The following is a 57,671-nucleotide window of genomic DNA, read 5'->3' as shown; positions in this document are numbered from 1 at the left end:
TGACCAACAACCATAGGCACAGGTATCGTTTGCTGTGACCATTCGTCCCAATTGAAAATATGCATATCGGTACCGCAAATCGCGGTTTTGCGTATCTTGATCAGTAAATCGTTTGGGCCCATTTCAGGTAACGGATTATCGGTCATCCAGATCCCCGGCTTGCGATGCAACTTCGCCAGTGATTTCATCTGAGTTTGGGTTTGAGCTTGGGACTTAAGTGCTGAGTTCATTAGATGACCCCTAGTTCTTTACCTACCTCAATAAAGGCATCGACTGCTCTATCGACATGAGCAATGCTATGAGCTGCCGACATTTGCGTACGAATACGAGCTTTTCCTTTCGGTACGACTGGAAAAGAAAAACCGACGACGTAAATGCCACGTTCGAGCATTTTATCGGCCATAACACTAGCAAGCTTCGCATCACCTAACATAACAGGGATGATCGCGTGATCTTTTCCCGACAGAGTAAAGCCTGCAGCTTCCATTCTGCTTCTGAAATGAACGCTGTTGCGTATCAAGGCATCACGTAAATCTTTGCCATTTTCCATCATTTCGAACACTTTTAATGATGCTGATACGATAGGCGGTGCAACCGAATTTGAAAACAAATATGGACGAGAGCGTTGGCGTAACCATTCGATCACTTCTTTTTTGCCTGAGGTATAGCCACCTGAAGCGCCACCTAGTGCTTTTCCGAGCGTGCCGGTAAGAATGTCCACCCTTCCCATCACGTCGCAGTATTCGTGACTGCCTTTACCATTCTCACCCACGAAGCCCGTAGCATGACAATCATCGACCATTACCATAGCATCGTATTTGTCGGCTAGGTCACAAATACCTTTTAAATCAGCAATCACACCATCCATCGAGAAAACACCGTCGGTAGCGATTAACTTAAAACGCGCACCATCGTCAGTTGCCTTTTTTAATTGCTCCTCAAGTGCAGCCATATCATTGCTTGCATAACGGTAGCGCATGGCTTTACTCAAACGCACACCATCGATAATGCTGGCATGATTGAGAGCATCGGATATAACCGCATCTTCAGCTGACAAAACGGTTTCAAATAAACCGCCATTTGCATCGAAGCAAGATGGGTAAAGGATAGTATCTTCGGTACCTAAAAAGTCAGAGATTTTTTGCTCAAGCTGTTTATGTATATCTTGTGTACCGCAAATAAAGCGAACCGAAGCAACGCCGAAACCATGAGAGTCAAGGCCTGCTTTGGCTGCTGCAATTAAGTCGGGATGATTCGCCAAACCCAAATAGTTATTGGCGCAAAAGTTAACAACTTGTTCTTTTTCGGCCCCGTTTCCGCCAACTTCGATATCGGCATGTTGCTGCGAGGTGATCACGCGCTCGTGTTTATATAAGCCTTCTGCTTTTGTAGTATCGAGCTGCGCTTGGATGTGCGAGATAAAACCCTGTGACATAGATTACCCTCAAATAAGTAAAGCTAATGATTTCAGACTGGCGCATTGTCCAGTATTGTTTACTCACTGTCTAGTTGACTAAGGGCTAAGTCGACCTTTTTAAGAACACTTTGTACCAGTAAGTGCGTCATTAAATCTTTACCTTTGGCGCGAATCCCCCAAGGTAAGTACACCCACTTTTTACCTTTTTGCTCTTTTATGTGTATTTCATAAACCGAAGCGGTGCACTCTTGTGATAGGTATGGCCCAGTTCTTCTGTAGTTGCTGTGCGCATACAAGCCCACAACCTTAGTGCCCATAGCCGTAGCCATATGCGCTGGGCCAGTGTCTGGAGCAAGCACTAGGTCGGCCTTTGCTAACACAGCAAGCATCTGCTTTAACGATGTTTTAGCTACCAAATTCAAAGCGATACAATCACTTTGCGCTAAAATACGCTCCGATATATCGGCATCTAATGGGCCCGGACCGCCACACAATACTACCTTATATCCCTTGTCGGAAAGATGCTTAGCAACGGCCACGTAACCATGTACAGTCCAATTTCGTTCAGCCTTTGAAGCAGCGGGGCTGATCACAACATATTTTCCTAAAGACTGCGTTTGTCGCGCTGCCCATTCCCAGTCGTCTTCCGACACTGGCATTTTCCAGCTAGGAGTCTGCACCTTAGGAATATCGAGCTTGTCTGCAAAACCCATAAAGCCATCAAGCACATGAGCATATTGTTTGGCTTCAATATATTCGTTGGCAAAAAGACGATGCCCCTCTTTACTTCGCTTCCAATCGAAGCCAATCCTGCGCTTAGCTTTAACCACTCGTGATAATAAATTTGCGCGAAGCGCCACCTGCATTACAAACAACGCATCAAATACTCGCCCGTTTAAGGCATTTTTCACCTGCTCCTTTGCAGCCTTCCCCGCTTTCTTATCATAAATAATAAACTCCACGCCGGGCATGCCTTCGATTAATTGGTGTTCAATCTTACCAATTATCCAAGTTATTTTGATATCGGGGCGATATTGCTGGATACGCGTAACCATAGCAACGGCATGGCAAACATCACCAATAGCGGACAAACGCAAAATACAAAGCTGAAAGGGTGTACTCAAAAGAATTCCGTTAGGCTAAAGTAAAGTTTTTTTGTTATCTTACACCAAACACAATGCTTTTACAGAGCCCGTCGTTATTCATTATGATTGAAACCTATCGCCATAACAGCAATGAATACATACTGTTACCAAGTCATAGCCAGTGGAATGAAACAGTACAAACAAACCATGAGGACGAAAAGCCGGACAATGCACTTGCTAACATTGCACGCTTATTCGACAACAGTTGGTTAGCCGCTGAACAGCTGATCACAAACACAGCTAATGGTAGGGGGAAAGTATACTTCTTTGAGGCGATGGAGGAAAAGTGCGTGCTTCGTCATTATTACCGTGGTGGCTTGGCAGCAAAAGTATCGAAGGACCGTTTCGTATACAGCAGTATGCAAAAAACCCGAGCGTTTCGAGAAATGAGCATATTATCGCTTTTATTTCAGGCTGGCCTCAACGTACCCAAACCACTCGCAGCCAGGGTGGTCAGAACAGGGGCCTGCTATACAGCCGATATCATTACTGGCGAAATAGAGAAGGCGCGAGAGCTTCACGATATCCTTCAGACGAAACCGCTTGATGAACCTATTTGGCGCGCCATCGGTGAAAGCATCCGGAAAATGCATAACGCGCAAGCATTCCACCCTGATATAAACGTGAAGAATATACTTGTTGAGCTATCGAAAGATGGAGATGTAAGCAGCAATGTGGCTTCGCTGAAGCAACATAAAAGCAAAATTTCCTTACTTGATTTTGATAGCTGCAAAATCCGCAAAGGCGAGGCATGGAAGAGAGAAAACCTCGCTCGCTTTAAACGGTCGCTTGATAAGCAAGCAAAAAAACATCCGGAATATCACTTCGAAGAAAAAAACTGGCGCTGGTTAGAACAGGGTTACACTCTTTCAGTCATTCCTGCGAAAGCAGGAATCTAGGCCCTTGCCTACGCAAGGGAGACGGCATCGGTGTCATTCCTACAACACCCAGTCATTCCTGCAACACCCAGTCATTCCTGCGAAAGCAGGAATCTAAAAAAGCACCTAGTCAAAGGCGTAAGTGGCATTAAAATATATAACGCCATCAACCTGATTCCGTTCATCCTGCCCTTCCACCAAGTCGCGTGACTCTATACTACCACCCACTTTGAGTAACCAAGCGCCAAAGGGGCGTTGATAAAAGCCACTAAGCTGAATGACATCTTCTATGTTTCCACCAGTTAACACTGGTGATGGGCGTGTACCGTCGGCGTTAAGTTCGGCAACACGTAAAATTATTTCAGCGATTGCGCCGCGTTCAAAGCGCCAATTGCTGCCAAGCGTTATCTGTTTCGCGTCACTATCAAAAGTACTACCAATTACGCGATCGTAATATCTGTAACCGCTTGTATAAGTTCCATTTTCATAAAAACAGTTCACGCTAGTGTCGTTATCGCCACTACAAGATATGTTAGTGTCGCTTGTTTCTAAGTAAACTTTTGTGGAGCCAAAATAGGTAGAAACACCGAACAAATTAGCGTTGTCTGTAATGCGAATACCACTTTTGGAATCCTCACCAATACGCTGAGCATAAATCGAAACGGGGCGTTCAAAAATATCGAAGCTATATTTGATATCGTAGCCTGCTAAATGATTTCCAGCTTTGCTGAGCTCATCTTTAGTGCACGATTCACGCCCCAAACATACCTCTTGAAAGGTAATAACATCTATTAGAGTATCGAAACCGCTGGGATTGCCTTGACCACCCCACATCACAGCCCATGAGGCACCAATTTCAAGACGTTTGATTGGGCTGAACGTAAAGCGATTCAGCAATAGATTGGTGTCGGGAACCTCTCGATTGTCTTCCAATCGCCCAATTTGACTAGTCAGGTACCAAGGTCCGAGCCATGACAGCCATGGGCTTTTTGAAGCCACTGCGCTTGAGCGAGAAAATGCAAGTGTGGGAATAGGCCGAGCATTGTTCGATAAAATCAAGCTGCTTGATTGACCTGGTCCCCACCATTGATCAATAGCGCCAGCGCGTAAATTCCAATCACCAAATTGATACGCTAAAAAACTATTATCCAGATTTTTGTTGCCGCCTTCATGATAATTTACTGATAACTGGGCACTAACACGCCCCCAATAGAACTCATTGCTTATCTTCCCGGAAGCTTTTACATCTTCAGGCCCGTCGAACGAAGTAAAGCGATTCTGATCGCTCGAAGCCTGTAATTCGAGAAAAGTTCTTCTTTTCTGCTGCTTTTGTAGATACAAATAGTGTGACAAGCGCTGAGCAGCTTGCTTTGGGGTATCGGCCATATCACTGAGATCGAGCTGCAGTATAAGATCAGCAACACCTCGCCATGGCACCGGATACGTGATCACTGTTGCATCTAAATAACCCCATTCCTGTAAAGTTTGCAGGTCGTAATGAAGCTGCTTGTCTACTGTGCCCACCCATGGTGACGCAAGTGCCTTCGATGCGTAAAAAACATAAAGAACAGCAAGCAAAAGTGCTGACGATTTGAGCATTAAGTTAGTTTTTTTCATGGATGCAAAAAACACCTGAGATCCTTCTATTATTTAACAGAGCTGAGACTTGACCGTTGCAACACTTCCGATGCGCGCAAAACATAGTCAATTGCTCGAGAATGAGCTGTAATAATACCTTATTCACCCCAAGTTAGACACAATTACTGTTCTTTTCGTTGCAATCATTGGCAATATTCAGTTACTGTTCATTTCCTTGAAAACAACCAGCAGGCCACGAATGCATGACACAGATTAAAGCTATTTACCCTGGTACTTTCGACCCGATTACTAACGGTCATGCGGATCTCATTGGAAGAGCATCAAAAATGTTCTCACATGTGATGGTTGCGGTTGCTTATAATCCGAATAAGAATCCCCTCTTCAGCCTTGAAGAAAGAGTGAAACTGGTAACGGAAGTCACCAAGCATTTACCGAATGTTGAAGTGAAAGGTTTCACAGGCTTGCTCGCCGATTTAGCAAAAGCTGAAGATGCAAATATCCTAATTCGAGGCTTACGAGCGGTGTCTGATTTTGAGTTCGAATTTCAACTTGCCAATATGAATCGCCGACTGAACCGTGATTTAGAAAGTGTATTTCTCACCCCTTCTGAGGAAAACTCCTTCATTTCATCGACCTTGGTCAAGGAAGTAGCCCTTCATAATGGTGACGTGAGTGGTTTTTGCCCGCCTATTGTCGTTGAAGCGCTCAACACACGCCTGCACAGCAAATAAGCCCTGAAGCATAGGGCGTCGGGGTTTTTCCGTCGCCTATTTCTGACACTTGATACAGAAAAAAGTGTTCCGTTGGCCAATCGCTTTTGAACGAATAGGTGTTTTACAGGTGTCACATTCTTCACCGGCGCGCCCGTAAACCAATAGCTGCTGCGCAAAGTAGCCCGGATTCCCATCGGCTTGAGCGAAGTCTTTAAGAGTTGTGCCGCCCTGCTCTATCGCTCTCGCAAGGACTTGCTTTATATTTTGTGTAAGCAGCCTATAGCGTTTCAAGCTAACTTTACCGGCAGCCCTGCGCGGGTCGATTCCCGATTTGAATAAGGACTCATTTGCATAGATATTGCCCACGCCAACCACGACTGAATTATCCATAATAAAGCTTTTGACTGGGCAAAGTTTGCCACGCGACATATCGAATAAATGTTTGGCGTCGAAATCATCCGTTAAAGGTTCAGGCCCAAGAGACGACAGTACTTTTAGTGGTGCTTGGTCAGGAGCTTGCCATAAACACGAGCCGAAACGACGAGCATCGTTCAACACCAACTTTTTACCCGTATTTAATTCAATTTCAAGATGGTCGTGCTTTTTTCTCGGCAAGCCAATATCGACCACTCGCATCTTCCCCGACATGCCAAGGTGCAAGACCATGGAGCCTGGGTCGGTATTCACAAACAAATATTTCGCACGCCGAGTAACTGAGCGTACTATTTGCCCACAACTTAGTTGTATATCATCGGGCACTAGCCAGCGCAATTGCGGTTGATGCACCAATATTTTACTTATGGTGTTCCCTTCTAAAAAAGGCGCGACACCAAGCTTCGTTACTTCAACTTCAGGTAATTCAGGCATTAACAGGGGCTACCATTGAGTGAGTTGCGCTAAAGTAGGAAAATCTAACAAAAGGGCCTCATCATTTAATAAAACATATGCTTGCCCATCTATACGCTTAATCGGCACAACAAGCCCATTGCGTTCACCGGCAAGCCATATAACAACAATGTGGTCGGGCTGCGCTAATTGCGCTACTTCAATCCTTGTTTGCCTTTTGAGCAAAGCGCGCTGCCAATAATCGACCAATGAAGTTAGCTCGCCTGCTTGTGGTAATGATGACTGCAGATTATTTACCGAGTCTGGGTTTATGCGCCAAGACGTGCCAGCGCGTTCGATAACAACTTGGTCAATTTCAAGGCTAAGTATCAAACCACCCTCTTCAACAATAGGAAAAGGAAGATCTTCGGCGCTGTTTTGGAAGTTACCAATATTCAGCGCAATAATCATGGTGAGCATTGAAAAAATAATCACGTTATTCCACGCTTTTTGAGACAGTCTAGCCATTAGTTAACCCTACGCATTTATTTACCAAGGTGAAGTGAGTTGTTGCGTGTCCAGGGCCAATAATTTTCTTGCTTGCGAAGTTTCAGATTGCGCAAAAAATTCGCAGGCTTTTTGCCTTTTGCATCCAAGCCGTATTCAATTCGTTTGATGGCTTCATCAATGATGCGCTGAGACGATCTACCATCGTTAAAAGGGTGATACTGTTGAGCGAAGAGAGCAAAATTATCAGCTTGTACATCGGAGTTAGCAAAAACTGAATCGATAACTTCAACTAGCTTTTCCGCATCTTCAAAGTTACACAAATATTCATCAGGTAGCGAGTTCTTATAAGTCACAACCGGTTTGTGCAACAGCAACGACTCGGCGATCACCGAAGAGGTGTCTGAAAGTACTAAATCACAGTCACGAATTAGGGTCATAACATCGCTACTATCAACTATGTGCATATTAGGGTGTTTGCTAACCATTGATTGGTAGAGCTGAATTGCGTCATTTGCCATTTTTGGATGAAACTTAACAATAATATCGTGTCGATTTTGGGCCGCCAACTTGTCTAATTCAGGGAGTAAATCGTAAACACTTGTTAGTCGCGGTGAGAAAGTAGGCACATACAAAATTTGCTTTTTGCTTCGTTCTGCGCTGCTAGCGCCCACAGGAAAAACATTATCCATTTTTGGCCAGCCCGTTTCCACAACATCAAAGTAACCGTGCTGCTGAGCAAACTCCTCAAAACGAGTGGTGAAAAAAGGACCTTGGGTGCAGTACAAATCAAAAGAGCCTCGTATTCTAAAATGGCCTTTCTTCTTCCATTCGAAACCATGGAAAAGCTGTACTTTCAAACCTGGAATAAAATCGGGCACTACGTTACCAGTTACAAACACGGCATGAGGATTGAATTTCACAGCGTCGGCAATAGAGGTTGTCATGTTTTCGTCTTCGTGAAATAACGAAGTATTAACCGCTTTACCAAGTGCTAACCATAATATTTCATCGCCACGCTCACGCATTATTTTCTGCATAGGGCGCAATATTTCAAAGGTGTAATTCTGCTGTACAAGCAAAACAAAGCGATAGCGTTTCATCTGTTGCCAAAGGAATAAAATTGATGATGAAGATATTAGCAGATAAAGCCAAAAACAAAAAACCCAGCATAAGCTGGGTTTTCGTGGAGACAAATTGCAAGCTTATTACTTGATCTTTGCTTCCTTGAACATAACGTGTTTGCGAACTTTTGGATCGTACTTTTTGATCTCCATTTTGCCCGGCATGTTACGCTTATTTTTGTCTGTGGTGTAGTAGAAACCCGTACCAGCAGATGAAACTAACTTGATTTTATCTCTCATGGGGATTCCTTAAACTTTTTCGCCACGAGCACGGATATCAGCTAACACTGTATCAATGCCTTTTTTATCGATAATACGCATACCTTTAGTAGTAAGGCGTAATTTCACGAAACGGTTTTCACTCTCAACCCAAAAACGGTGAGTTTGAAGATTTGGCAAAAAGCGACGACGAGTCGCGTTTCTAGCGTGTGAGCGGTTGTTACCCACTGCAGGACGCTTACCTGTAACTATACAAACTTTTGACATCTTATTGTCTCCAGAAAAACTGTTTGCCGTCTAACCCAAGCAAACAAATATTGCTGTTAAACGTCTTTAATAATGAGGGCGCATTTTATACAGGAAACAGCAACTCAATTCAACTAAAACTTGTTTTTAGGGCGATCTTTTTTACTTTAGACCATGTTCGCTGTTGTTTTATTAAGCACTTAAATTCACACAATACAACCGACACCAAAGATAATGCATAGTATTCAGATAGTTATCGAGTCCAAGCGCTATTTTTGCTGATTTTACCAGAAATCGTACTAATTCTATTTGCTATCGAGTTTTTGAAGCCGCTTTTTCAATTCTTTTTTATTTTTGAATAGGAAATAAAAACGACTATGCACTTGTCGCCAAAAACTCTTTTTGGCTCTCTGCCTGAGTGCTTTTTCATCAATTTCACTTGGGTGACTATTATCGATCTCAACCGAATACGGCTTTAAACCATACACTTCTAAGTCCTTTTCCCACCAGTACTGGATATCAATGTCGATAGGGCGCTGAATGCAATATGCTTGCTTCTGCCCTTTTTCAGAAAATAATTTTTTAGCACCACTGGCACTTATCACTTGAGCATAAGTTCCTTTCGGCACTTTATTATAGACAACCAAGGAAGCATCATCATGACTAATTTCACGTACAACCTTACGTTTAATGGGAAACTCAGCCAGTTTTATAATATCCCAAGGCATATCTAAGGTTTGTAATTTGTCTAAGGTAGGCAGAAAGTGTTCATTCAGTAAGACGTCGTCTTCTAGCACAATGGCGTAATCGAGTTCTTGCTCAATAATCATTTGCCAGACCTTGAAATGACTTAAGTAACAGCCAATTTCACCTAAATTAAGCTCTTTGTAATAGTCTGACTGCTCAAAATGATAATATTGCCCAGCTTCATCTTCCGAGAGCCCGCCTCCCGGCACGGCTTCTACCTTCTCGAATTCTTGATCTAGTGACGCGAATTGGCGCGCAAAAGCATCGAGTCTTTCCGTCGACTCAGCCAAATTAATGACAAAAATTTTCCATTTTTTCATTGATTGCTGTTTGCTCTTAGTTTCAGTTTAGCGAATGATAACGTAGTTTGGACTGTGGATACATAGGCGCACATTTACGACAACGCAGTTTTTACGAATGAAGTAGATAAAATCCGTAATTTGTTTCAGTCTTTGTAAGCGCACTTACTTTGAATCATACAGTCTATTATGCAGATAACCGGAGAGCCCCCGTGGAAATTAGAGCCAACTTTGATGAAGCCGTATTAGTTCACAGCGACGAACTCGATTGGGTTGAGTCACCTATGGCAGGTGTCGACCGCCGCCCACTGGACCGTGTCGGCGCTGAAGTCGCACGTGCAACCTCTATTGTTCGATATGCAGCGGGGAGTCATTTTTCAGCTCACGTCCACACAGGTGGCGAAGAATTCATAGTGCTTAGTGGCGTTTTTCAAGATGAGCATGGTGATTTTCCGGCCGGTTCCTATATTCGCAACCCACCACAGTCGAAACATACACCGGGATCCGATGAGGGCTGCGTCATTTTTGTAAAGTTATGGCAGTTTCAACTTGATGATCGCACTCATGTTCGAAAGAAAATTAGCGAGCTTACATACCGTCCTGCCCCATATCTAGTGAATCAAGAGGCTGAGCTTGGCGCTATTGATGCTACCAATTTAGTTAGTGAAGCCCTCTTACATGCTGATGAATTTGAGAACGTCAAACTCCTGCAAGTAAAACCCAATACGCCAATCAGGGTTGATGACCCAGGCGGCATAGAATTGCTTGTGCTGGATGGTGAATTGCTCGCCCTAGAGCAAACAATGCGCAAACATAGCTGGCTTAGGCTACCGACTGGCATGGTGCTTAATGCTGTTGCAAGTAACAAGGGCGCAAGTATTTGGATGAAAACTGGAAATCTAAGCGATGTAAATAAACAAATTGAGCGAGTAAAAAAAGCCTAGAACTGCCGATAGCATGCTCAATATAGAATGGGCGTGAGCTTACGAGTCTCACGCCTAACTCTTATTCAAACTTAGGCTAAATTAAACCAAAGGCCAAGCTTGAATCAGGTCTAATTTACAATAGCCCTCGCTGCGCAAAAGACACCACAGAGCTATCCCCAACGACAAAATGATCTAGCACTCTCACATCTATCAGTTCCATGGCCCGCTGTATTCTGTTAGTTATTTGTATGTCTGCTTGGCTGGGTTCCGCCACACCGCTTGGATGATTATGGGCTAAAATAACAGCTGCAGCGTTGTCTTCTAAAGCCTGCTTCACAAGCTCTCTTGGATAAACTGCTGCTGAATTGATTGTGCCTGTAAACATATCACGAAAGGCAATTAACTGATGCTGGCTGTCGAGCAACAACATCGAAAACACTTCATGAGGCTTGTCGCGCAATCGGGCGAGTAAGTAGCTAGAGGCAGAATCAGCGTGAGTAAAGCTGTGTGGTTTTTGAATTGCCTCGGCGAGTGAACGCTTTGAGAGTTCAAAACATGCGTTCAAGGTCGCAAATTTAGCCAAACCAAAACCGGGAGTGCTACCTAGCTGTTTTTTGTTTGCGCTTATAATAGCTCGTACCGAGCCGTGCTTCGCCAAGGCATCGCGACCTAGCTCAACGGCGTTTTTGCCTTTAATGCCGTTACCGATAACGATACCCAAGAGCTCAGCATCGGAGAGTGTTTCAGCACCAAATTGTAGTAATTTCTCGCGTGGCCGCTCATGTTGCGGCCAATTTGTGATTTTCATATTTCCCTTCCTTGGTTTTCTTTGCCACAATAGTCGTTATCCAAATCCTTTGAAGAACGAGCGCAAGCTATACTTGTACTCTTATTGGCAAAATATGCAACTTGAACAAAAGAACGTTTTATTAGGTATCAGCGGCGGTATTGCAGCTTATAAAACGCCAGATTTAGTAAGAAAACTGGTCGCTGCGGGCGCAAAAGTCAGGGTTGTGATGACCGATTCCGCCAAAGAGTTTGTCTCCCCATTAGCTTTACAAGCCGTTTCAGGTAACAAAATAAGTAACAGTCTACTCGATGAAGACGCTGAAGCAGCCATGGGGCATATAGAGCTAGCGCGTTGGGCGGATATATTTTTAATCGCTCCGGCAACGGCAAATGTAATGGCAAAACTAAGCCATGGCCTTGCAGATGACCTACTCACCACGCTCGCCCTAGCAACACCAGCACCAATAGTAATTGCCCCAGCCATGAACCAACAAATGTGGGCAGCCCCCGCAACAAGCGATAATATCAATATACTGAATCAACGAGGCGTGAACTTCATTGGCCCTGCAAGCGGTGAACAAGCTTGCGGTGACGTAGGTTATGGTCGCATGGTTGAGCCTGAAGAAATAGTTAGCGCGTTAGGTGAGCATATATCTCATGCAGCTAAAGACTTACAACTATTCGCGGGTAAAAATATTATGATCACTGCTGGGCCAACTCGTGAGGCTCTTGATCCTGTTCGTTATATCACCAATCACAGCTCAGGAAAGATGGGTTATGCAATTGCAGAAGCTGCCGAGGAAATGGGAGCAACGGTTACCTTAGTATCTGGGCCAGTCAACATTTCTGCGGGCGCTAATATTAGGTGCAAGCAAGTCATTAGCGCGCAAAATATGCTTGAAGCGGTAATGAGTGATATTGCCACACAAGATATTTTTATTGCTTGTGCGGCTGTTGCAGATTTTAGGTTAGCAGAAGTGCCCACACACAAAGTAAAGAAAAAAGATGAAACTCTGACGCTATCCTTCGAACAAAACCCTGATATTCTCAAAACCGTCGCAGCACTTAAAAACAAGCCATTTACCTTGGGCTTTGCTGCCGAAACAAACGACGTTGAAGCTTACGCAAGATCAAAGTTAAGCCGTAAAAATTTGGATATGATTGCGGCCAATGATGTATCATCAAGTGAGTTAGGTTTTAATTCTGATCGAAATGCCTTAACGGTGATTACAAAGAATAGTAAAACAGAACTTGCGCCAGCTAGTAAGAAAGTGCTCGCGCAACAGCTGCTAACTCTGTTGCACAGTGAATACACAGCAACCCAACAATAATAAAAAAGCTAATAGGTACCATCATGCCCGCAACAAAAAGACCCAACAGGCGCGCACAGATCCTGCAAGCCCTAGCAGGAATGTTAGAGCACAATCATGGCCAACGCATCACTACCGCGAAGCTGGCTGCAGAAGTAGGTGTTTCTGAAGCCGCACTCTATCGTCACTTCCCTAGCAAAGCCCGAATGTTTGAAGGCCTAATTGAATTTATTGAAGAAACCTTATTCTCGCGTATTAATAAAATCATGGAAGAAGAAAAAGAGGCTGCGGTAAGATGTCAGTTAATCATGCATCTCATTCTTGGTTTCGCTGAGAAAAACCCAGGAATCACTCGTATACTCAACGGCGACGCATTGTTAGGCGAACAAGAGCGACTCCGCGAGCGCATAGCGAAACTCTTCGAGCGTTTAGAAACTCAAATTAAGCAAATATTGCGCGAACGTAAACTGCGAGAAGGCAAGGCCTTGGAGGTAGACGAAGGTATCTTAGCGAATATGATGATTTGCTTTGTAGATGGCAAAATAAATCAATTTGTGCGAAGTAAATTCCAACGTACACCAACCCAACAGTTTGGTGAATACTGGTCAGCAGTAAAAACACAATTTTTTGCTAATTAGTTTTTGTTTGAAATAGAGGATTAACGGAGGATGGCTTGACATTTTTAGCTAGTCCGGCCACATTGTCGATGCCTCCAAAATTCCTCAGTTTGAGCGCAAATGCAAGATACAAATTGTCAACTACTTGCGTATTATTACACTTCTAGTCTTGAGCTAAATAGTCTATTACTTTGGTAGCAAGCAGTGGCCGGCTGATATAGAAGCCTTGGATGTAGTGGGAACCCAATTCCCTTATCTTGTCTCGACCTAGCTTAGTTTCAACTCCCTCTGCAATCACTTTAAGTTCCAATGAAGAAGCAAGAGCAATTATTGCTTTTACTATTTTTACATCATTCCCTTGTTCGGAGAGATCATCTACGAAACTTTTGTCAATTTTGATGATATTGAACGAAAAATGTTGTAAGTAGCTAAGCGATGAGTAGCCAGTACCAAAGTCATCTAGGGCAAGCCTCACGCCCATAGCCTGTATGTTTTCCAATATCGTTCTAACGCGGTTTTGCTTATTAATAATAACCGATTCAGTTAGCTCCATTACCAAAGAGCTAGGTTCAACCTCATATTTGTCGCAAGCTTGCTTAATAGTGTCGACCAGTGAGTCATTATTGAGTTGCTTTGCTGAAACATTAAATGATATGTACCCATCAATAGGAAATACGCCGAACGACTTCCACTGAGCTAATTGATAGCAAACCTCATTAACAGCCCAAGCGCCAACCTCAGCAATCAAATTACTTTCTTCCAGTAGTGGTATAAACTGTAAAGGGCTAACTAGGTTATCTTCTTTATCCTTGAATCGTAACAGAGCCTCAAAACCCGAAACCTTACCAGTTACAACGTCGCAAATCGGTTGGTAATGCAGAACAAAACGGTCTCTTTTTAGACCACTGCGCATATCATTCATCAAATTAATTCGCGACTTAGAGTTTGCTTCCAGAACTTCATTAAAAAGTTGAAACTTATTTTTACCCTCTTTTTTCGCACTGTAGAGTGCGAAATCGGCATTCTTCAGCAAGGTTTCAGGTGTCGTATCCGGCATTGTTCCTTGTGCAATTCCCAGGCTTGTGGTGATGTATATTTCTTGTTCACCAATAACATAAGGCTTAGCAACGGCTTCTATAACTTTATTTGCAACTACAACTACTTCTGCAATCTGCTCATCATGACCCAACATTACAACAAATTCGTCACCGCCAAACCGGGCAACAGTATCATTTTTACGAAGAGTATTCATAAGGCGATCCGCTACTTTTTGAAGTAATATGTCGCCTACATCATGCCCTAATGTATCATTTACGTCCTTGAAGCCATCAAGGTCTAGGAAAAAGATTGATACAATAGAGTTGTCTCTTTCAGAATCATAGAAAGCGCGTTGCAGTCGATCTTGGAAAAGTAATCGTGTAGCCAAACCTGTTAAACTATCAAAGTCTGCTATATGTTTTAGTTTTTCTTGATTAACATAGCGCTCAGTAACGTCATTACAGGTTCCGAGGAAACCTTCTATTTCGCCATCTTCGTCAAACAATACTCGCATACTAAAATCAACCCAGCGAGTAGCACCCAACGGTGATACTAAACGGACCTCTTGATTAAAATCGTGGCCTAGCTGAAGTGCATTCCTTATAGACATAAGGAGCTCGCTAACATCGCTGGGATGAATCGCATTTATCCACTCTCGGCCTGTACTTTCTTCATGTGAAAGCCCAGTAAACTCACACCACTTTTCGTTTGAAAATATGCAGTTCCAATCTACTGAAACGCGAATAATTCCTACCGGAGCCAATTGGGTTAATGCATTTAATTGTTGTGACGTACTTTTGTATTCATCCGACTTAGCCTGAAAAAGCGTAATATCTTGAATTTGCATCGTTGTATAACGCTGCAAGCCTTGATTGTATCGGAATAGTGTTAAATTAACGGTGCAGGTGGTCCCGTCCATTTTATGGGCTGTCTGATACTCCCATATACGAGGGCCATGTGTATCATCTTCTAAGTTAGTTTTATCGTGCTGATTCGACCATTGGAAAAAAGCCTCATAGCAAGGGAAAAACTTATGAATGTTAGTACCCGCTAAACTCAGTTGGCTAGAGTGATCCATTTTTATTGCGTCTGGGTCAAAGATATCTTGAGCAGCAGGGTTACTAAGAACAATTGTGGAATTAGAGTCAATGACTAAAACGCCTATTGGCGACGATGATATCAAACTGCTCAAATAGCGATTGTGAGCAAGGTCTTGATTTAAGCCAGAAAAATTGCCTCTCACTGTTTCAGCACTTTGCAAGGTGCATACAACTGCGTCTAATACTGGTCGTATTTTGGATAATATCGTTGACGAAAATTGTTTATCCTTATCACCGAGGATGCAGATGGCTCTCAGTTCTTTATGCACTAAAATTGGTAATAACATTAGGGACGATATATTGTCAGGATCAATTAAGAGCGTTTTAGTCGCTTTAGGGATAGGGCTGTTGTAGTAAACAGGGCTTGTAAGAACACTCTTTTGTCCTACCCAAGCAGATAATACTTTTTTGTTTATAAAGTCTTTCTTTGAATCATGGTACAAGGGAAGCAAATCCGCACCGGTAAGGATCGGGAACTCTGCATTTTCACCTGACAAATAACAAACACCGTACTTACAATCTGATATCAATACCAAATGCTTTATCAAACGTGCGAAAATGGTGTCAGATGCATCTGGGTCAAATAACGATTCTTGAATATTTTCGATAGCATCGCGGGTAGCTTGATAAGCCCTTCTTTCAAACTTTTTCGTATCATCGGTAATCGAATTTGCTTGAGATAATTCACGACGTGCTTCGTTTTCCATATCTTCATCATTCCAGATTTAAAAAATACAGTTATTTTTGGTCAATCGGGTTGATTAAAATCTAGTTTCAAAAGATGATAGACTAGCTTCAAAAGCCTGATTTAACAGTAAAAATTAGACTAAAGTATATTTTTCAAGAGTTCATAAACCAGTTCCTGAGGGTAGCAAAGTATGAGTAGTGGGTCAAAAGACGACCAAGACAAAATGGATACTCCTAGTCATTATATTGGAATAGGCACCTCTGCGGGGGGCTTGGAAGCTTTACAGATCGTATTGCAAAATCTTCCTGTTGATACGGGCGCATGCTTTGTCATAGTTCAGCATTTATCACCTAACTTCAAAAGTATGATGTTAGAGCTACTTAGTAAACATACTTCCATGCATATTGAGAACGTGACAGATGGGGTAAAAACCAAAGCAAATACAATTTATCTTCTGCCTCCTAAAAAAAGCATGATCGTCGCCAAGGGCGAATTACAATTAACGGAAAAAATTGCTGATAGTGGTTTAAACCTCCCAATAGATATCTTCTTTCGCTCACTTGCAGAAGACCAACAACACCTTGCCATTGGCGTTATTCTTTCCGGAACTGGTTCTGATGGGAGCCGGGGAATCAAAGCTTTAAAAGAAGTTGGTGCTCTTGTGGTTGCCCAAGAGCCTGAAAGTGCAAAGTTCGATGGCATGCCAAATAGCGCAATAAACACCGGTATAGTCGACTTGATTTTACGCCCAGAAGATATTGGTGAAAAGCTTGCGCAGTACATCAACCATCCTCTCGTAAATGGGCAAACTGAAAGTGTACAAAAAGATATTGTTTCGTCAAAAGAAGTCATGAATGAAATTTTCAACTTACTTAAAATAAAAAGCGATATCGATTTTTCAAAGTATAAAGTAGGTACAATTGCTCGAAGAATTGAAAGAAGGATGACAATAAAACAGATCGCATCTCTGCGTGATTACCTAACGTTACTTTTTAAAGATATTTATGAAGTTCAGGCGCTAAGTAAAGAACTACTGATTGGCGTTACACGCTTCTTTAGAGATGATAAGGCGTTTGAAAATATTCGGAATATCGCTATCCCTAATATTGTGAAACATTCGCAGCAGAATTCCTTAATTCGGATTTGGGTAGCGGCATGCTCATCGGGCGAAGAAGCATACTCAATTGCTATAATGGTTGAAGAAGAGCTAAGAAAGCAAGCGTTAATACGCGAGGTTAAAGTGTTTGCCACTGACGTAAACCCTGCAGCAATCAATGAGGCTAGCGCAGGTGTTTACACTGCAGAAATTGAAAATGATGTAGCGCCCTATATTCTTAAAACCTACTTCTCCGATGCAGTTGGCGGAGGCTACCAAGTTAATCAAAGTATTCGCAATAAAGTCGTTTTTGCAACTCACAACGTGATTACAGATCCTCCTTTCTCAAACATCGATTTAGTTACGTGTAGAAACGTCTTAATCTACTTTCAGAACGAAGCACAAAAGAGAGTCTTATCTTCACTCTATTTTGCGCTCAAAGCTCGCGGCTACCTGTTTCTAGGTTCATCAGAAAATCTCGGCGAACTCGACTCTCATTTCAAAGTTGTCGAAGAAAGAAGTAAGATTTATCAAAAAGTCGATGACGTTAAGCTACCAATTGTTACAAGCTCGAAAATAAATAAAACAGTATCAAAAGTAAATACAAATATTCCTACTATCACAGACTTAATGAAAAGTTATCGGGGAGGTAGTCATTCTGATAACGGATTGAACTTCATTAACGAAGCCCTAATTACTCAATTCGTTTGCCCCTGCATAATACTAAATGACGAACTTCAAGCTATCCATGTGTATGGCGATTTAGGGAATTACACTCGCCGCTTGCCACCTGGAAGAATTAGCACTGCAATTACTGATTTAGTGAATGACGACATCTGCATTGCCTTGTCATCAGCATTACAAAGGGCACGTCACAAAAACGAAGAAGTCTACTATTCAGACATAGTCACTAACTCGCGAGAAGGTGAAATTACCTTTAACCTGCGAGTAAAGTACATAAAAGAGCATGATTTGGCGTCGGCCCCCGGCTTCTTTTGGTTAATATTTGAACAAGTCAGCTTTGCACCAGTTAGTTCAGTTCAAGCAGAACGATTTGATGTAAACCAACTAGCTAATCAGCGTATTGAGGATCTTGAACTTGAACTTAAATTCAATAAAGAACATCTCCAAGTCACAATAGAGGAATTAGAAACCACTAACGAAGAGCTTCAATCAGCTAACGAAGAGTTGATGTCTGCTAATGAGGAGCTTCAAAGCACTAACGAAGAGCTTCAGTCTGTGAATGAAGAGTTGCATACAGTAAACTCTGAGTTTCAAGAGAAGATACTTCAAATTTCTCAGGCAAATGGTGATTTAGATGAAGTACTATTATTATCTAACATCGGTATTATTTTCCTTGACGAAAACTTGAATGTAAGACGCTACACCGATGCAGTTAAGACCTACATTAACCTGCAAGAAAATGATGTTAACAGGCCAATCCATCACATTTCTAACAACATACAATATAATGATTTACTATCTGATGTGAGTGTTGTTGCAAGAAGTGGCAAGATGCTAGAACGAGAGCTTACTCTTGATAATAAACAGGTTCTTCGAATCACTGTAAATTCTTACAATTACAGTGATATATCAATGACCAAGGGCGTAGCTATTACCTTTACAGATATCTCGCAAGTGCGTTATATGGAAATGGGAATGGTAGTAGCTTACAAACAACTGAGATCTAGCGTAAATAATGCATTGGAAATGCTTGACACTGGACCATTCAAAAAACAGGTAAATATATTAATACTTGATGATAGCGCCAGTTACCTTGAGCTACTAGAACATCAAATTTCCAAGGTTACAGGATATGCTTGCACTGTGTTTAAAAGCACTAGTATTGATGAAGCTTTTGAGCATATTCACAATCAAAGTATAGATGTATGTATTTCTGATTACTTCCTAGAAGGCGAAACCGCTCTAGATTTTATTGATAAGCTCGCTGATAAGAATATCGATATTCCAGTAATTGTGATTACTGGAGATGCCACAGATGAACTAACGCCACTATTATTTTCACATGGAGCCTTAGATTTAATAGAAAAAGACGATCTTTCGCCAGCACTATTAACACGAAGTGTTCGGTTCGCCGTGAGACGTCATCAGATAGATCAACATATTAACAATCTTATCATTGATAAAGTGAGTCAAAAGGAAGCCTTGTAGTCTGTGAACGTTAATTACTGGGGTATATGCTTTTAAAAATTATGGAAAAAAACGAACTTATAGTCTTTTTTAGGGCATTATCACATGACTTACGCGGCTCAGTTGGTGCAGCATCAACACTCATCAAAATGTTAGGTGAGGAATATGGCGACCACTTAGATAAACGTGCAAATAATTGGCTACTACTGATTCAGCGTGAGAATCAGATGGCAACACAAAAGCTCAAAAGGCTTTCTGAGTATGCAAAATTGTTAGCTTATGAAAGCAGAATGACTAACTGCAATGTTAATTCAATTGTTCAGTCTTGTTTTGATAAATTTGATTCATCTGTACATTCAAAATTAGTCACTACCCCTTCACCTCTGCCTGTAGTTTTGAGCGATGAACACCTTATACAGGTATGTTTTACGGAGCTTATCGCTAACTCTCTTACTCACAAAAATGAGGCTGAACATAATAACGGGAAGTCAGGAAAGGAAAAAACGATTACGATTAGCTACCATTCTGGCGTTAGCCATCACGAATTTATTTATCACGATTCCAACGATAACATTGACGAAACGCAGATTCCTTATGCTTTAAGCCCTTTTAAAATAGCTAATTCCGCGAATAGCGAGACTATTAACGCGGGCTTAGGCCTAAACATCGTAAAGCTGGTAATAACTAGCCTAGGAGGAACATTAAATGTCAACACTGGCGGCATAGCAAACAAGACCCTAAAGATTACGATTCATCTTCCAAAGTAACTAAAAATCAGACTTGAATCTCTATATTTGACCGCAGCCTTTATGCTTTGATGACCATATCACCCAGTCGTTACTATAGTACTCATAATTGAACTATAATAAAAATAAGTAGCTAAGACTTTTTCGGATAAATAGGAAAGCTCATCACACACTAGGGAGTTATCGTTATGTTCATCTTAGTAAACCTACCTAAATCTAAGCGCATTAATTTGCTCATAGTTATGCTTTTTGTTTTATTTAGTAGTGGATGTGTTTCTAGCTTCGATCCTGCAAAAGCCTTAAGCAGTGACGAGGGTATAGCGCTTGCCCGTGTTCATTTATCTGGTGAAGTGCCTAAAGTTACCTTTGTTACCTATAATAAGAACAAAATACTCGATCCCCATGGTTTTCGAGGCGAAGGTGCAAGCACTTTAGCGCCCATCACAATGCCAGCAGGCGAGCACTCATTCGACAAAGCGGTTTACATGCAAGGAATCGAATTGATTGAGCCCGATATCAGCTGCGTTGGGGAGTTTAATGTTGAAGCTGGGAAAATAACTTATGTGGGCGACATCTATTTCCACACTGGTGATTATGATAATTATGTCGTCTTTAGCTCTTACCCCTACAAAATCACCTTACGCGATAACATGGATAGCACGATGAAAGCGCTGTTCAGGCAATATCCTAGTTTGAAAGGTAAATATGACATTGGGAAGTCGCTTGCAGGGCCTTTTATTTGCCAAGATGAGCAACGTGAAAGCAAGGCTCAGCTACCCCAAGTTAACTAACAAATAGTCTCTGATTCTGCTGCTACATTTGCCGTCGGTCTTGCCGGCCATATCAAGTGTGACTGCTTTACGTTGAGCAGATTTGATGCTCGGACTAGCAAGACTTTGTGCTACTAGCTGCGCGACTTGTTTTGGGTCTGTCGCGCGTTCACAAATGTCATGGAAGATGCTCATGTCAGGATCCATGCGTTTCGTTAGTCGCGATTTGAATATACCTCGGTAGGTCCAGCGTACTTTGTAGAAATCACACCAAACTACTGGCTTATCTAAGGCAGCAAACTCAAACACTGTTGAAGAAGCTTCCGAAAGCATGATATCGGCAAGACCCATAAAAGGTAACAAGGAATAACAGTCGATAGGGCCCATATAAACGTTTGAATGTGTTGCCCACGCATCCAATTTATCGCGCTGTTTATGATACTTCTTTTTGGTGTAGCTAAAAAAGTGAGGTTTTATAATGATGTTATAGGCCGACATTTCACTTGGCCAGTCGTCGCTAAAGCACTCAATGCTCGATGGGAAAAAAGTCGGCGCATATAGGATGGTCGACTTTTTAGGGTCTAAGCCAAGTGACGCTAGATCAACCGCATTGGCTAAACTCACAAGCTCAGAATCCCCCTCGCAAAACAAGGGATCGAGCTTCGCATAGCCAACATCTTCAAAACGGCGGTTAGGAAACATCTCGCTAAGACGTTGTAAGCGCTTAGGGCCCTCAACAAAACGAACATCAAAAGGGAACTCACTGGTAACGTAGTAGCACGCTTTTGGTCCTATTCCATGTTGCATATAAGCTAGTTTAAGACCTTCGGATTGAAGCTCGGTATAACTTGAGCAAGGCGCATTGCCAAATATCACCCAATTGGGTTTTTTATCTAAATAGAGCGCTTTCGCTTGGTCTGCATTTTCGACAACTTGAAAAGAAAAGCCTTCATCGTTAAGTGCTTTATGGGTAACGGATGCAGTTTGGGGCTCGTTATGGACAACGAATAACAGGTCACACTTTGCCGCTCTCAATTTTCGCGCTACGGGCAGAAACTGCGGAAGATAATAAAGATGCAAAATGTCGAAGTAGATTGCTGCCATATAGAAAGAGTCACGCCAATAACCAGTAGGGAAAGGCTAAAGTCTATCCTATATTTCTAACATTTAACAATGTCGTTGAGATAGTGCTAGGTCGGGACGTGGCTGGAGCTAGCGCGATGAATGAACCATCGCGCCAGTATTTGGCTTATTTCTTAGAGAATGTGTCGCCGAAGAAGTCACCTTCATTCCATGTTGGGCGCTCCGCTTGATTTGCTAAAGTGAGGCCGATTTGGAAATTTACTTCAGTAAATGTCGTTGCTGCGTTCCACTTGAAGGGCTGAGTCATATCATCGCCTGGGCGGTGATAGTTGGTTCCCAAAAAGTTCTGCAACACTTTGCTACCATCAATTTCTGGATCTTTAGATTGGATACCAGGCACTAAAAATACTGCTGGGATACCTTGCTTAACGAAGCTGTAATGATCAGAACGGGTAAACAAATTTAGCTCTGGCCAAGGATCATCGCTCAAGGTAATACCTACATTTTTAGTTGCCGCTTCTACCGACGCTTTCATTGATGAGTGGTCGGCGCCGAAAGCGATAACATCAGCAAACTCGAAGGTTAAAATTGGCATATCAAGGTTAACGTTCGCGATCAGATTCTCTTGGGGTACGGTCGGGTTTCGAGCAAAATAATCAGCGCCCAACAGGCCTTTTTCTTCACCCGTCACTGCCAAGAAAATAATAGAACGCTTTGGCGGCGTAGGTAGGGAAGCAAACATTCTTGCTGTTTCCATTAACACCGACGTACCTGAGGCATTGTCCATCGCGCCATTATTGATCTTATCTTTCTCGACACTTTTAGAAATGCCAATGTGGTCAGAATGCGCTGTGTAAACAACATACTCATTTTTAAGTACTGGGTCGCTGCCTTCTAAAATCCCAACAACATTCGGACTAGAAAGGTTTTCGTGAGTAGTTTCACGACTTAAGGTAATCGTCGCTGGAATATCAAAAGCACTTGGTACTTCATCATTCTCTAACTGAGCATGCACTTCTGAGATAGGGGTTGACCCAAGCGCAAATAACTTTTCAATAGCAGGCGGACTTAAATAGGCACTACCAACTAAACCAGGCTCAACACTAGAAGGGTTACCGTCATCTTGAACCCAGCGCATGCGTGGTGAGAATATGTAATTCATCATATTTTTATATGGGCGAGCTGCTTCACGCTGAGGACTTGGTATGGTCACGTAACCAACAGCGCCGCGCTCGGCCGCATATTTAGACTTATTTGCACCTGATGCAAGGTGCGAACCTAGTTCAGAAGGGAAGGATTTTGGCTTACCTGAGAGTGCTAATACAATCTTACCTTCTACATCGATACCAGCATAATCATCATGATCGAGTTCAGGTGCGGAAATACCATAGCCGACAAACACGATAGGGGCCGTTATCGTCGCTTCTTCGGCAACTAAATTAGGCCCACTTAAAAAGTCATCGGGGTATGAGAACTCAAAAGATTCACCGCTATCGGATTCAACGCTAAACGTAGGAGATTCTTGAACTAACAAGCCTTTTCTAAAGTTGATGCGTTGAATATATGTGCCATCGTCACCACCAGGCTTGAGGCCATATTTAGCAAATTCGCCAGCAATGTAAAGTGACGCAATTTCATGACCTCTCGAGCCTGTTTCACGACCTTCTAACAAGTCGTCTGCTAGGAAGTGCATGTGTGCCTTGATGTTTTCAATATTGGGTTGGGTTGTCGCATTCAGGCTTGCGTTGTTGCTGGTGCTCGCGCAGCCAAAAACCAAAATGCTGGTTGCTGCTACTAATGTCGTTTTTAGTAGAGCGTTAATAGAACGATTCATAGCTTGTCTCTTATAGTGTGTGAGTTTTTTTCCGGCATTTTATAACATAACTAGCAATTAATTGCGGCTGCGCTTTGCCTTTTGAAATATTGTGTAACATTTCGCTTGGAAGTGAAGCTGTAAACTCAGCTAAAAATTTGGAAAAAAGTCAAAAGCCTGTTATACCTAAAGCACTGAATTGTATAGGTCGGCGAGGAACACGGCGATGCCCAAAAAAGCACAATATGACCTCAGCGACGTCAAAATGTTCGCAATAGAAATATTTACTGAGCATGGTTTTGCCAACGCGTCGATGGACGAAATAATCGCTCGTACCCAATTCAACCGCAGAGCTTTTTACATCGAATTTGGTAGCAAGAAAGCTTTCCTTTATGCCGTACTAAACACTTATATCAGCTCCCATTTATCGAAGTGCCAAGAAAGCTTACTCAACAGGTCAGAGCCTGGCACACTTGCAATAGAGAACTACTTTAGGGCCTATCATCAACTCATTTTGTCGCAAGGTTGCTTGCTTGTTAATAGTATCAGTGAATTAGGGCGAGTCGATATTGAGATACAAAGTATTGCTCGCCATTATTACGACTCGTTGCAACTATGCTTCATTAGTTGTTTAGAGCGAGCGCAGAAACACAAGGAGATCCGAGCCGACATTAACATTGAATCGGTCGCCTTACAGCTTACTTGCTTCACCCAAGGTTTTGCTATTTCAAGCATTCTGCAAGATGGCCAAAACGACGTATTGATTGCCATGCGTCAATTACTCAAAAGTGTAGAAAACTAAGGCCTTCATGAGCGCTATACATCAAAAACTTAAGCCGCACTTCATCATTCTTAGTCTAGTTGGATTTTCGATACTAAGTGCTTGTGTAAGTAAGCCGGGCAACGAACAACAACGCAAAGCGCATCACAGTGCCGACGGCTTTCAAAATCTCTACATTGAAGACACCGATAAAAGCTTTTTTGATTTTCTTGAAATGCGAATATTAGGCGAAGATGTGTGGGCTGACCACCCTGCTCTCGCCTCGCAAGTACCCTTTCAGGAAGCTGATGTAGCTCGCATTCAGGCAAAAAGTGACCTAAAAGGAGATGCCGACCAAGCTTTAGTAACTTGGCTTGGCCACTCAATGTTTCTGATACAATACAAAGGCTTGAGCGTCTTAACCGACCCTATTTTTACTGACCGAGCATCGCCACTCTCCTTCGCAGGCCCGCATCGGTATGTTCCTCATGCTATGGACTATGAAGCACTTCCCAATATTGATGTCGTGATCATTAGCCATAACCATTACGACCACCTCGACAATAGCACGCTGGAAATGCTTGGTCAGAAAAGCCAGGCACAAGTGTCGCCGACTCGTTTTTTTGTGCCCTTAGGCTTAAAAGCTCACTTGCTTGACGAAGGCATAAATGCGAATAACATTAGTGAACTGGATTGGTGGGACAAAGCCAGCGCGCAAAATGCCTTCGCTTCCGCAGATATCCTCGCGCTACCTAGCCAGCATTGGTCGGCCAGAGGTTTGGCTGATCGGCTAACTACGCTATGGGCTAGTTGGTCGATTAATATCGCAGGCTTTCATGTTTGGTTCGCAGGTGATACCGGTTATAATTCAGTACAATTTAAAGAGATAGGCGGTGCAGTAGAGCAAATCGATTTGGCGCTTATTCCGATTGGAGCCTATGCTCCTCGTTGGTTCATGCAAAAGTATCACGTCGACCCCAAAGAAGCGCTGCAGATACACTTGGATATTAACGCTAAACAATCGATAGGCATGCATTGGGGAACCTTTCCGTTAACGGCTGAAGAGCCTGGCGCACCGCTTATAGAATTAGAAAAACAACGCGAGCTTTTAGGCCTGCCAAGTTCTGCCTTTAATACAATGGCAATTGGTGAGAGCAAAGCAATAACAATAAAAAATGATTGATCAAGGGATAATATGAGCATGACAGCCACCAGCAACTCGCAAGCAACTAAAAAATTCGCTACAAAAAAAGCCGTATCGATGGCACTTACCTTGGCCTTGGCAACAATGATGTCGGGTTGCGGCTCTACCGATTCGAATTCAAGTGTGGTGCAAGTTTCTGAAAGCCAGTCAATTGCTCTTAGCCAAAAACAAAGCTCTGAGCAACTTCACTCTCTATTAGACGAAATTTGGGCCTACGAGCTGAGCATCTCCCCTACCTTGGCCAAAAGCCATGGCGAAGAGTCTTCTTCGGCCTTGCCTGATATTCGTCCAGAAGCTCTCGCCAAAAATGCAGCGACATTTGAAGGCTACTTAGCTACCTTAGATAACATCGACAGCTCTGTTTTGTCGACCACCGATAATATTTCGCTACTAATGCAAAAGTATCGCCTTCAAAATTACGTTGATCAGTACAAATATAAAGAATACTTGGTGCCTATTACCTCGGAATATGGCTTCCATAGCGCTATTGGGAACCGTGCCACCGGCGCTAGCATCAAAAATGCAAAGCAACTCGCGCAATATATGATGCTCTTAAACGAAATTCCAGCTCATTTTGAACAACAAATCGCCTATATGAAAACGGGCATGAAGTCAGGTCATGTACAGCCCAAGGCTGTTTTGAAAGGCTTTGAAGACTCAGTTGAAACCTTCTTAAGTGAAACACCGCGGGAAAGTGGCTTTTTTAACGCTTTCGACACCATGCCAGATGAGTTAAAAACCAGTCAGGTAATAAGCGATGCTGAACAGGCTATTGCGAAGGTCAATCAAGCTTATTCTGATTTTTACGACTTTCTCACCGATGAATATATTCCAAATGCAAAAAGCGACATCGCCGTTAAAACATGGCCCAATGGCAGTGCTTTTTACGAAAATAGAATAAAGCACTTTACAACTACCGACATGTCGGCTCAAGAAATCCATGACATAGGTTTAGCTGAAGTAGCGCGGATCCGTGCTGAAATGCAAGAAATTGTCGACAAGTTGGAGTTTGACGGCGACATTAACGATTTCATTCGTTTTTTACGTACCGACCCTCGCTTCTATGCACAAACGCCCGAAGATCTAATTATTACCGCTTCTTATATTTCCAAGAAGATGGATGCGCAACTTCCCAAATTATTTAAAAAGCTACCACGCACACCCTACGGTGTTGCTCCCGTGCCCGATAGCATAGCGCCTAAATATACGACTGGGCGTTATATTTCCCCGCGCTCCGATGATCAACCCGGCTATTATTGGGTTAATACCTACGCGCTCGATAAACGCCCTTTGTATGCCCTCCCAGCACTGACCCTACATGAAGCAGTTCCAGGTCATCACTTACAAATCATGTTAGCGGCTGAAATGGACGAACTGCCCAATGTGCGAAGGTCTACTTACATTTCAGCCTTCGGTGAGGGTTGGGGTTTGTACTCAGAATATCTTGGAGTAGAAGTCGGTATTTATGAAGACCCTTATGACGATTTCGGACGCTTGAGCTATGAGATGTGGCGCGCCTGCCGACTAGTTGTTGATACGGGTATGCATATGTTCGACTGGAGTCGAGACAAAGCGGTTTATTATATGATGGAAAATACGGCGCTTTCTGAGCACAACGTAAATACAGAAATCGATCGCTATATTTCTTGGCCTGGGCAGGCACTCTCTTACAAAATAGGTGAGATCAAAATTAAGGAATTGCGCGCTAAAGCAGAAAAAGTTCTTGGTGAAAATTTCGATATTCGTGACTTCCATGATGCAGTTTTAGCCAATGGCTCGGTCCCCCTATTTGTTCTCGAGGAACACATTAACAACTTTATTGATGAGCAATTAGCAAACTCGAATAAATAGTACCTTTTTTGATTTAACGAATACTGCTTCATAGACGGGTCAAAGCTTAGTTATCGTTCCAGATATTCGATGTATCAATACTTTTAGTACAGGGCACTGTCGTGTATTATAACTGGTACGATGTGTAGAAAGCAGCGTTTAACGTGAGGCTTAGCCCTCGAAGTCGTTCTCCTAACAAGGAAGTATTATGAAAAAAATTATTATCCCTATTGCTACGCTTGCCGCGGTTGGCCTAATCGGCCCAAAAGTTACTGGCAACGGTTTCAATTCGTCACTTGACTCGTTCATAGAAAGTGTCAACGCCAACCCCGGGTACACAGCTACAATTGATAGCAGAAGCATTGGCTGGTTTTCGACCGAAGCAGTGCTTACCTTTGGTCTGCCAACTGACATGTATGAAGATCTTGGTCTATCTGCAAGCGATATTGCAGAATTAAGCGATACAATGAGTTTCACTCTGAACATTGAAGCTCAACATGGCCCTGTATTGACGTTAAATGGTTTTGGTTTGGGATTGTCTGCGTTTAAATCAACAAGCAATGAAGATACCTTCCGTGAGTACCTAGACTACGCCGCAGATAAACGTTTTTACAGTCTAGCAGGTGAAGTTGGCCTATTTGGTGGCACATCCTACACCGATGCAATACCAAGCTTTAGCGTAAATGCTGAAAATAATAATGGGAACGACGTTTTATTCAGTGGCTGGAATGGCGTTGGCACTGACGGAGATAGCTCGACATACAGCGGTGAGATGGCCGAATTTACTGTTGTAGGCGAAGGAAACGACCTGAAAGTAGCTGATGTAAAGCTAGATTTAAACATCGAACTGCCACTTTCTGAGGTTCTCAACAACGTATTTTACAACTCCTCGTCAACCTTTTCGGTGGGTTCAGTGGTGTTGAATATGCCGGTTGAAGAGATAGGTTTTGATATGCACAATGTTGTTGTCGACTTTATATCGACAACTTCTAAGGATGCTGCGTTGATGGATATGGATATCAACTACGCAATTGAGTCGCTCAGTGCTCCCGAGTTTAAAGCTAAAGAGCTAGTAGTAAAAACTGAAATAAATAACTTAGAGCGAGTGCTTTTTGAAACGCTTCAAGAGCTCGGTAACGATCCATTGCAAATGGAAGCTGCCATGCAGGATTTGATGGAGAATAAGTTACTCCCACAGTTGGCAGCTAATCCTGAAATTAATATTACTGAGTTATCTGGTTCCATCAATGGCGGCACAATAGACGCTAAAGTACTTACTAAACTCCAAGGTATCGAAGAAATGCCTACGATGCTTGAAGATCCGTCTTTCTGGATAAGTAAAGCGATATTGGATGCCGACATCAACATGGATAAAACCATGGCAATGTATGTAGGCTCACAGGTTGTTGCTAGCCAAATGGCTGCTGATCCGAGCACGAGTGGCATGAGCGATGATGAAATTATGCAAATTGCCTCGCAGCAAGTAGAAGGCATGCTGGGCATGTTTGCGGCTCAAGGCATGCTCGTTGTAAGTGAAGAAGGTGATTACTCAATGACCTTCAAACTTGAAAATGGCGAAGCATTGCTAAATGGTAATCCAATGCCATTACCTTTGTAGGGTATATTATTTAAATAAATGCCCACTTGTAGCCTCATAGCGGAAGCTTTGTAAGCGCGAGTTAAGACTGAAAAACGCGCCCTCTAGGTAACTAGTGCGGCGCGTTTTTGTAGCGGTAGATTTTTGTCAATTATTTAAGCAAGGCTCAGCCTTGCGATCCCCTTCACTTGCAGTTACCGTTGTAAGTCATACCAAGAATACTAATCGATTTTCTATAGGGCTTATATTAATGCAACGCCACTTCGAAGGTTTTATCCTTAGTGCTCGTCATGTAGAGCGCGGTGGTAAGACTTATATAGAATGCTGGTTCTTAACCCATGAAGGCATAGTAAAAGCAAGCTCTCCCCCTCAGCAAGGGCTGTTCTTCATTCTTCAACACGATGCGCTCAAGGTAAGAGACTTACTGACTCAACATGCCATCGATCATGAATATAAGCCACTTGAACTGAAAACCTTCGACCATCAAGCTGTTGCGGGTCTTTACTTCAATCGAAACTCGGCCCTATACAAAGCCAAAACACTACTAAAAGAGCATAAGGTTTGCTGTTATGAAGATGATATTCGCCCATGCGACCGATATTTTATGGAGCGCTTTATTTATGGTAGCGCAACCTTTAGCGGTGAGCTAAGGTCTAGCAAAAGTGACCTTATTGAACTTTACAATGTTCAATGTAAACCCAGCCTGTTCGTTCCGCAATTCACCCTTTTATCGATTGATATTGAATGCAGTGAGCAAGGTGAATTATTCTCGATTGGCCTGGCGAACGATGACCACAAATGCGTATTAATGATTGGTGAGCCCGAGCCCTGCGAAGACTGGGTTATTTGGGTGAAAAATGAAAAAGCGCTACTTGAGCAATTTGTTACGCACGTTAAGCGATATGATCCCGACATTATCATTGGTTGGAATGTGGTTAACTTTGATTTTCGTCTATTAATAAAACGCGCCGCCTTGTATCGGGTGGAATTGAACTTAGGTCGCGACCAGCAAGCTATCTCATGGCGAGATGCCAGAAACGAGGTCAATCACGGCTTTGTATCGATGGCTGGTCGCGTGGTTGTAGATGGCATTGACGCGCTGAAAACAGCCACTTACCAGTTTGACAGTTTTAGTTTAGAGAATGTTGCACAGTCTTTACTTGGCAAGGGTAAGCAAACCGAAAATGTTGACGATAGACTTGCCCAAATTGAGCATGACTTCAAACACAATAAGCCTAAGTTAGCCAAATACAATTTAATGGACTGCCAACTAGTACTCGCTATATTCGCCCACACAAAAGTACTCGACTTTTTAAGCCTGCGAAGCCAATTAACCGGCCTTGAGCTTGACCGAATGGGCGGCTCGGTAGCTGCCTTTATAAATCTATATTTACCCAAATTACATCGTGCGGGCTATGTCGCCCCTAATCGACCTGAAGATGGTGGACTTGCAAGCCCCGGTGGCTATGTAATGAGCTCAAAGCCCGGTTTGTATCAACATGTATTAGTACTCGATTTTAAAAGTCTTTACCCGTCGATCATTCGCACCTTTAAAATAGATCCTCTTGGCTTGGTTGAAGGCTTAGCTTCACCCGAAGATGCAATTGAAGGCTTTAAGGGCGCTAAGTTCAGTCGTGAGAAACACTTTCTACCTGAAATTATCACATCGCTTTGGCAGCAACGCGATGAAGCAAAGAGAAATAACGATGCCAGTCGTAGCCAAGCCATAAAAATTTTAATGAATTCTTTTTATGGCGTATTGGGATCAGGTGGTTGTCCTTTTTATGATACCCGTTTAGCCAGTTCAATTACGCTGCGTGGTCACGATATTATGCAAACTACTGCACAATGGATTAAGCAAGCCGGCTATGAAGTAATCTATGGCGATACCGACTCCACCTTTGTGTGGTTAAACGGAGAATATTCGAATCAAGAAGCCATGCAAATTGGTGAAGCACTTGCAAGTGAAATCAATGAAAAGTGGCAAAGTGACATTCGTCAGAAGCATCAACTCGATTGCCATTTAGAAATTGAGTTCGAAACCCATTTTAGTCAGTTTTTAATGCCAACTATTCGAGGTTCAGACCTTGGTAGTAAAAAGCGTTATGCCGGCCTAAAAACAAACAAGAACGGTGAGGAGCTAGTCTTTAAAGGCCTAGAAACTGTGCGTTCAGATTGGACTCAACTGGCAAAAAACTTTCAACTTAAGCTATATACCATGGTCTTTGCCGGACAAAACGTAAAAGAGTATTTGTTGCAAATTATTAACGATACGCGCTCGGGTAAGCTCGACGACCAGCTTGTGTATCGCAAACGTATTCGGCGAAATCTCAAGCTCTATGTAAAAAATGTACCACCCCATGTTAAAGCAGCGAGAATGGCAGATGAACAAAATCAAGCGCTAGGTAAAGCCCTTAAATATCAGAATAAAGCTTGGATATCATACGTGATAACCCTCAATGGCCCGCAAGCAATAGAGTATCAAAGCAGCCAACTCGACTATGAACACTACGTAGAAAAACAAATAAAGCCGATCGCGGATGGAATACTGCCTTTCATAGATGGCTCTTTTGACAGCATCACGAGTCAACAACTTGCATTATTTTAAGCAGGCAAGACTTGAGCGTATTACAAAGTCAGTGCAGTATTGAGCACAGAATAAAAATAGAGAAAGGAAAGTTGATATGTGGAAATGGATAGTTGGTGCACTTGTTGCGATCGTGATCGTCGCCGTAGGCTTTTGGTTTAGTATCGATAAAAGCATCCGTTACTTAATTCTCAATCAACCGACTACTGAAAATGTGTTGTTTTGGACAACCGAGCAACGCGATGCCGGCTTTCGCTCCCTAGAGGCATTAGAAGTGCTACCGTACTCTATGGTGAGTAAAAATAGCGCTAGTGCCTCGCAGACAAGCATTGAAGCGGGTGACCTGCTAAATATTCCTGAAGAGAGCATTGACGCTTATTTTCGAGAGCAGCGTATCGCCGGCTTAGTTGTTTTGCACAAAGGCAAACGTGTTTTCGAAAAATACGGCCTAGACTTTGATAAAGACGGTAAATGGACCAGCTTTTCTGTCGCCAAGTCTTTTACATCGACATTGGTTGGTGCGGCAATCAAAGATGGCTACATCAAAAGCCTGCAAGACTCTGTTTCTGATTACATTCCTGATATGCAAGGAAGCGCATACGATGATGTTACTATCGAACAACTGCTCACCATGACCTCAGGAGTTAAATGGGACGAAAACTATAGCGACCCAAATTCCGACGTCAATAAGTTTAACTTTAGCAAAGGCGACGCAGGTGTAGACTCAACCGTGAGTTATATGCGCAAGCTTGAGCGCGCTGTAAAGCCAGGCGAAAAGTGGCTGTACAGTACTGGCGAAACAAACCTCATTGGTGTATTGGTGAGCCAGTCTACCGGAAAAACGCTGTCAGCTTATCTCTCTGAAAAAATATGGCAACACATTGGAGCAGAACAAGATGCCTCTTGGATCCTTGGTCCTTCTGGACATGAAATCAGTGGTTGCTGCATACAAGCGACTACGCGTGATTTCGCGTCGTTTGGCCAATTTATACTCGATGGCGCTGTAGTCAATGGCGAATCAATCGTGCCACAAGGCTGGTTTGAGAAGGCCACGGTGACACAAGTGTCTTTTTCAAGTGATAGCAATAGCAATGGTTACGCTTACCAATGGTGGACCTCTGCTGATAGCTCATTTCAAGGCAAGGGCATTTTTGGCCAAGGCATATTTATTGACCCGAAAAGAGAGCTAGTGATTGCTGTAAATAGCAATTGGCCAGCGGCTTCTAGTCAAAAAGAGGGCGCATCCCGATCGAAAATGTATGCTGAGTTTCAGAAGCTAGTGGGGATATAAGCACTATCGGCTGGCTCATTAACAGTCGTCTATTACCACATCGACGGTGCAGTCTGGACTGCCAAAAGAATCATATAGAATATAACAGCCCTGATCCAAGGGCTGGCCGGTAGCTGGAATATCATAACCTATCCGTGTGTATTGATTGTCGACGCGTGTTGTGATGTTACCACCAACATCCAGAGTCAGAAAATCCAACATATCGCGCGCATCAACTAGTTCCGCGGAGCTTTCTGGGCATAGATTTCGAAAATCTACTTCTGAGCTAAAGGGGCCAAAGTCGACAACGAAACCAACTTGATCGCTACCCGAAGGGCCAGCAGGGTTGCTTGCTACTGCTCTGAGACCCGACACATAAGCCTTTGCCTGCACTAAATCAATAGTGCTGTTCATTTGGGTGGCAACGCCAGTGAGGCTTGCAATACGAGCATCGCGGCTCAGGTCGAGGAATCGTGGAAAAGCAACTATAGCGAGCACGCCAAGCAAAACAATCACGATGATCAACTCTATAAGCGTGAAACCTTCTTGTTGCTTGGATTGTCGACTCTTGCCTAGAAGCTGTGTGATGGACATTTTGCCTCTCAAAAAAATGGACGCAAAAAAGCGCCCAAATATTTACTCAACTAAGGCTTAACGGTAGCAAATTTTTCATTGCCACTAGGTATATTTGCATCGATAAGTTACTTAAAGGTATACCTTTACAGACTTACTTTCACTTTCGAGACCACTTCCTTAGACAAGTCAATTGCGTCACTGAGCTTGTTGGCTCTTGCTAGACCAACCCCCATTCGTCTTCGTCCGGCGACTTCCGGTTTACCAAATAATTTCAAATCAGTGTTCGGCTTTGCTAATGCTTCTTGCAGATTAGCGAAGCTAGTTTGCGTTGAATGCCCATCTACCAAAAGGGCTGTTGACGCTGACGGGCCTCGAAAAGAGATACTAGGAATTGCAAACCCTAAGAAGGCTCTAGCATGCAATGCAAATTCGGATAAGTCTTGAGATATCAGCGTTACCATGCCGGTATCGTGTGGGCGAGGAGATACCTCACTGAAATACACCTCATCGCCCTTTATGAATAATTCCACGCCGAATAAACCGTAACCACCAAGGGCATTTGTGACTTCCTGGGCAATCTCTTTGGCCAAGACAAGTGCTTTTTCACTCATGACCTGTGGTTGCCATGATTCTCTATAATCACCATCTTCTTGACGATGACCAATTGGCTCACAATAAGCCGTACCGTTCACATGTCGAATAGTTAAAAGGGTAATCTCATAGTCGAAGTCAACCACCGATTCAATAATCACCTTACCTTTTCCCGCTCTACCACCCTCCTGTGCATATTCCCAAGCCTGGGCTAGCTCATCAACATTGTGAATGAATGACTGTCCTTTCCCAGATGAACTCATAATTGGTTTAGTGATACAGGGAAAGCCAATGTTCGAAGCGGCTTCACAAAATGTCTCATAGTCGTCGGCAAAGGCAAAGTCTGAAGTGGGTAAACCCAGTTCATGTGCGACTAAACAGCGGATCCCTTCACGGTTCATTGTTAAATGCGCCGCTTTTGCACTTGGGACAACATTAAAACCTTCATCCTCCAACTCAAGCAAGGTAGTTGTCGCAATGGCTTCTATTTCAGGCACGATATAATTCGGTTGTTCTTGCAGTACAACCTTGCGCAAAGCATCACCATCGAGCATAGACAAACAATAACTTCGATCGGCCACTTGCATCGCCGGCGCGTTCGGGTAGCGATCTAAAACAATCACTTCACAACCAAAGCGCTTAAGCTCAATAACCACCTCTTTGCCTAATTCACCACCGCCACAAAGCATCACTTTTGTTGCCGTTGGCGAAAAGGGCGTGCCGATATTATTCATTTTATATCCTTCATTCTTTTATCAACTTAAGTTGGCTGTACACTGTTCTAAAGCAAGCGAGTTTTATTTGTGTTTATAGCGAGTTAAAGCGCGTTAAGTTCATAATGCTACACAATGTTGATCTTCGCTAGTAGTGAAACACGTAGGCTTTGTATGATGATTATTTTTAACACTATTTTATATATGCGCCCACAAAGAAAGCTATGGCAATCATGTTGTTTTATCACGGCAGTTTGCTTTCTGAGTGCATGTAGCAACAAGGATGATGAATCAGAAAATAGCTTAGGTGACTTACGCGACCGACTTAAGAACGACAGTTCTTATTCATCACTTTGGTATGAGCATGCTAAAAATGTTTTCATAGAAGGTGCTGAAAATAGCACCGACGGTAAAAGACCTTCAGTTAATAAGACCGGCATAGAGCGACTTGCTGACATTATCAACTCACCCGAGGAACTGCTCGCTCAACAAGCCCCCCCTTCTCGCGCCTCAAAGCTACCTAGTCAACAAAGTAACGAAGCTAAATTGGAGCGCTTACATCAACAAGAACTGATGCTTCACGCACACCTTTATACGCTTTGCGCTACTTGTTTTGAGCAAGAGCTACAGCATTCTGAACTTCTTGCTAGCCTTGAAAAGCTAAGCCAGGATTTCCCCAACCTACATCTTGGTAAGCTTCGTGCCTATTATGCTAACAATGATGAAAAGCTACTCGCTTATTCCATCAAGTCAGACAAGCAACGAATATACGTCGCGTTTAATTTCTCTTTCGATTTACAGGAAGTTCCTTTACCTTTTGGTTTCATGTCATCGACTAAAGTATCCTTATGGCAAAGTGATAGCGAAAATATCACGAGTTTCGTCACCCAGTCACCGCTTATGATTGGCCCGTTTACGGCAGTCATTATTATTGTCTAATGCACATTGATAGTAATGTAGCAGGCAGACCCACAAAATAACTGCAAATAAAAAAGCCCTTTTTGATTTCTGATGCGTTGGTAAGCAATAAGACACATTATTGCGCCGACCTACTTACAGCGTCTGCGCTTTCATCAGAATTAAGGGAAAAACCATGACTAAATCACCTTCCATATATACAAGCACAGCTATATCTCACCCGCAAAACATCTCTGCATGCCAGGCACACAAAATAGGGAAGGTGAAAAGCCGAGTTGCCTTAGCGCTTGCCGCATCTTTTCTTCTAACGGCTTGTGCAGGTCCGTCAACAAATAGCGATAACAGACCAGAGAAACAAGTTGAGGCGAAAGCGCAAAACACGGCAAGCGAAGAACAAATAGAAAGCATTCAAGTAAGCAGCAGTCGAGCTTCCGAGCACGAGCTTCAACGAATAAGCGTCAGCGAAGCAAAGTTAATACAAAATAGAAGTAAAAGAATGAATGTTCTTAATGATATGGCATCGAGCAGCCAGTTCCACGCCGAAGTTGATTGGGATTCTCAGGCAATTAACAATGAAAACTATGAGTCGCCAAATATTGGCTCGGTAAAACTCACCACTCAGGACCCGGTATCGACCTTTTCCGTCGACGTAGACACCGGTAGTTACACAAATACAAGACGTATGCTCAATCAAGGCATGCTGCCCCCGACCGACGCCATTAGAATTGAGGAGTTTATCAACTATTTCGATTACGACTATGGTGTGCCGCCTGATATGAATCAACCATTTAGCGTCAACACCGACGTGTCGAGCGCGCCATGGAACGAGCAACGCCATCTTCTCAGAGTCGCCTTAAAAGGATATTTGCCCGATATCGCAGACTCTAAGGGCAGTAACCTAGTATTTTTACTTGATGTATCGGGCTCGATGAACCAAAGCAACAAGTTACCGCTTTTAAAACGTTCGTTATTGATGCTAAGTAAGCAACTACAGGCCAACGATAAGGTAGCTATCGTTGTATATGCGGGCGCATCTGGAGTGGTCTTAGAACCCACAAATGGAAATAATAGAGCAGAAATTGAAAAGGCCTTAATGCAACTTCAAGCCGGGGGCTCAACGAATGGCGGGGCAGTCATCCAACTAGCATACAATTTGGCAGAGCAATCCTATATACAAGGCGGAGTAAACCGAGTGATTTTGGCCACCGATGGTGACTTCAATGTAGGGATGTCGGATCACGACGCGCTCATCAGTATGATAGAAAAGAAACGTGAAAAAGGTATAGCATTAACCACTTTGGGCTTTGGTCAAGGCAATTATAACGACCACCTAATGGAACAACTTGCTGACGCAGGCAATGGCAATTATGCTTACATTGACACTATAAACGAAGCCAGAAAAGTGCTTGTAGATGAGTTGCAATCAACTATGCAGATCATTGCCAAAGATGTAAAAGTTCAGGTGGAATTCAATCCTGCCACGGTAGCGGAATATCGCCTTATTGGTTATGAAAACCGTGCCTTGGCAAATGAAGACTTTAACAACGATGAAGTAGATGCAGGTGACATCGGTGCCGGCCATACAGTCACCGCATTATATGAAATTAGTCTGCAGTCAAGCTCCAGTAAATATAACAGTGCGCTACGCTACACGGATGGCGCAGAAAACGAAAACAAAACACTCGCTGAGTTAGGCAACGAATTGGCTTATGTTAAGCTACGTTACAAAGCACCAAATAGTGATACTAGCAACTTAATTGAAACGGCGGTTACTAAAGATAAAATAGTGGCCTTTCAGCAACAATCAACGGATTTTAAGTTTGCTGTTGCAGTAAGCGCTTTCGCCCAGCGGCTTAAAGAAAGTAAGTTTGCGAGTGATATTAGCTACCCATGGATCATCGAGACCGCAATGGAAAATAAAGGTAGAGATGATTTCGGTTACCGAAACGAGTTTTTGCAACTCGTTAGAAACGCGCAACAACTTGCAGAGCAAACTATGCCACCGGCAAATCTTGATAAAGCAAATGAAAACATGAATGAACAAGTGTATAGCCAACTGAGGAACTAATGGCGAATTCTGACTCAACAAGTCTATCAGAGCCTGCATTAGCAGACTCCGCAGCTCAAAGCCTAAGGAATGATCATATTCATGAGGCACAAAAGGCTACCGCTAATAATACAGCAAGTGACGAAGACTTGATGGGAGCATACGCAACAGGAAATCTTGCTGCCTTTGAAACACTGTATTTACGGCACAAAGGCAGCTTATTTCGATACTTACTAAGACAGGTAAAAAACCAAGGTCAAGCTGAAGATCTATTTCAGGAAGTATGGGCAAAAGTTATTCGTGCCGCTAGCACTTACAGAAGCTCGGCTAAGTTCACTACATGGCTTTATACTATTGCGCGTAATAAGGTCATTGATAGCGTACGGCATATAAAAGTGGTTGATACGGTAGAAGAGGCTCCATCAGAAAGCACAACGTCAAATACAGAGGGCAGTGACGATTCCCAAACACCTGATTTATATCTTAAGCGCAGTAGGCAAAGCTCGGCCTTAGAACACTGCATTAACAATTTACCACGACATCAGCTCGATTGCTTTCTATTGAAGGAAGAAGGTGGCTTCTCAGCAAATGCCATTTCAGACATCACAGAAGCCAAACTTGAAGCAATCAAAAGTCGATTGAAAAGTGCTTATAAGAATTTACGTTCTTGTTTGGAAGTCAATCTAGGCAAGCACTGGGAGGAAAATTAGTATGAGTCGTCAGCACTCCCAACACTCAGAAGAACAGGCAGTATCATCCCTATATCACAAACTGGAAAAAGCCGAAGCATCAACCTGTGTCGACGCGGCAGTTTTAAAAATGGCCGCAAATGAACTAGCGGCGAAAGAACCAAGGCCGCGTAGGGCAAAAGCCAAATATTGGAGTAAATGGCCTTTCAGCGGTTCGATAGCGGCAGCATTGATTTTAGTCGCAATTACACTAACGACATACGAACAAGCTGACACAGATTTCGCCCTAGAACCAAGCGAGGTTGATGATACCTTGGCGCTAAGCATGAGTGACGATGCTTTGGAGACAAACATGGAAGATCTGCCTTTGAGTAAGGAGCAAAAGCAAAGGGCAACACAACAGTTGGAAGCTTTGCTTGTGCTAAGAGAAAACAACACGGCAAATGAGTTAGCGCTACGAGCAAAAAAATTATCCGACGAGCAGCAACAAGAAGTGGCGCGCATGATTGATTCAGAGTTGCAGAGTGAAAAAGAGCAACTGGCTGCCTTAGCGTCTGAAGCCGAGTTATTGGCTGAGCCCGAGGCGCTTAGCGAATTTAGCGACTCAAGCCCTGAGCAGCTAGCCCTAATAGACAATGCTATTAAGCAATCATATGCTCAGTTAGCGTCACTTTTAGGTATTAAAGACAGTGAAAGCATCGAAGCCCTTGAAGTGATCAGGGTTTCTAGTTCGAGGCTACAGAGTGCGACTGATGGGCTCACAGCAGCACCGGCAACAGAGGCTCAGGCAGCAGAAGTACTAACACGAAATGCCTCTGAAGATCCCGCGTTACAAAAGCTACAAAACACGCTATTTGAAAATTTGTTAGTGCAAAAGCAACAACGCAATGACTGGAAGCTAGAGGATAAGTTTAAGAAGGTGCTTAGCGACGAGCAAGTGCAAAAACTAGCGCCATCGTCAACACAGAACTAAGGGGCTGCGACCCCTAAACTGTCGCTAAATTAAAGGGGTCATCCAAGCTACCTGAGGGTTGCGTGAACCACTTCGGCCCTAACTCAGTCATATAAAAATGATCTTCAAGACGTACACCAAAGCATTCCGGCTTAATTACCATAGGCTCATTACTAAAACACATCCCCGCTGCTAATGGTGTTTTATCAGAGCCAACCAAATACGGCCATTCGTGAATATCCATGCCGATGCCATGACCCGTTCTATGGGGAACACCTGGTAATTTATAGTCAGACGCTAAATTCAAGTTTTGTAGCTGTACACGGACTGCGTCATCTACTGAGCCACAAGGATTACCAATTTTTGCAGCTTGAAATGCAGTGACTTGAAGGCTTTTTTCGTAGTTCCAAAACTTACGCTGCTCAGCACTTGCCTCACCAAAAGCATAGGTGCGAGTGATATCAGAATGATAGCCATGGAGTTTGCAACCAGTATCAATCAATACCCAATCATCTTTGTGAAGCGTCTGTTCATAGTTCACTCCATGCGGATAAGCAGTAGCTTGACCAAATAATACTATGCAGAAATAAGAACCCGAAGCGCCCACTTTTTGATGAGCTTCGTGGATAAAAGCTCTCACCTCAGCAGTTGTTATACCCTCATGTAGCATCGACGCGGTGGCCTTATGTACGTCGAGTGTCATATCCATGGCCGTTTGAATAAGTGCTAACTCTTGAGTTGATTTGTGCATGCGGCATTGAGCTGTAATCAAGGCACCATCACACAATGAGATATTTTGGGTATTTTTGTAGAGTTTTGACACCAGCGCGAAAGCTGTCGACTCATCGATGGCTAAGGTAGTGCCGACACCGGCTTTATCAGCCACAAAAGATAGCAAGATATCAGTCGGAGCTTCATGCTCTTCCCAAAGCAGCATGTCAAGCTCGACAACCGCGGCCTGCTCTAATGAACCACGCTCGAAGGCAGGGGCAATTAGCGTAAGCGTCCCGTCCTGAAGCAGCACAGCCCCAACCAAACGCTCACTTGCGTACCAACGCAAACCAGTGAAATATTCTAAGTTAGTGCCCGCGTTCAAGTACAATGCATCAATATTCTTGTCTTTCATCAAACGCTGAGCCATAGCGACACGCGACTGATATTCGCCCAGCGAAATCGCGCTTACCTGCTTGGTCATATTGCTTAAAGAATCTAAGGCATTTTGTTGACTTGAACCGCCGACACCAAGGGTCATATATCATCCTTATTCATTGCTAATAGCGTTAAATCAATTGAGGCTGTTTAATACAGGTTGCACATCAGCACCGTAGTCGAAAACGACCGCTAGCACTAACACGATTGAAGCGGCAAACATAAGCTTTAAAATAAGCGGAAAACAGAATTTAAACCATGCATGATATGGCACACCCGCCATACCGATAATGCCCATTAAAACCGCATTGGTTGGAATGATCATATTCGAGAAGCCATCACCAAACTGGTAAGCCAACACTGCAATTTGGCGATTGACACCAATTAAATCGCCCACCGGCGCCATCAAGGGCATGGTGACATAAGCCTGGCCACTGCCCGACGGAATGAATAAGTTAAGCAATGTTTGCATGGCAAACATACCGACAGCAGCAAGCTCTGCACCGAGATAGGAAAGAGGTTCCGACATTCCATACACAAGAGTATGTAGTATTTGCCCGTCTTCCATTATCAGTGCAATCCCTCGCGCGACACCAATCAAAATTGCCGTTGTTGCGAGATCTTGAACACCTTCAATAAACTTATTTGAAGCCGTATCAGGGCTTAACTTACCTACCACTGCGGTAAAAATACCCCACAAAATAAACAGGGCGCCAAGTTCATACAAATACCAGCCTTTGGTAGAGATTCCCCACACTGCTGCGCCCACTGTGACGACCAAGCCAAGTAAAATAAGCTTATGACGAATATTCAATGCTGGGTAATCATGCAATTCGTTATCGCCTAAGGGACATGCGACATCTTTAACATACGACCTCGACGGATCAGCCTGGACCATTTTTGCGTATTTCCACACATGATGAAAACCGATCAACACGAAGGGAAGAAAAATAGCGAGACGCAGCTCAATGCCTGAATACAAAGGTACACCTGCGACTTTTTGTGCCACCATAACGGTAAATGGGCTAAAGGCAGATACCCCATAACCAATACCGTAGCCAGTAACCACCATACCAACTGCGGTCATGGCATCTAAACGCATCGCTTTACACAAGCCAACAAGAATAAGTACAAAGGGAATATATTCACCTGCAGTGCCAATAGCACCTGAAGCCAGAGCAAAGACAAAAATAACCATAAATATGAGCATGTATGGCTTATGCCCAAAGCCCTTTAACAAGCTGCCAATTAAAGCGTCAATTGCTCCTGTTGCTCTGGCAATTGCCAATACGCCACCCACAATAAATACGAAGAAAATAACATCTTGGGCTGCGGCAAGCGCACGCGGTATCGCTACTAAAAAATCGAGAGGAGATAGATGTACTTGTGTTGTAGAAAGGCTGTAAGTGCCAGCAACAACTGCTTCACGGCCGTTTTCCAGCGTGACCGTATCAAAAAAGCCCTGAGGCACTAGCCAAGTAGCGATATAAGCCACCAGCATCATGCCTAGCAAAAGTACTAAAGTATGAGGAACATTGAATTCTTTTTTCATGATTATTTTATTTTCTAAGTAATGTCTGGTTAGCGCTCAAAGCGATATGCAAGCTCTTATTAACTACGATTATAGCGTTACATTCAAATATTAGAACGAATCGTTGATTTAATATTCACTTTTATCAAGAAAGAATATTCAGAAACATTTAGTAATAAAAGTTTCACCATTTTCTAATTGCGCATCGTTTTTAACACGGTGTAAACTTAGCGGCTGATTAATCGCACCAGCAAGCAAAGATTATTAAACTCAACTTGCTCACAATAGTGCCAACGAGAACTATATGCCACAACAAGCTTTATCTGCTCCACCACTTGCCCTTGTTAAAACTTGGGTTGAGTTACTGAAAGATGATAACCGAGATGTCGCAAGTCATGCTCGCGACATGTTAGAGCGCGCCTTCGAACAGCAAGTAGACTTAGTGCTATATTGCAAAAAACATAATATCAAGATGTCTTAATAAGCCTCAATCGAGGCTTATCTCCTATTGGCTGTTTCTAGCCAACGCAATATTTTTCAGTTTATTTCGATAAATTTGCATGGAATGACTTCTCACCGGTTTGCCAAACGATGCGCCGACTGATGTGCAGAACCAAAATATTTGATCAAATTTCGATGGGTTACTCAAAATATCAGGCTTAATTTCTTTCGAATCAGCAACGTCGGTTAAATACCGTAAATCGCCATAATGGCGGTAGTAAGACAGATCATCAAAAAATTGTTCAGCCTTCGCTAATACATTAGCAATAAACGGATGTTGTTTATTTTCGACTCCTTGGCGAATTGCAAATATCCACCGCACAGCATATATGGGCAGCTTAAAAATGGGAGCAAAAACCCCCGGTGGCACTCGAGGTACAACATCGCTGGAATTGACGATACGAAATATGGGTGTCTTCATACCGTTGAAGTAGTTGTAGTCAGCGACTCGGGGCGCACCAAAGCTATAAACGGCACCGTTACTATCGGGAAGCAACTCTCGTGCCGCAATCGTAGCAATAGCGCCGCCTAAAGAATGCCCTGTGAAGAAAACCGGGCAGTGTTCATGCCCTAAGGCTTGCTTAGCTTCGTAGATATTTTTCATTAGCTGGGGCGCCAAAGCTAAAAACGCACCATAGAAGCCACTATGCACTCGGCCTATTCTATTATTACTGATAGTGAAGCCATATTTTTCACGCAAGGAAGTCAGTTTGGCATCTGCAGCCGCTAATTCATCGTCAGCAAGTGGTTTTGCATTAGCATTCGTTAACCAATCCTCAACATTAACTTCGGAACCACGAAAGGCAACAACAATAAAGCTTTTCTTCGTGTCGATATTTCTATGTAAACTCACATAACCCTGGGCGCTAAGCTTGCTGATAATATTGGGTGTTTGGTGCTGCGTTAAGTCTACCGTTTGGTTGCTTAAATACGGGCCAACATACTCTAGCTCACCTTTGCGCAAGCCCGCTAATAGTGCATCCTGATAAGAACTTTGAGGAAAGGAAAATGAATCTAAAAGTTGATTTAGCTGGGTTTGCTTTTGTTCACTCAATTCAGCTCCTTGCTGCCACTCACGTAATGGATTTATCACTGGGGCAAGTGCATGAGACACATTTTCTGCGGGTATATAAGCGAGTTCCGCAAGCTCACCCATAATGTAAGACATACGATCACTGTAACCAATTCTAGTATGAGGAATGGCCCCAGCTGTGCTACCGTCGAAGTATTGTTTTTGTGCCACTGTGGTGGTTATTCGACGATTATAAAGTTTAGCAAACAGAGCAAGAGTAACTGCGGCTAAACTCCCAGCAGTGCTTAGATCCATGCTAGCAAAGAAAGTCACAATATGCTGATAGCCGTCGATAACACGCCCTACATTATGAGACAGAAACTCACCAAGTGTTGGCTGCAGCATATCGCTTTTATTACTTTCATCGCCGCTTAAAAAGGCAAGTACAGAACTACCTGAGCCTACACCTAATAAACCAAGAAATAGCCGACCAAGATTGACACTAGATGATGATGCATCTGTGTTTCGAGCTGGCTGCGGTTCTCTTTTAACTGAGGATGGTGAAGCCATAAATGCTAAGTCCTTGTCGATGTTGGCGTGGTGTTGTTTGGGCTAACAAAAATAGCGTAAAGTCTAATTTTGTATTCATGATGTAGCTTAGATTTAATGTAATGAACTTTGTTTATAAGAGCAAGGTTGTTTATTGTGCGCTAAGTGCACAATAAAAGAGCAAAGTTGCCGAATTTAGGGCTTGCCCTATTCCTTATTTGGTCGATACATGTTTATATTCTTCCAGTAACAACGTATTACAAAAGGTAATCAATGTTTGCATATGTAGCTCGACAAGCAATTTACGACACCGAAAAACGCGTATATGGCTATGAACTATTGTTCAGAGATGGCATTAAGAACTGCTTTCCAGATATTTCCCCTGATGAAGCAACTAGCAGTATGCTTGCATCCAGCCATCTGAGTATTGGCGTTGAAAACATTACCTTTAACAAACCTGCATTTATTAATTTTCATACCGACACCCTGATCTATCGCTTCCCATCAACTCTCGATCCCCAAAATGTCGTTATTGAAATCGTTGAAACCGTAGCAGTCACTGATGAGCTCGTAAAAGCTTGTGCTCAAATTAACGAGTTAGGCTATAAAATGGCCCTCGATGATTATGATTTTTCAGAGCACTGGGAAGCATTGATGCCCTATATTCACTTTATTAAATTTGAGGTGGAAGTAATCGATTTAGATAACCCCGTGATTGTTAAAAGGCTTCAGCAGTTTGCTGATGAAGGCAAAATACTCATTGCTGAACGGGTAGAAACCCACGAGGAATTTGAACGCTTTAAAGCAGCGGGGTTTCATTATTTTCAAGGCTATTTTCTATCGAAACCAGAAGTAGTCAAGCACAAGCATATTGATGTGTCGGTTAATTCAGTGATAGAGCTTTTGCGTATTAGCGTGTCAACTGAGCTTGATGTAGCAAAAATCACAGAGATTTTTGAAAGAGACCTTGGGCTTACCTTCAAGCTAATGCGTTTTATTAACAACCCTAGCGTAAACAAACGTAATAAAATTGAATCACTTTCTCATGCCTTGAAGTTTTTGGGCCACGTTGAACTAAAGAAGTTCATTGCGCTACTCACCTTAGCCAACCTCAAGGGCAACAAACCTGAAGATCTTTTGCTATCTAGCCTTACGCGAGCCCAGTTTTGTAAGTTAATCAATACTAAAATGGGGCAGTCTGAAGATCCACCCAATAGCTTTATCTTGGGCTTATTTTCACGCACCGATGCCTTGCTCGACATGCCCATGGAACAAGTCTTAGAAAAGTTACCCTTCAGCGAGATCATCACCGATGTGTTATGCAAACGAGAAGTTGAGGATGAGCTAGCCCAGCAGTTCCAGCTATGTGTTGCATTTGAAACTGCTGATTGGAGAAAGATTGATGAGTTTGCCAAAAAAATTAATACCTCGAATGAGGACCTATTCAGCATGTATTACGAAGCAGCAGCATGGGCAAATCAGATGCAGAGCAGTTTGTAATGAGTTAAATCTACTAGTTTAAGACCAGTGGTTCTTGTTAAAGACCATATGTGCATTTACCCTTCTAATTATCAATTAGAGCAAATTTAGTGAGTATTTTACTGATCGTTGATTTGGTAATTGGCTTAACAACGTAACCCTTTGCTCCTCGCTCCAGTGCTTCTTTCACAGTACTTTTTTGTTTCATACCGGTTAACATGATCACAGGTGTATTGTGGTTTATATTAGCGTGATTTTGTGTCTGACTTACAATATAAATACCGTTTGTATCTGGTAAATTAATATCCATCAAAATTAGGTCATACTTACAGGTGCTAATATTTGCCAAAGCAACTCGCCCATTTTTAGCAACCTCTACATCTATTTCATATGCATGCAATAAGCGTAAAGTAAGTTGCTGGCTGATGAGATCATCTTCAACTAACAAGACTTTCGGTTTTCCGTCACGGCTGAGTAGCTTTTCAACATCCACGTCCTGTTTGTACAGGCGATTAAATTCCGGAGTTTGTGTATCTGCTTGCTCTTCATCTTTATTCGTATCATCTTGATCGATTGCCTTCTCTAACAAAGAAATCGTTTTTTGTTGCAACATTAACAACTCAGGGCGAATTTCATCTGATTTTATTGATGAAAGTGTCTCTCTTAGTTTTTCTATATCAAGTTTAACACTTTGGTGCTTTTGAATTTTAGCTGCCGCATCATCTAAGCTCGACTCAATCTCACTGATCGTATTTTCAAATTCTTGCTGCATGAGCGCTTTTTTATTTAGTGCTTTTTCTATTAATGCTGCATATTTGTCATTAACTAAATTCTTTAGAGCACTTGTCACCTTATTCTGAATGCCTTTATTTGCCGCAATTCCCAGTTCTATTAGCAAATGTTCACAAATAAGAACGATACGGTGCAGTTCAAATATTGGCCGAGAGACTAGGTAATCATCAATCGCTAAACAACGGTGAGCTTCAAATGCTTCCCTCTCAAATTTGCGAGGAATCAAGGATACAACTCTGTGTTGACAAGTTTTACGATTGGATACCGCATCCAAGCAGCGGTAATAATTAATCAGGCTGTTTTCTAAGCTATCGCCCGTCATTAACAAAATTTTGGGGGTGCTAGTTTCGACCAACAGCATACAAAGCTCTTTAAGGCTTGAGCAAGTTCGACAATGAGTAAAGTTTTCATTAACTTTATCGAAAACAACTTTGTCACTTTCTTCTTCGGTAACATATAAAACAATCAAATAGTTTGCTTTGCTATTTTTCATATGTTGCAGGGTATCCTTATTCATAGCTAACGTGAAAGCTATTTAAAGACTAAGTTTAACTCGTATAAGATTTACGAATTAGTATGGAGTAAATACACAGTAACAAGCTATGTAATAAATGCAAAGTACTTAAATCCACAAACACTCACCAACAAAAGCTCTCGCTCTATAAAAATAAATATACAAATCATTGGCTTAATTTTCAGAATGCGGCTTCAAACGCCTTCAACAAAACAATTCCTTGATCATCAAACATAAATATTTATACTGTATAAATATACATATAAGCTAATAATGATTAGGTTGCGATGAAATCTCTTCTACATGATTTACAGAAAAAACAACTTGTGTGGACAGCTTCTAGCCTAGATCAACATAAGGAACGCGTTGCTACGGGCTATCATAAGTTGGATAAGGCTTTGCATGGTGGTTTTCCACAGGCAGGTCTTGTGCATGTTTCATCTTTAACAGGTTGTGGCGAGCTTCGCTTAGTACTGCCTGCTTTGGTGAACATGCAAAAAGACGCTCGTTTATGTGTGTTTATTACACCGCCACATTTATTGAACTCTGAGTTTCTATTAAACGAAGGCATAGCGCTAGAGCGGGTACTGATTATTCAAGCTGATAGCAGTGACGAAGCTTTATGGAGTGCAGAGCAATGCGCTAAGAGCGGAGCGTGTAGTGCTGTTTTTATATGGCAGGCTACATTGCAACAACTGCAAGCTAAAAAATTAGAGTTAGCAGCAATTAAAGGCCAATGCTTAAACTTCTTTTTCACGAGTACGCAGCAACAAAGCGATAACCTGCCAGTTAGCTTGTCCTTGTCACTGCAACGTCAAAACGAGCAAATACAGGTGAAAATCAACAAACAAAAAGTAGGCTGGCCTTTACCTCCATTTAAGGTAAAGCTGCCGTTTAAGTCCAAGTTAGGATCTCCTATGCGGCAAGGTAGGCAAGCTTCACAAAGTAATGTTATTGCTTTGCATGCTAAGCATTAAATAAGGCCTTACTACGTATGCAGTTCGACACCTCTTCATTGTGGATATACTTGTATCTTCCAAATTTACAGCTCGACCTTCAAAGAAATGAAGTAGATACAAAGCCGAGCATTATATATGAGCCACGCAGCAATCAGGTTGTGCAACTAAATCAGGCCGCTCAGAATTTGGGCTTAAGTTTAGGAATGGGGCTAGCCAGTGCCAGTATATTGTCGAATGAATTAGTGATAACTGAGTACAAACAAGAGTTCGCTAATCAAGCTCTTCAGCGCTTAGCAAACGATTTGTACCTAGTGACTTCTGATATTGCTATCGACGAACCCTATGGCATTTATTTACGTGCGCAAAACATGCTAAAGCTATATGGCGGTTTGGCTGAGTATTGGCATGTGCTCGAACAGGTATTAAGTAAATACAACTTCCGCATGTACTACGCCAGTGCATACTCGGTAAACGTAGCGAAATTATTGGCTAAGCATCACCTGCGTTTCATCAGTGACAATAAAGAGGTGATACGTAGTCGGCTACAGAAGTGCACATTGCAGTTAAGTGATATCGATGAAAAAGATATTGAGAAATTACACCGAGTAGGCATTAAAACATTAGATAATTTACTCATACAGCCTATATCAGCACTCGCAAGTAGGTTGTCGCGTGCCAGCGTGAGCGTTGTTGCGGGGCTTCGTGGTGAAGCACCGGTAAAGCTGTGCTTTTATCAACCCCCTGAAACTTACCGCGACTACCTTGAACTACTCTACGACATCCAGTTGATTGACAAATTATTACCCGTTATTAAGCGCTGTCTTGATGGCTTAGAGTCATATTTATTGGTGCGAAACGCATTAGCGCTAAATATTTCACTGCAACTCCATCAACGTGAGCACGAGCCCATTGAGCAGGTGATAAATAGTGCTTTACCGCTTTATAAAAGCGCTGATTGGCTCGATATTATCGCCCTTCGCTTTGAAAGTATATCGCTTAGCTCAGCGGTTTACGGTATTACCTTATGCTGTGAAAAAATAGAGAAAGCAGATATTTGTGAAAGTGATTTTTTTAGTGAAAAAAGTACTCATGTTGCAGCAATGACCCTATTGTCACGCTTACGAGCAAAGCTGGGTAAACAAAAGGTAAATTTATTGGAGTATTGCGACGACTATCGCCCTGAAAATGTGAACCAGTATTTATCTGAAAAGCAGTCGAGTGGCTCCCAGTTGAAAGTAAGTCAGACAAAAGATAGTAGTGCGCCCTCTCTTTTTAATGACCGACCAGGCCTGCTTCTATCAGAACCAATCCCCCTAACAAGCAAAGTGACCATATTGAATGGCCCGGAACGCATTTCATCAGGGTGGTGGGATGACGCTCCTATCGAACGAGACTATTTCTTAGCGCAAAATACTAAAGGTCAGCAACTATGGCTATTTCGAACCCCTCAAGATAAATGGTATGTGCATGGCTACTTCATCTAGGGCTCCTCTTCAAATAGACTTTGCCGAATTGGTTTGCCAAACTAATTTTTCATTTTTGGAAGGGGCATCACATCCAGAAGAAATGGTGCGTCAAGCTTATTTTTTACAATACAAAGCCATAGCAATTACCGACGAATGCTCGATGGCCGGAGTGGTTAGAGCCTATGCCGAAATCACTCGTCACCACCTCCCGATTAAAATGATTGTAGGCAGTAAATTCATATTTGAAGGTAATACCATTGTACTGCTGTGTCCGAATAAAAAAGCCTACAGCGAATGTTGCCGGATTATTACGAATGCTCGCAGACGTGCTGAAAAAGGCGACTATCAGTTAAGTGAGTGGGATCTCAAATCAATCAAGCATTGCCTTTGTATTTGGCTTCCAAGTAGTAATCGTGAACGCGATCACAGTTGGGCAAGGTGGCTGAACAAGCATTACCCAAAACGAACATGGCTGTGTATTCATCGCTGGTTAACCGCGAACGAGTATGATCATATAAGCCATTGTGAAGATTTAGCTGAACGCTATGAGTTAGATATTATTGCGAGCTCATGTGCCCTAATGCACGATCCTAGTAGGCAGGCATTGCAACATTGCCAACATGCGATCCGAGAAGGAAAGCTCATTAGCGAACTTGGCCGTGAGGCACTATCAAATCAGGAAGCTTGTTTACGGCCCTTAAATAAACTGGCTAACCTCTATCCTGCTCAGTGGCTTAACAATAGCGTTATTGTGGCAAGCTTATGCCATTTTGATATGTCGGAATTGGCTTACCAATATCCAGCTGAGATCCTACCGGCAGGCTCAACGCCAGCAATTTATCTTAGGGAGCTCGTTGAAAAAGGTATTCATAAACGCTTCCCAAATGGTGTTAACAAAAGCATTAGAGCCATTATTGAAAAAGAGCTTAAGTTAATCAACGAACAGGCTTACGAGTATTTCTTTTTAACCATTTACGACATTGTACAGTTTGCTAAAAAGCGGAATATTCTATACCAAGGTCGCGGTTCTGCTGCCAATTCAGTGGTGTGCTATTGCCTTGAAATAACTGCGGTCGACCCTAGGCAAATCGACGTATTGTTTGAGCGCTTCATTTCAAAAGAACGTAATGAGCCACCTGATATCGATGTTGACTTTGAGCACGAGCGACGCGAAGAAATTATTCAGTATATTTACCAGAAGTACGGGCGTGAAAGAACTGCTATTGCAGCAACTGTGGTCTGCTACCGTTTTAAAAGCGCCCTGCGTGAAGTGGGTAAAGTACTTGGCATCAACCGCACCGACCTCGATTATTTCATTAAGAATGTTAATCGGCGAGATCGAGAAATAAGTTGGCAATCGCAGCTTAGCGAACTGGGGATTAGCCCAGAATCATCAAAGGGTAAACATTTTATCTATTTAGTTGAACAACTTATTGGCTTTCCCCGCCACCTTTCTCAACATGTTGGGGGCTTTGTGATATCAGCAGGCCCTTTGTATGAAATGGTTCCTATTGAGAACGCTTCGATGCCAGAGCGCACTGTGATTCAGTGGGATAAAGACGACTTAGAAACCTTAAAGCTGCTGAAAGTTGATGTTCTAGCACTAGGAATGCTCACCGCTATTCGCAAAACCTTCAGCTTAATCAGTAAACACTATGGGCACACATATAGCATTCCTTGTATCACTCGCTTACCTGACGATCCTCAAGTGTTCTCGCAAATACAGCAGGCCGATACAGTCGGTATATTTCAGATCGAGTCTCGTGCTCAAATGAGTATGCTACCTCGTTTAAAACCTAACGCGTATTACGACTTGGTTGTACAAATTGCCATTGTACGCCCTGGACCCATTTTAGGTGACATGGTACATCCTTATCTATTACGTCGTGATGGTAAAGAACGCTTTGACTACCCATCACCTGAGATTCAAAAAGTACTCGAACGAACCATGGGGGTACCTATTTTCCAAGAGCAAGTTATTCAACTAGCTATGGTCGCGGCGGGTTTTAGTGGCGGTGAAGCTGATGCTTTGCGTCGAGCTATGGCTAGCTGGAAAAAGGATGGTGAACTGAATCGTTTTAAAAATAAGTTAACTGAAGGCATGACTCAACGTGGTTATTCAATAGACTATGCTTTGCGTTTATTTGAGCAAATTTGTGGCTTTGGTGGTTATGGTTTTCCCGAGTCACACTCAGCTTCTTTCGCTGTATTGGCCTATGTGTCAGCTTGGTTAAAGCACTATTACCCTGATGCTTTTTATGTAGGCCTCTTAAACAGTCTACCAATGGGTTTTTATTCGCCCTCGCAAATTATCCAGGATGCCAAGCAACATAAGGTAAGTATTCTCGATTTTTGTATTAATCATTCTGGCTATGACCATCAATTGGAGAGTATCTCTTCAACTATCAAAGTGACAGCTAAGCGGAAAGATTGTAATTCATCGAGCTATGGCAAGTATCAAACATCCTTTAAGTATCAATATCATGGTGGCTATGCCATTCGAATGGGCTTACGCTTAATAAAAGGCTTAAAAGCAGCTTCAGCTCATACGCTTATTAAAAGTCGTCCTAAAAATGGTTATCAAAACATCGCGGAAATACGCATGCTTGGACTAAGTTCATCGTGCCTGCAAGCCCTAGCCAGCGCTAATGCACTATCTGTACTCGCTAACAATCGTTACGAAGCAAGATGGCAGTTAATGGATTCGGTTCAGGAACTACCCTTGTTTGCTAACGCCTACAGTACAGGCCAAAATGAAAGCAAGGATGAAATAAAGCAACCGAGTTTATTCGATAATTTAGTTGAAGACTTCGCTAGCACTGGGCTATCGGTGAATCAACACCCTATCGCCTTGCTTAGAGATGCTAGCCTATTACCAAAGTTTACGATGGCTAATGAATTATGCCAGGTTCCTCATCAGGCTTTTGTGAGTGTTGTCGGCCTTGTTACTGGTAAACAAAGCCCGGGAACAGCAGCAGGTGTTACCTTTATTACCTTAGAAGATCCTAGTGGAAATATAAGCGTTGTAGTTTGGCAAGCATCAGCGCGAGCACAAAAGAAGGCCTATTTAAATGCAAAGATCTTACAAGTTAAAGGCATACTAGAACGAGGTGATGGTGGTGTAACTCACGTTATTGCTGGCAAACTTATTGATCAAACTCAGCTACTCACACAGCTTGATTTAAAGTCTAGAGAGTTTCGCTAACTACGCGCTTTATCCGTTGTGGCACGAGACGCAAGCCATCCACTTTCATTAGACGACTTTGACTTGGCGACGCTTCTACCATTAATACCTTAGTTGCATTGCTGTTCACACTCAACTGTGGCATTAAAAGTCTGCGGCCAATTGAGTAGCTTTCTGATTGTACCTTATCGTTGGCATCAGCTAATGAGACTTTGTGCAAGTGCGTGTTGTTGTTAGTAGAGCTAAAATAATATAAAGCGTTGTTGGCCACACTAAAGTTGTTCGGCATTAAATTATCAATCATCCCCAACTGCAGATCCTCGTTTGCAAATAGCTCACGTAATGAAGAGGCAAGTAGTACTTCACCTTTATTGCTGGCTTGCTGAAGATACGAACTAGGTAACAAAATAGCAGTGTTGTTTTCAGCAACTGCCAACCAAAAACTGTCATTTAAAGGCCTCAATAACGAAAAACCCCGTGCTATCTCGCTTTGCTTGTTGGTGGCTATATCGAAGACTAAGGTGCTAGTTATCGGCTGTTCCTGTTGATCAAGTCGTCGCTCTTGCACATAAATATGTTTCGAATCTAGTGACCAAACGGGTCTTGTCGACGCTGGACTGAGTTGGGTCAAAAAGCGCAGCGCATTGGTTTTCAAATCAAGCACAAAGATGCGTTTGTTTAACTCACCTACTGCATAGCTATGATCAAAGCTCACGGCAAAGCTGCTTAAGTCATCAAAACCTGGAAGCTCCATCAAGCTTTCATATGCATCATTATCACTGTAACGATTTAAACTTAAGGTGCCATTACTAGAGGATACGAAGTATAGCGAGGCGTCATCGCTTGCGTAATTCGGAAAAGCATCCGTAGACGCCCTATTAATTTGCAGCGTGCTTACACTGGCCGCTCCCGAAAAAGGCATTGGAATTTCGGTTATGTCGACCAATAGTTTAGGTTTTTCTTTTACGGTGAAACAATAATCACCGCATTGTTCGAGTACATTCTCAACCTTAAAAGGTATACCTTTCCACTCATAGACACGTTGCTTTTGAATGTTAAAGTTTAAGAGCATGCCTTCATTTGAGACAAATGATACGCTTCGATTATCAGGCGACCATGAAAGATTCTTTATGCCTAAAGGCACCTCTTTTTGAAGAATCACCTCATTATGCACTCTGGAAAAGAGAATAAGGAAACTCTGTGATTCGGACTGCGCACTAAGCGCTAAGAGATCATCATTTGTCGATTCTTTTGCAAAAGTTATCTTGGTATTTTCTGGGAGTGCCACGGGTAAAATATGAGTACTTCCGCTGTCAATATGATAGCGAATAAGACCGTAGTTATTAGACGTTGCAACAGATTCGCTCTGATCCTGTTGGCTCTCTCCAAACAAATATAAATAGCCATTGTCATTAGAATATGACAGAACCGTAATCTGTTGCAGTAATAACGAAGGGTCAAAGTTAAGTGTATCAGTACTCTCTATTGCCAAGTGTTCACTGATGTTAAATAACACCAGAGAGGATTCCTCAGAGCCTGCCGATGCGCTGCGCATATTTGCACTAAGTTTAGTAGCGATGAGCTGTGTTCCATCAGCATTTAAAATACCCCCAACATAACTCTCAGTGCCCCAAGTTAAGCGCTTTGTAACTCGTTTGTTTAAATCTTTGATATACAAATGTTGACTGTTTTCAAAACGAGGTTGAGTGGAAAAAACAAGCATTGCATTATCAGACAAGTGAGGACTTACTTCGCTTCCTTCAACAGTGATAATTAATGACGAAGTAAATATGCGATCCTCTTCTTGAGGAAGTGACTGGAAACTACCGAATTGTGCTTGTATCAGTAATGTTAGAAAGATAACAAACAGCGCCCCCGCTCCGTAGATAACAAACTTACGATGCCACCACTTATCAGTATGAAAGGTAATCTCAACTGGCATTATAAAGAGGTAGCCCTTCAAAGGGACCGTTTTTACAAATTTTGGCGCTCTGGCGTTATCTCCAAGGGCTATGCGTAACTTCTTAACTAGCGCTCGTATTGCATCATCGCTTGCACTTTTACCGGCCCATACTTCAGTCACTATTTCGTCTCGTGACACGATGTGTTCTTTATGACGAATGAGTAATAAGAGAAAAGTAAAGACTTGTGGCTCTAGGTGGATCGATTCACCATTCTTAGTCACATCACCACTTGGGGTTTTGACTGAAAAACCTGCGAAGGAAATTTCACTTTCACCAAAATACTGTAGAAGAGAGTCTTGCACCTAAAACCTTTAGTAAGCATTGATTAATACGTTGAAGACATTTTCGTAATTACAGTTGTAGTAATTATTTGCAACGCCAAAGTGTAAGGGTGATTAGTTGAGCACCGAGTACAAATAGTAACGTATTTTATCTATTAAGGTAGCAAAACATTTTAGATTGTATAACGGGTCGTTTCCCTCTGACATAAATTGCAACCGTATTCATAACGAAGTTACTTCAAAAAGATTGACTTAAAGCTGCTTATTTTAAAGTATGGGCTTATACGACACGATTACAACAGTACCCTATGAAATCTTATATCTTTGCAGCTTTATGTTTTCTCTCATTATTTGACGCGGGTGCTGAATCAACTGCTTCACAAGAGTATACTTTTAATGTCATGGCCCCCCTTGTACTCGAAACTGATGCTGACTGGAATAATTTTACGCATAACCTTCGAGAAGCACGTCAAATAGGCGTAAAAGGTGTTTCAGTTGATATTTGGTGGGGCATGGTCGAAGCTAAAGGTGACAATATTTTTGACTGGACCTATTACCGGAAAGTAGCCAATATAATACAGGAACAAGGGCTTGACTGGATACCGATTATGTCTTTTCACCAGTGCGGTGGAAACGTTGGTGACAGTTGCGATATACCGATACCGAAATGGGTATGGACGCATTTTCACTTAGTTGATAAAAAATCCCTCATGTTTAAAAGTGAAGAGGGAAACTACTCACAAGAAACCCTTAGTTTTTTAGTGGACGCTGCTACTCAAGACCAGATTTATCAGCAATATGCAGAGTTCATGATAGCCTTTCAGACCGAGTTTGCTGAATACAAAACACTTATTCAAGAAATAAACATATCGATGGGACCTGCTGGAGAACTTCGATATCCCTCATACAATGGGCACGACAAAAATAGCGCTTATCCTAGTCGGGGTGCTATTCAAGGCCTTTCTCCGCAAGCCGTAGAGCTTTGGCGGGCCAAGCATGTCCGAAATTGTACAATAACATGTGCTGGCAATTTACTTATTGAAAACGCCTTAGATAATCATGCCCTAAACATAGCGTTTGCGAAAAATAAGCACCTAGACAGCGCTGAGCAGCCTCTTAATAATTATTTGAATTGGTATCACCAATCCTTAATCAAACATGGTACTAAGATGCTTACAATCGCTGACAAGGCCTTTTCTGGCGATTTTAAAGATATAAGCCTAGGCTATAAGATACCAGGTATTCATTGGCAGATACCCGAAAGTGCTCAGACAATACCTAATGCAAGATCAGCTGAAATAGCAGCAGGCTTGATCCCTGCCAGCTCCCAATACGATCATAGTAACGCCATGGGCTATAGCAATATTTTGAGCATTGCGTCGGATTTTTCTAAGACTTATGGACGAGAGGTAATCGTTCACTTCACAGCATTAGAAATGAATGATAATGCTCACGCTCCGGCTCATAGTATGGCGAAGTCATTAGTGCGTTGGGTTGCCAAAGGAGCCCAAGACCTAAACCTGATTATTAAAGGTGAAAACGCACTAGCTGCGGGTGTTTATAGCGTGCGGGGTTGGAATAATATAAAAGATGCCCTGTCGCTTCACTACAGTGGTATTACTGTACTTAGAATTACGGACGTGGCAGATGCACAGCAAAATCGCATTGGCTATGAAGAGCTAAAGAAACTTATACCTACTAACCCCAATTAGCCTTTCACCTCCACAATATACCAATTAGCGTTACCGTATTTGTATCAAAATATTAATGCCAGTTAGAACTGACACACTTCATTACTTTTGCTGTTTGTTTTTTGCGCGTATCAGACGATAATTACTAGAAGAAATATGGAGGAATTATGTCGACCTTAATCGAATCTAAAACTAAAAAAACTAAGAGAGTGGCGGTTGTCTCATTCATCGCGCTATTTGCCTATTTTACTGTAGCGTCGCATATCGACGATCAAGAACATGCTCAACCTCTGCTTGTAGTATCTGACCTAAATGTGGGTGATACAGAATCCCACGCTTTAAACCTAAACATTTCGATAGATCTTGGCGACAAATTAAATAGGATTGTTCGTATTATCCTAGATTAAGGCTAGTCTGCCTTCATGCCGGCGTAAGCCGTCGGTATCACACCGAAACGTCATACCGGCATAGGCCGGTATCTCTTTTATACACCGAAGTGTGTTCGTGAGATTACCGCCTTCGCGGTAATGACGAAGTGCCTAATGTAGCGTCATACCGGCGCAGGCCGGTATCACACCGAAACGTCATGCCAGCGCAGGCCGGTATCTGCTTTTATACACCGAGGTGTGTGCATGAGATTACCGCCTTCGCGGTAATGACAGTGTGTCTCATCTACCGTCATGCCGGCGAAGGCCTGTATCTGCTTTTATACACCGAGGTGTGTGCGTGAGATTACCGCCTTCGCGGTAATGACGGTGTGTGGAATCTACCGACTGCGCTGCAATGACGGGGTGTGGAATCTACCGTCATACCGGCGTAGGCCGGTATCTCTTTTCTTCAGGCATAAAAAAACCCGTCTCAAGGACGGGCTTCTCTACCTGCTTGCGCAGTAAATGGGAGCCTGACGGTGTGCTACTCTCGCATGAGGAAACCTCACACTACCATCGCCGCTAATACGTTTCACTTCTGAGTTCGAAATGGAGTCAGGTGGTACCGTATCGCTATTGCCGTCAGGCAAA

Annotated in this window: 46 protein-coding genes and 1 rRNA gene (1 of these 47 running past the window's edge); 25 read left to right on the top strand and 22 right to left on the bottom strand. The window is 42.7% G+C overall.

The genetic code is table 11. The features are described from left to right. The 3 genes in view from tdh to ISG33_RS08170 are tightly spaced (at most 59 nt apart) and all read right to left on the bottom strand, a layout consistent with a single transcriptional unit that may run on beyond the window. Positions 1 to 188: the beginning of an L-threonine 3-dehydrogenase gene (gene tdh / locus ISG33_RS08180; RefSeq protein WP_195733740.1), read on the bottom strand. It extends 841 nt beyond the left edge of the window; the window shows 188 of its 1,029 coding nt (coding positions 1–188); the start codon lies at positions 186 to 188; its stop codon lies off the left edge, out of view. Positions 189 to 229: 41 nt separating this feature from the next. Continuing rightward, positions 230 to 1,435 carry a glycine C-acetyltransferase gene (gene kbl / locus ISG33_RS08175; protein WP_195733127.1) on the bottom strand — a complete coding sequence of 402 codons (1,206 nt, stop codon included), beginning with the start codon at positions 1,433 to 1,435 and terminating at the stop codon, positions 230 to 232. A gap of 59 nt (positions 1,436 to 1,494) precedes the next feature. Then, positions 1,495 to 2,541: a glycosyltransferase family 9 protein gene (locus tag ISG33_RS08170; protein WP_195733126.1), complete on the bottom strand. Its 1,047-nt coding sequence runs from the start codon at positions 2,539 to 2,541 to the stop codon at positions 1,495 to 1,497. Between the two features lie 53 nt (positions 2,542 to 2,594). On the opposite strand from ISG33_RS08170, the gene ISG33_RS08165 reads away from it, so the two are divergent. Then, positions 2,595 to 3,461 (top strand): 3-deoxy-D-manno-octulosonic acid kinase, encoded by an 867-nt coding sequence (locus ISG33_RS08165; RefSeq protein WP_229333505.1) that lies wholly within the window; start codon positions 2,595 to 2,597, stop codon positions 3,459 to 3,461. 105 nt (positions 3,462 to 3,566) lie between these two features. Here the strand turns inward: ISG33_RS08165 and ISG33_RS08160 are convergent, their stop codons facing one another. Further along, positions 3,567 to 5,057, bottom strand: a complete 1,491-nt coding sequence (locus tag ISG33_RS08160; protein ID WP_229333504.1) for a capsule assembly Wzi family protein — start codon at positions 5,055 to 5,057, stop codon at positions 3,567 to 3,569. Between the two features lie 224 nt (positions 5,058 to 5,281). On the opposite strand from ISG33_RS08160, the gene coaD reads away from it, so the two are divergent. Next, on the top strand, positions 5,282 to 5,770 hold the full coding sequence (gene coaD / locus ISG33_RS08155; protein ID WP_195733125.1) for a pantetheine-phosphate adenylyltransferase: 489 nt from the start codon (positions 5,282 to 5,284) through the stop codon (positions 5,768 to 5,770). Between the two features lie 36 nt (positions 5,771 to 5,806). On the opposite strand, the gene mutM is transcribed toward coaD, so the two are convergent. The 6 genes from mutM to ISG33_RS08125 form a co-directional block, all read right to left on the bottom strand. Further along, the gene (gene mutM, locus ISG33_RS08150; protein ID WP_195733124.1) at positions 5,807 to 6,619 is read right to left on the bottom strand and encodes a bifunctional DNA-formamidopyrimidine glycosylase/DNA-(apurinic or apyrimidinic site) lyase; all 813 of its coding nucleotides are present in this window, start codon (positions 6,617 to 6,619) and stop codon (positions 5,807 to 5,809) included. A gap of 9 nt (positions 6,620 to 6,628) precedes the next feature. Further along, the gene (locus ISG33_RS08145) at positions 6,629 to 7,105 is read right to left on the bottom strand and encodes a hypothetical protein (RefSeq protein WP_195733123.1); all 477 of its coding nucleotides are present in this window, start codon (positions 7,103 to 7,105) and stop codon (positions 6,629 to 6,631) included. A gap of 17 nt (positions 7,106 to 7,122) precedes the next feature. After that, positions 7,123 to 8,187: a CDP-glycerol glycerophosphotransferase family protein gene (locus ISG33_RS08140; RefSeq protein ID WP_195733122.1), complete on the bottom strand. Its 1,065-nt coding sequence runs from the start codon at positions 8,185 to 8,187 to the stop codon at positions 7,123 to 7,125. Positions 8,188 to 8,292: 105 nt separating this feature from the next. Further along, positions 8,293 to 8,448, bottom strand: a complete 156-nt coding sequence (rpmG, locus tag ISG33_RS08135; RefSeq protein WP_136252789.1) for a 50S ribosomal protein L33 — start codon at positions 8,446 to 8,448, stop codon at positions 8,293 to 8,295. Positions 8,449 to 8,457: 9 nt separating this feature from the next. Beyond that, the gene (gene rpmB, locus ISG33_RS08130) at positions 8,458 to 8,694 is read right to left on the bottom strand and encodes a 50S ribosomal protein L28 (protein ID WP_195733121.1); all 237 of its coding nucleotides are present in this window, start codon (positions 8,692 to 8,694) and stop codon (positions 8,458 to 8,460) included. Positions 8,695 to 8,978: 284 nt separating this feature from the next. Next, on the bottom strand, positions 8,979 to 9,740 hold the full coding sequence (locus ISG33_RS08125; RefSeq protein WP_195733120.1) for a glycosyltransferase family 25 protein: 762 nt from the start codon (positions 9,738 to 9,740) through the stop codon (positions 8,979 to 8,981). Between the two features lie 191 nt (positions 9,741 to 9,931). On the opposite strand from ISG33_RS08125, the gene ISG33_RS08120 reads away from it, so the two are divergent. Further along, entirely contained in the window at positions 9,932 to 10,663 is a 732-nt protein-coding gene (locus ISG33_RS08120; protein WP_195733119.1) for a cupin domain-containing protein, read from the top strand. 115 nt (positions 10,664 to 10,778) lie between these two features. On the opposite strand, the gene radC is transcribed toward ISG33_RS08120, so the two are convergent. Beyond that, positions 10,779 to 11,453 carry a RadC family protein gene (radC, locus tag ISG33_RS08115; RefSeq protein ID WP_195733118.1) on the bottom strand — a complete coding sequence of 225 codons (675 nt, stop codon included), beginning with the start codon at positions 11,451 to 11,453 and terminating at the stop codon, positions 10,779 to 10,781. A 94-nt stretch (positions 11,454 to 11,547) separates the two neighbouring features. Between radC and coaBC the strand changes: the two genes are divergently transcribed. Together coaBC and slmA are read left to right on the top strand one after the other, a co-directional pair. Continuing rightward, on the top strand, positions 11,548 to 12,765 hold the full coding sequence (gene coaBC, locus ISG33_RS08110) for a bifunctional phosphopantothenoylcysteine decarboxylase/phosphopantothenate--cysteine ligase CoaBC (RefSeq protein WP_195733117.1): 1,218 nt from the start codon (positions 11,548 to 11,550) through the stop codon (positions 12,763 to 12,765). A 23-nt stretch (positions 12,766 to 12,788) separates the two neighbouring features. Further along, positions 12,789 to 13,382, top strand: coding sequence for a nucleoid occlusion factor SlmA (slmA, locus tag ISG33_RS08105; RefSeq protein WP_195733116.1), 594 nt, complete (start codon positions 12,789 to 12,791; stop codon positions 13,380 to 13,382). A gap of 142 nt (positions 13,383 to 13,524) precedes the next feature. Here slmA and ISG33_RS08100 read toward each other — a convergent pair whose 3' ends face one another. Beyond that, positions 13,525 to 16,206: a sensor domain-containing protein gene (locus ISG33_RS08100; protein WP_195733115.1), complete on the bottom strand. Its 2,682-nt coding sequence runs from the start codon at positions 16,204 to 16,206 to the stop codon at positions 13,525 to 13,527. A 171-nt stretch (positions 16,207 to 16,377) separates the two neighbouring features. Here ISG33_RS08100 and ISG33_RS08095 point away from each other — a divergent pair, with 171 nt between their 5' ends. The 3 genes from ISG33_RS08095 to ISG33_RS08085 all read left to right on the top strand — a co-directional run bounded on the left by ISG33_RS08095 (position 16,378) and on the right by ISG33_RS08085 (position 20,971). After that, positions 16,378 to 19,455, top strand: a complete 3,078-nt coding sequence (locus ISG33_RS08095; RefSeq protein ID WP_195733114.1) for a CheR family methyltransferase — start codon at positions 16,378 to 16,380, stop codon at positions 19,453 to 19,455. A gap of 26 nt (positions 19,456 to 19,481) precedes the next feature. Further along, on the top strand, positions 19,482 to 20,201 hold the full coding sequence (locus ISG33_RS08090) for a sensor histidine kinase (RefSeq protein ID WP_195733113.1): 720 nt from the start codon (positions 19,482 to 19,484) through the stop codon (positions 20,199 to 20,201). 167 nt (positions 20,202 to 20,368) lie between these two features. After that, the gene (locus tag ISG33_RS08085; protein ID WP_195733112.1) at positions 20,369 to 20,971 is read left to right on the top strand and encodes a hypothetical protein; all 603 of its coding nucleotides are present in this window, start codon (positions 20,369 to 20,371) and stop codon (positions 20,969 to 20,971) included. Here ISG33_RS08085 and ISG33_RS08080 read toward each other — a convergent pair. After that, positions 20,954 to 22,054 (bottom strand): CDP-glycerol glycerophosphotransferase family protein, encoded by a 1,101-nt coding sequence (locus ISG33_RS08080; RefSeq protein ID WP_195733111.1) that lies wholly within the window; start codon positions 22,052 to 22,054, stop codon positions 20,954 to 20,956. The genes ISG33_RS08085 and ISG33_RS08080 overlap by 18 nt on opposite strands. A 145-nt stretch (positions 22,055 to 22,199) precedes the next feature. Continuing rightward, positions 22,200 to 23,867 carry a M28 family metallopeptidase gene (locus ISG33_RS08075; RefSeq protein WP_195733110.1) on the bottom strand — a complete coding sequence of 556 codons (1,668 nt, stop codon included), beginning with the start codon at positions 23,865 to 23,867 and terminating at the stop codon, positions 22,200 to 22,202. A 205-nt stretch (positions 23,868 to 24,072) separates the two neighbouring features. On the opposite strand from ISG33_RS08075, the gene ISG33_RS08070 reads away from it, so the two are divergent. The 6 genes from ISG33_RS08070 (at position 24,073) to ISG33_RS08045 (ending at position 33,115) form a co-directional block, all read left to right on the top strand. Continuing rightward, on the top strand, positions 24,073 to 24,648 hold the full coding sequence (locus ISG33_RS08070) for a TetR/AcrR family transcriptional regulator (protein WP_195733109.1): 576 nt from the start codon (positions 24,073 to 24,075) through the stop codon (positions 24,646 to 24,648). A gap of 7 nt (positions 24,649 to 24,655) precedes the next feature. Beyond that, the gene (locus tag ISG33_RS08065; RefSeq protein WP_195733108.1) at positions 24,656 to 25,789 is read left to right on the top strand and encodes an MBL fold metallo-hydrolase; all 1,134 of its coding nucleotides are present in this window, start codon (positions 24,656 to 24,658) and stop codon (positions 25,787 to 25,789) included. A gap of 18 nt (positions 25,790 to 25,807) precedes the next feature. Beyond that, on the top strand, positions 25,808 to 27,661 hold the full coding sequence (locus ISG33_RS08060) for a DUF885 domain-containing protein (RefSeq protein ID WP_229333503.1): 1,854 nt from the start codon (positions 25,808 to 25,810) through the stop codon (positions 27,659 to 27,661). A gap of 187 nt (positions 27,662 to 27,848) precedes the next feature. Further along, entirely contained in the window at positions 27,849 to 29,258 is a 1,410-nt protein-coding gene (locus ISG33_RS08055; protein ID WP_195733107.1) for a YdgA family protein, read from the top strand. Between the two features lie 229 nt (positions 29,259 to 29,487). Next, positions 29,488 to 31,845: a DNA polymerase II gene (locus tag ISG33_RS08050; RefSeq protein WP_195733106.1), complete on the top strand. Its 2,358-nt coding sequence runs from the start codon at positions 29,488 to 29,490 to the stop codon at positions 31,843 to 31,845. Positions 31,846 to 31,921: 76 nt separating this feature from the next. Continuing rightward, the gene (locus tag ISG33_RS08045) at positions 31,922 to 33,115 is read left to right on the top strand and encodes a serine hydrolase domain-containing protein (RefSeq protein ID WP_195733105.1); all 1,194 of its coding nucleotides are present in this window, start codon (positions 31,922 to 31,924) and stop codon (positions 33,113 to 33,115) included. Positions 33,116 to 33,133: 18 nt separating this feature from the next. On the opposite strand, the gene ISG33_RS17225 is transcribed toward ISG33_RS08045, so the two are convergent. After that, a complete protein-coding gene (locus ISG33_RS17225; RefSeq protein WP_195733104.1) occupies positions 33,134 to 33,688 on the bottom strand; it encodes a type II secretion system protein in 555 nt (184 codons plus the stop codon). A 125-nt stretch (positions 33,689 to 33,813) separates the two neighbouring features. Continuing rightward, positions 33,814 to 34,995: a formate-dependent phosphoribosylglycinamide formyltransferase gene (gene purT / locus ISG33_RS08035; protein ID WP_195733103.1), complete on the bottom strand. Its 1,182-nt coding sequence runs from the start codon at positions 34,993 to 34,995 to the stop codon at positions 33,814 to 33,816. A gap of 153 nt (positions 34,996 to 35,148) precedes the next feature. On the opposite strand from purT, the gene ISG33_RS08030 reads away from it, so the two are divergent. The 4 genes from ISG33_RS08030 to ISG33_RS08015 all read left to right on the top strand — a co-directional run bounded on the left by ISG33_RS08030 (position 35,149) and on the right by ISG33_RS08015 (position 39,601). Beyond that, entirely contained in the window at positions 35,149 to 35,913 is a 765-nt protein-coding gene (locus ISG33_RS08030) for a hypothetical protein (RefSeq protein ID WP_195733102.1), read from the top strand. A gap of 154 nt (positions 35,914 to 36,067) precedes the next feature. Then, on the top strand, positions 36,068 to 37,960 hold the full coding sequence (locus tag ISG33_RS08025; protein WP_195733101.1) for a vWA domain-containing protein: 1,893 nt from the start codon (positions 36,068 to 36,070) through the stop codon (positions 37,958 to 37,960). After that, the gene (locus ISG33_RS08020; protein WP_195733100.1) at positions 37,960 to 38,649 is read left to right on the top strand and encodes a sigma-70 family RNA polymerase sigma factor; all 690 of its coding nucleotides are present in this window, start codon (positions 37,960 to 37,962) and stop codon (positions 38,647 to 38,649) included. The genes ISG33_RS08025 and ISG33_RS08020 overlap by 1 nt, the downstream gene beginning before the upstream one ends. 1 nt (position 38,650) lies before the next feature. Next, complete coding sequence (locus tag ISG33_RS08015) at positions 38,651 to 39,601, top strand: hypothetical protein (protein WP_195733099.1); 951 nt, start codon at positions 38,651 to 38,653, stop codon at positions 39,599 to 39,601. A 13-nt stretch (positions 39,602 to 39,614) separates the two neighbouring features. On the opposite strand, the gene ISG33_RS08010 is transcribed toward ISG33_RS08015, so the two are convergent. Together ISG33_RS08010 and ISG33_RS08005 are read right to left on the bottom strand one after the other, a co-directional pair. Further along, positions 39,615 to 40,832: a M24 family metallopeptidase gene (locus ISG33_RS08010; RefSeq protein ID WP_195733098.1), complete on the bottom strand. Its 1,218-nt coding sequence runs from the start codon at positions 40,830 to 40,832 to the stop codon at positions 39,615 to 39,617. Positions 40,833 to 40,865: 33 nt separating this feature from the next. After that, the gene (locus ISG33_RS08005; protein WP_195733097.1) at positions 40,866 to 42,281 is read right to left on the bottom strand and encodes a YfcC family protein; all 1,416 of its coding nucleotides are present in this window, start codon (positions 42,279 to 42,281) and stop codon (positions 40,866 to 40,868) included. 283 nt (positions 42,282 to 42,564) lie between these two features. Here ISG33_RS08005 and ISG33_RS08000 point away from each other — a divergent pair, with 283 nt between their 5' ends. Then, entirely contained in the window at positions 42,565 to 42,741 is a 177-nt protein-coding gene (locus ISG33_RS08000) for a hypothetical protein (protein ID WP_195733096.1), read from the top strand. A 24-nt stretch (positions 42,742 to 42,765) separates the two neighbouring features. Here ISG33_RS08000 and ISG33_RS07995 read toward each other — a convergent pair whose 3' ends face one another. Then, positions 42,766 to 44,343: a lipase family protein gene (locus tag ISG33_RS07995; RefSeq protein ID WP_195733095.1), complete on the bottom strand. Its 1,578-nt coding sequence runs from the start codon at positions 44,341 to 44,343 to the stop codon at positions 42,766 to 42,768. Positions 44,344 to 44,595: 252 nt separating this feature from the next. Between ISG33_RS07995 and ISG33_RS07990 the strand changes: the two genes are divergently transcribed. After that, positions 44,596 to 45,822, top strand: coding sequence for an EAL and HDOD domain-containing protein (locus ISG33_RS07990; protein WP_195733094.1), 1,227 nt, complete (start codon positions 44,596 to 44,598; stop codon positions 45,820 to 45,822). Positions 45,823 to 45,886: 64 nt separating this feature from the next. On the opposite strand, the gene ISG33_RS07985 is transcribed toward ISG33_RS07990, so the two are convergent. Next, complete coding sequence (locus ISG33_RS07985; protein ID WP_195733093.1) at positions 45,887 to 47,086, bottom strand: response regulator; 1,200 nt, start codon at positions 47,084 to 47,086, stop codon at positions 45,887 to 45,889. A gap of 308 nt (positions 47,087 to 47,394) precedes the next feature. Between ISG33_RS07985 and imuA the strand changes: the two genes are divergently transcribed. Genes imuA through ISG33_RS07970 form a run of 3 tightly spaced genes read left to right on the top strand, consistent with a single transcriptional unit; the run spans position 47,395 to position 52,737 of the window. Further along, entirely contained in the window at positions 47,395 to 48,084 is a 690-nt protein-coding gene (imuA, locus tag ISG33_RS07980) for a translesion DNA synthesis-associated protein ImuA (RefSeq protein ID WP_195733092.1), read from the top strand. 17 nt (positions 48,085 to 48,101) lie between these two features. Then, positions 48,102 to 49,550, top strand: coding sequence for a Y-family DNA polymerase (locus ISG33_RS07975; RefSeq protein ID WP_195733091.1), 1,449 nt, complete (start codon positions 48,102 to 48,104; stop codon positions 49,548 to 49,550). Then, positions 49,534 to 52,737 carry an error-prone DNA polymerase gene (locus ISG33_RS07970; protein WP_229333502.1) on the top strand — a complete coding sequence of 1,068 codons (3,204 nt, stop codon included), beginning with the start codon at positions 49,534 to 49,536 and terminating at the stop codon, positions 52,735 to 52,737. The genes ISG33_RS07975 and ISG33_RS07970 overlap by 17 nt, the downstream gene beginning before the upstream one ends. Here ISG33_RS07970 and ISG33_RS07965 read toward each other — a convergent pair. Next, positions 52,721 to 54,982 carry a winged helix-turn-helix domain-containing protein gene (locus ISG33_RS07965; protein WP_195733090.1) on the bottom strand — a complete coding sequence of 754 codons (2,262 nt, stop codon included), beginning with the start codon at positions 54,980 to 54,982 and terminating at the stop codon, positions 52,721 to 52,723. The genes ISG33_RS07970 and ISG33_RS07965 overlap by 17 nt on opposite strands. A 287-nt stretch (positions 54,983 to 55,269) precedes the next feature. Between ISG33_RS07965 and ISG33_RS07960 the strand changes: the two genes are divergently transcribed. Next, positions 55,270 to 56,673, top strand: a complete 1,404-nt coding sequence (locus tag ISG33_RS07960; RefSeq protein ID WP_195733089.1) for a family 14 glycosylhydrolase — start codon at positions 55,270 to 55,272, stop codon at positions 56,671 to 56,673. Positions 56,674 to 56,819: 146 nt separating this feature from the next. Beyond that, complete coding sequence (locus ISG33_RS07955; RefSeq protein WP_195733088.1) at positions 56,820 to 57,059, top strand: hypothetical protein; 240 nt, start codon at positions 56,820 to 56,822, stop codon at positions 57,057 to 57,059. Between the two features lie 492 nt (positions 57,060 to 57,551). Here ISG33_RS07955 and rrf read toward each other — a convergent pair. Next, positions 57,552 to 57,667 (bottom strand): 5S ribosomal RNA (gene rrf / locus ISG33_RS07950). Between the last annotated feature and the right edge of the window lie 4 nt (positions 57,668 to 57,671).

The organism is Marinibium conchae, from assembly GCF_015595035.1.
Lineage (GTDB): Bacteria > Pseudomonadota > Gammaproteobacteria > Enterobacterales > Alteromonadaceae > Glaciecola.
The sequence above is the reverse complement of the archived record's forward strand: the minus strand, read 5'-3'. Positions and strand labels throughout refer to the sequence as shown.

Bases quoted from the DNA above. Each gene is read 5' to 3' on its own strand.
- ISG33_RS08015 (WP_195733099.1), top strand. From the start codon at position 38,651: ATGAGTCGTCAGCACTCCCAACACTCAGAAGAACAGGCAGTATCATCC.
- ISG33_RS07990 (WP_195733094.1), top strand. From the start codon at position 44,596: ATGTTTGCATATGTAGCTCGACAAGCAATTTACGACACCGAAAAACGC.
- rpmB (WP_195733121.1), bottom strand. From the start codon at position 8,694: ATGTCAAAAGTTTGTATAGTTACAGGTAAGCGTCCTGCAGTGGGTAAC.
- ISG33_RS08085 (WP_195733112.1), top strand. From the start codon at position 20,369: ATGTTCATCTTAGTAAACCTACCTAAATCTAAGCGCATTAATTTGCTC.
- ISG33_RS08100 (WP_195733115.1), bottom strand. From the start codon at position 16,206: ATGGAAAACGAAGCACGTCGTGAATTATCTCAAGCAAATTCGATTACC.
- ISG33_RS08160 (WP_229333504.1), bottom strand. From the start codon at position 5,057: ATGAAAAAAACTAACTTAATGCTCAAATCGTCAGCACTTTTGCTTGCT.
- slmA (WP_195733116.1), top strand. From the start codon at position 12,789: ATGCCCGCAACAAAAAGACCCAACAGGCGCGCACAGATCCTGCAAGCC.
- ISG33_RS08090 (WP_195733113.1), top strand. From the start codon at position 19,482: ATGCTTTTAAAAATTATGGAAAAAAACGAACTTATAGTCTTTTTTAGG.
- ISG33_RS08000 (WP_195733096.1), top strand. From the start codon at position 42,565: ATGCCACAACAAGCTTTATCTGCTCCACCACTTGCCCTTGTTAAAACT.
- ISG33_RS08080 (WP_195733111.1), bottom strand. From the start codon at position 22,054: ATGGCAGCAATCTACTTCGACATTTTGCATCTTTATTATCTTCCGCAG.
- radC (WP_195733118.1), bottom strand. From the start codon at position 11,453: ATGAAAATCACAAATTGGCCGCAACATGAGCGGCCACGCGAGAAATTA.
- ISG33_RS08055 (WP_195733107.1), top strand. From the start codon at position 27,849: ATGAAAAAAATTATTATCCCTATTGCTACGCTTGCCGCGGTTGGCCTA.
- ISG33_RS08045 (WP_195733105.1), top strand. From the start codon at position 31,922: ATGTGGAAATGGATAGTTGGTGCACTTGTTGCGATCGTGATCGTCGCC.
- ISG33_RS08125 (WP_195733120.1), bottom strand. From the start codon at position 9,740: ATGAAAAAATGGAAAATTTTTGTCATTAATTTGGCTGAGTCGACGGAA.
- kbl (WP_195733127.1), bottom strand. From the start codon at position 1,435: ATGTCACAGGGTTTTATCTCGCACATCCAAGCGCAGCTCGATACTACA.
- purT (WP_195733103.1), bottom strand. From the start codon at position 34,995: ATGAATAATATCGGCACGCCCTTTTCGCCAACGGCAACAAAAGTGATG.
- ISG33_RS08165 (WP_229333505.1), top strand. From the start codon at position 2,595: ATGCTTTTACAGAGCCCGTCGTTATTCATTATGATTGAAACCTATCGC.
- ISG33_RS08075 (WP_195733110.1), bottom strand. From the start codon at position 23,867: ATGAATCGTTCTATTAACGCTCTACTAAAAACGACATTAGTAGCAGCA.
- ISG33_RS08050 (WP_195733106.1), top strand. From the start codon at position 29,488: ATGCAACGCCACTTCGAAGGTTTTATCCTTAGTGCTCGTCATGTAGAG.
- ISG33_RS08030 (WP_195733102.1), top strand. From the start codon at position 35,149: ATGATGATTATTTTTAACACTATTTTATATATGCGCCCACAAAGAAAG.
- ISG33_RS08095 (WP_195733114.1), top strand. From the start codon at position 16,378: ATGAGTAGTGGGTCAAAAGACGACCAAGACAAAATGGATACTCCTAGT.
- ISG33_RS07970 (WP_229333502.1), top strand. From the start codon at position 49,534: ATGGCTACTTCATCTAGGGCTCCTCTTCAAATAGACTTTGCCGAATTG.
- ISG33_RS08025 (WP_195733101.1), top strand. From the start codon at position 36,068: ATGACTAAATCACCTTCCATATATACAAGCACAGCTATATCTCACCCG.
- coaD (WP_195733125.1), top strand. From the start codon at position 5,282: ATGACACAGATTAAAGCTATTTACCCTGGTACTTTCGACCCGATTACT.
- ISG33_RS07985 (WP_195733093.1), bottom strand. From the start codon at position 47,086: ATGAAAAATAGCAAAGCAAACTATTTGATTGTTTTATATGTTACCGAA.
- mutM (WP_195733124.1), bottom strand. From the start codon at position 6,619: ATGCCTGAATTACCTGAAGTTGAAGTAACGAAGCTTGGTGTCGCGCCT.
- ISG33_RS08065 (WP_195733108.1), top strand. From the start codon at position 24,656: ATGAGCGCTATACATCAAAAACTTAAGCCGCACTTCATCATTCTTAGT.
- ISG33_RS17225 (WP_195733104.1), bottom strand. From the start codon at position 33,688: ATGTCCATCACACAGCTTCTAGGCAAGAGTCGACAATCCAAGCAACAA.
- rpmG (WP_136252789.1), bottom strand. From the start codon at position 8,448: ATGAGAGATAAAATCAAGTTAGTTTCATCTGCTGGTACGGGTTTCTAC.
- ISG33_RS08020 (WP_195733100.1), top strand. From the start codon at position 37,960: ATGGCGAATTCTGACTCAACAAGTCTATCAGAGCCTGCATTAGCAGAC.
- ISG33_RS07975 (WP_195733091.1), top strand. From the start codon at position 48,102: ATGCAGTTCGACACCTCTTCATTGTGGATATACTTGTATCTTCCAAAT.
- ISG33_RS08060 (WP_229333503.1), top strand. From the start codon at position 25,808: ATGACAGCCACCAGCAACTCGCAAGCAACTAAAAAATTCGCTACAAAA.
- coaBC (WP_195733117.1), top strand. From the start codon at position 11,548: ATGCAACTTGAACAAAAGAACGTTTTATTAGGTATCAGCGGCGGTATT.
- ISG33_RS07960 (WP_195733089.1), top strand. From the start codon at position 55,270: ATGAAATCTTATATCTTTGCAGCTTTATGTTTTCTCTCATTATTTGAC.
- ISG33_RS08010 (WP_195733098.1), bottom strand. From the start codon at position 40,832: ATGACCCTTGGTGTCGGCGGTTCAAGTCAACAAAATGCCTTAGATTCT.
- imuA (WP_195733092.1), top strand. From the start codon at position 47,395: ATGAAATCTCTTCTACATGATTTACAGAAAAAACAACTTGTGTGGACA.
- ISG33_RS08005 (WP_195733097.1), bottom strand. From the start codon at position 42,281: ATGAAAAAAGAATTCAATGTTCCTCATACTTTAGTACTTTTGCTAGGC.
- ISG33_RS07995 (WP_195733095.1), bottom strand. From the start codon at position 44,343: ATGGCTTCACCATCCTCAGTTAAAAGAGAACCGCAGCCAGCTCGAAAC.
- ISG33_RS07955 (WP_195733088.1), top strand. From the start codon at position 56,820: ATGTCGACCTTAATCGAATCTAAAACTAAAAAAACTAAGAGAGTGGCG.
- ISG33_RS08070 (WP_195733109.1), top strand. From the start codon at position 24,073: ATGCCCAAAAAAGCACAATATGACCTCAGCGACGTCAAAATGTTCGCA.
- ISG33_RS08145 (WP_195733123.1), bottom strand. From the start codon at position 7,105: ATGGCTAGACTGTCTCAAAAAGCGTGGAATAACGTGATTATTTTTTCA.
- ISG33_RS08140 (WP_195733122.1), bottom strand. From the start codon at position 8,187: ATGAAACGCTATCGCTTTGTTTTGCTTGTACAGCAGAATTACACCTTT.